This window comes from Parapusillimonas sp. JC17, from assembly GCF_052180245.1.
Lineage (GTDB): Bacteria > Pseudomonadota > Gammaproteobacteria > Burkholderiales > Burkholderiaceae_B > Parapusillimonas.
In genome coordinates, this window is record NZ_CP197474.1 from 1,070,949 (window position 1) to 1,128,264 (window position 57,316).

The following is a 57,316-nucleotide window of genomic DNA, read 5'->3' on the forward strand; positions in this document are numbered from 1 at the left end:
TGCGCTGGGTGGCGCGCTCGGCACGATTGCCGTCATCGTGCGCCAGGAAATCGTCCTTTTCATCATGGGTGGGGTTTTCGTGGTGGAGACCCTGTCGGTGATGGTGCAGGTGGCCTGGTTCAAGTACACCAAAAAGCGCTACGGCGAAGGGCGGCGCATTTTCCGGATGGCTCCCCTGCATCACCATTTCGAAGTGACGGGATGGAAGGAGACGCAGGTCGTGGTGCGTTTCTGGATCATCAGCATGATGCTGGTATTGATTGGCTTGGCGAGCTTGAAATTACGATGACGACGATGACTTTCCCCTCGGTGCGCACGGATGGCCTGACCCTGATACTGGGTCTGGGCGAGACGGGTGTCGCGGCGGCGCGCTGGTGCGCGCAGCATGGGGCGGGGCTGCGTGTACTGGACACCCGCGAGGCGCCGGGCGGCTTGGGCGTGATGCAAGCGGAGCTGGACGCGGCGCGCGTCGACTATCGTCTGGGACGGGACGGCTTCGAAGCAAGCGCGCTGCAGGATGTGCACACCATCGTACTCAGTCCCGGACTGGCACCCGGCCAGGAGCCGCTGCGTTCCTTCCTGGAAATGGCCCGCGCCAGACAGATAGAAGTCGTCGGCGAAATCGAACTGTTTGCACGGGCGCTGGCGGATATGGCCGGCCAAGGATACCAGCCCAGGGTACTGGCGGTGACCGGCACGAACGGGAAGACCACCGTCACCGCCATGACGCGGCGTCTGCTGGAGGCGAGCGGCCTGAGCGCGCGCGTGGCGGGCAATATCAGTCCGGCCGCGCTCGATGCATTGCGTGACGCCTTGGCCGCGAACGCCTTGCCTGACGTCTGGGTGCTGGAGCTTTCCAGCTTCCAGCTCGAGGCCGTCTACAGCTTGAAGGTCCACGCGGGCGTTGTGCTCAATGTCACGCAAGACCATCTGGACTGGCATGGTTCCATGCAGGCTTATGCGGCGGCCAAGGCACGCCTGGTCGGCATGGCCGAAACCATGATCGTCAATCGGGATGACGAGCGCACCGTGGCCATGGTGGCAGATATCGGGGCGCGCAATGTGCGCAGTTTCGGCCGGAATGCGCCCGTGCTGGAAGGGGACATGGGCATGGACGCGAGCGACGGCATCGTGTGGCTGGCCGCCTCGGAGGCCCAGGATTTCGACTTGCCGGCGGTGGCGCCCAAGCGCGGCAAGAAAGCGGTCGAGCTGCCTCGCGAGCCCGGCCGCACACGGCGCCTGATGCCCGCCGACGCGTTGCGGATACGCGGGCAGCACAATGCCCTCAATGCGCTGGCGGCATTGGCGCTGGCGCGCTGCCTGGGCCTGGGCTGGGCCGGATTACTGAACGGTGTGCGCGAATACGCCGGCGAACCGCATCGAACCGAGTTCGTGCGCAGCATCGGCGGTGTCGATTTCGTCAACGACAGCAAGGGAACGAACGTCGGTGCGACGGTGGCCGCGCTCGAAGGAATGGATGAGCGCGTGGTGCTGATCGCCGGCGGGCAGGGCAAGGGACAGGACTTTTCCCCCTTGGCCCATGCGGTGCGGGGGCACGCAGGCGCCGTCGTGCTGTTCGGTCAGGACGCAGGCCTCATCGAGGCAGCGCTGGCCGGCGCCGGTATTCCACTCGAGCGCGTGGATAGCCTGCGCGCAGCGGTGGAACGCGGCTTCGAGTTGGCCGAAGAAGGCGACACCGTGCTGCTTTCGCCGGCTTGCGCGAGCCTCGATATGTTTCCCAACTATAAAGTCCGCGGTGAACGTTTCGTGGACGAGGTCAACGAACTCGCATTGAGTCGGGGAGAGGTCGCATGAGTCTGTTTGCCGATCTTTCATCAGGCGTCAATGCAGTCAGGCCCGGACGCACCACCATGCCCAGCGTGGACGTGTCGGTGGTGATCGCCGCCAGCACGCTTGTCCTGTTCGGTTTGCTGATGGTGTATTCGGCTTCCATCGCGCTGGCCGACGGGCCGCGCTACGAGAGCTACGGCCGGTACTATTTTGTGATCCGCCATGGCCTGTTCATCGCGGTGGGCGTGCTGGCGGCCTTGTTTGCGTTCAATGTGCCCATGAAAGTCTGGGCCAAGCTGGCCGTCCCCTTGTTCCTGTTTTGCCTCGTGCTCCTGGTGGTCGTGCTGGTGCCCGGCATCGGACGCGAAGTCAATGGCGCACGCCGTTGGCTGCCGCTCGGTCCCGTCAATTTCCAGCCTTCCGAACTGATGAAGGTGGCAGTGCTGCTGTACGCCGCGGATTACACAGTGCGCAAGCAGGAGCACATGCAGAACTTCCTGCGCGGCTTCCTGCCCATGGCGGTTGCACTCACCGTCGTCGGCATGGTCCTGCTGCTGGAACCCGACCTGGGCGCGTTCATGGTAATTGTCGCCATTGCGGTCGGCATACTTTTCATCGGGGGCATCAACGGCAAGCTGTTCTCCACGCTGCTCGCCATTCTCATCGGCAGCTTTCTGGTCCTGATCTGGCTGTCGCCGTGGCGTCGCGAGCGCTTGTTCGTTTACCTGGATCCATGGAATCCCGACAATGCCTATGGCAGCGCCTACCAGCTTTCCCATTCGCTCATCGCGCTGGGACGCGGAGAGTGGTTCGGCGTCGGGCTGGGAGCGAGCGTCGAAAAGCTGCATTACCTGCCGGAAGCCCATACCGACTTCATCGTCGCGGTGATCGGCGAAGAGCTCGGTTTCGTGGGGTTGATGTTCCTCATCATGTTGTTCTTCTTCATCGTGTGGCGCGGTTTCGAAATCGGCCGCCAGGCGATCGCCATGGACCGCATATTCAATGGACTGGTCGCCCAGGGCGTGGCCCTGTGGTTCGGCGTGCAGTCCTTCATCAACATGGGCGTGTGCCTGGGCCTGCTGCCGACGAAGGGTCTGACGCTGCCCATGGTCAGCTACGGAGGCAGCGGCATCGTGATGAATCTCGTGGCCATGGCCCTGCTGCTGCGTGTGGATTATGAAAACCGCAACCTCATGCGGGGGAAACGCACATGACGGCGCCGACATTGCTCATCATGGCGGGCGGCACCGGCGGGCACATCATGCCGGGATTGGCGGTCGCCCACGAAATGACGGCGCGCGGCTGGAAAGTCCTGTGGCTGGGACATCCCGAACGCATGGAGGGCCGTCTGGTGCCGCCGCAGGGATTCGATCTGCTGCCGCTGCGTTTCGCCGGCTTGCGGGGTAAAGGCCCGGCGGCATTGTTCAAGCTGCCGTTCACGCTGACGCGCGCCTGCCTGCAGGCCAACCGGCTGCTCGCCCGGCATCGGCCCGATGTCGTATTGGGCATGGGCGGCTATGTGGCTTTTCCCGGTGGGCTGATGGCCGCGGCGCGGCGCATCCCTGTCGTGGTCCACGAGCAGAACGCCGTGGCCGGAACGGCGAACCGTTGGCTGGCGCGGCTGGCAAGCAAGGTGCTGGTTGGGTTCCCGGGCGCGCTGCCCGGCGCGATCATGGTCGGCAACCCGGTGCGGCGGCCGTTTACCGGCGCACCGCCGGCGGCCGAGCGCTATGCCGGGCGGACAGGCCCCTTGCGCATGCTGGTCGTGGGCGGGAGCCTGGGCGCTTCCATCCTGAACCGGATCGTGCCGGAAGCCCTGGCTCTTCTGCCCGAAAGCGCGCGGCCCATCGTCACGCACCAGTCGGGCGAGCAGCATCTGGCTGCGTTGCGCGCCGCTTACGAGAAAGCCGGCGTGTCCGCCGACTGCCATGCTTTCATCGACGACATGGCGGCCGCCATGTCGCAGGCGGACATCGTGATCTGCCGCGCGGGCGCCATGGCCGTGGCCGAGGTCGCCGCGATCGGAGTGGCGGCGCTGTTCATTCCGCTGCCACACGCCATCGACGATCATCAGACCGCCAATGCCCGCTATCTGAGCGATTGCGAGGGCGGCTGGCTGAAGAAGCAGTCCGACCTGGATCCGCAATGGCTCGCGGGTTGGCTGGGTGGCATCACAAGAGAACAACTGGCGCGGGTTGCGGCGCATGCGCATGAGCATGCCAGCCCGCACGCGACGGCACACATCGCCGACGCATGCGAACAAGTCGCCAGGAGGCCGGCATGAAGCATCGAATTCAAAGCATACATTTTGTTGGCATCGGCGGCTCCGGCATGAGCGGCATCGCCGAAGTCCTGTTGAACCTGGGTTATTCCATCAGCGGCTCCGATATTCAGGAATCCGCGGTGACGCGCAGGCTTTCCAGCCTGGGCGCCCGCGTGACCATCGGCCATCACGCTGACAACATCAAGGGCGTGGGCGCCCTGGTCACGTCCACGGCGGTATCGGGCGACAACCCCGAAGTCCTGGCAGCCCGGGCGGCACGCGTCCCCGTCGTGCCCCGGGCGTTGATGCTGGCGGAGCTCATGCGCCTGAAGCGCGGCATCGCGGTGGCCGGCACGCACGGCAAGACGACCACCACCAGCCTGGTGGCCAGCGTTCTGGCCGGCGGCGGGCTGGATCCCACCTTCGTGATCGGCGGACGACTGAACTCCGCGGGCGCAAACGCGCGGCTGGGCCAGGGGGATTTCATCGTGGTCGAGGCGGACGAATCCGACGCGTCCTTCCTCAATCTGTTGCCGGTAATGGCAATCGTCACCAATATCGACGTCGACCACATGGACACGTACGGGCATGACGTCGCGCGCCTGAAGAGCGCCTTCATCGAATTCACCCAGCGGCTGCCGTTCTACGGCACTGCCGTGCTGTGCAGCGACGATGCGAATGTACGGGAAATCATTCCTTTCGTTTCCCGGCCGGTCACTACCTACGGCATCGACAGCGATGCGCAGGTCCGGGCGCATAATCTGCGTGCGGAAGGCACGCGCATGCGTTTCGACGTCGAGCGCCAGGGCGCCGCAGGCGCGCTGCCTCCCATGTCGGTTACCCTGAACCTGCCGGGCCGGCACAACGTTCTGAACGCGCTTGCAACCATCGCCGTCGCAACGGAACTGGGGGTAAGCGACGAATCGATCGCGGCGTCGCTGCTGGCATTCAATGGCGTGGGGCGCCGCTTTACACACGTAGGCGAATTCAGCGTGACGCAGGCCAGGGGCGGCGGCACATTCACCGTGATCGACGATTATGGCCACCACCCCGTTGAAATGGCCGCCACGCTGGCAGCGGCCCGCGGCGCCTGGCCGGACCGCCGCATCGTCCTGGCTTTTCAGCCGCATCGCTACACGCGCACCCGGGATTGCTTCGAGGATTTCGTCCGTGTGCTGGGCCAGGCCGACGCCGTCCTGCTGACGGAGGTCTACGCCGCCGGCGAGGCGCCGCTGATCGCCGCCGACGGGCGCGCGCTGGCGCGGGCGTTGCGCGTCGCCGGAAAGGTCGAACCTGTCTTTGTGGAAGGCGTGGCCGATCTGCCGGCGGCGATCCGCGATTTCGCATGTGACCAGGACGTGGTGATCGTAATGGGGGCGGGCTCGATCAGCCGGGTTCCCGCGCAATTGGGAGAAGGATCATGAGCTCGAATCTTGGCCGTGTCGGCGTGTTGTATGGCGGTCATTCTGCCGAGCGCGAAGTATCGCTGATGTCGGGGCAGGGGGTGCACGATGCGCTGCGCAGCAAGGGCATAGACGCGCATCTGTTCGATACCGGGCGCTATACGCTGGTGGACCTGATCAATGCCGGCTTCGACCGTGTCTTCATCGCACTGCATGGGCGTTACGGCGAAGACGGCACGCTGCAGGGCGCGCTGGAGTTGCTGCACCTGCCCTATACCGGAAGCGGAACCCTGGCTTCCAGCCTTGCCATGAACAAGATCATGACGAAGAAGGTATGGCTGCAGCATGGCCTGCCCACGCCCGCATACATGGTCATGGACGCGGAAACGTCGGTTGACGAATTGATCGATGCATTGGGGCTTCCCTTGATCATCAAGCCCCCGCATGAAGGATCCACGCTGGGCATCACCAAGGTGACCACGCGCGAAGAAGTCGCCGCGGCGTATCGTTTGGCGGCCTCATACGACGAGCAGGTGCTTGCGGAACAGTTCATCAAGGGCCGCGAGCTTACCGTGCCCGTGCTGGGGTCCGGGGCTTCGGCCCGCGCGCTGCCGGTCATCGAGATCGTGGCGCCCGACGGCAACTACGATTATGAACACAAGTACATATCGAACGATACGCAGTACGTCTGCCCGGCAGAGTTGCCGGCCGAGCTGAGCGCCGAGCTTGCACGCCTTTCCGAAGAGGCTTACCGGGCGCTCGAATGCGAGGGCTGGGGGCGGGCCGACTTCATGCTCGATGAATCGGGCAAGCCGTGGTTGCTGGAAATGAATACCTCGCCAGGCATGACCAGCCATTCCCTGGTACCGATGGGCGCGAAGGCGGCGGGCATGAGCTACGCCGATCTGTGCGTGGAGATTCTCTCCAGCGCGTCCTGCAAAGTCCATTCACCTTCCGTAGCCTGACAAGGAAATCACGTGTTCAACGACGCCCGCTTCATCAACTTCATCGCGAACACGCTGGCGCTGCTGGCCGTGCTGGCCATGTTGTTGGGCGCCGTCGTCTGGATCAGCCAGCGGCCCTACTTTGCCATTTCGACCATCCAGATCGAGCCGATCGAAGCCGAAGGCTTGAGCTACGTGTCTCCGGCCAGCGTGAAAGCGACTATCGCGGGCAAGCTGGCGGGCAATTTCTTTTCGGTCGATCTCGACCGCACCCGCGAGCTGATCGAGACCGTGCCCTGGGTGCGCCATGCGCAGATCCGCCGTGTCTGGCCGGATTCCCTGAGGGTCCAGATAGAAGAGCAGCAGCCGTTGGCCCTGTGGAACGAAGGCCAGATGATCAACACCTGGGGCGAGGCCTTCACGGCGAACCAGGGCGCACTGCCGGACAACGCCGAGCTGCCGCAGCTGAATGGGCCGGACAGCTCGGAGCGGCTGGTGGTGCAGCGCTACGCTGAAATCGCGCGCTGGTTCGCGCCGCTCAACCTGCGTGTCCAGGAGGTCACCCTGAGCCCGCGCTATGCATGGGAAGTCACGCTGTCGGATGGCATGCGGCTTAGCCTGGGGCGCGATCCCGCAGCGGATGTGGCCGACCCGCACGGACGTTCGGGCGCACTGCCTTTCGCCGCGCGCATCGAGCGGTTCGTCCAGGCCTGGCCGAAGCTGACCCAGCGGCTCGACGGCCGGGTGCTGAGCAGCGCCGATTTACGCTATTCCAACGGATTCGCCATTACGTTGGCCAATGTTTCCAATACCTCTTCGAAGTAAAAGACCAAGACTATGACTCGTGACATCAAGGACCTGATCGTTGCACTCGACATCGGCACCAGCAAAGTGGTGGCCGTGGTGGCGGAGATCCTGCCGGAGGGGCGTTTCGAAGTGCTGGGCCTGGGGCAGCATGAGTCCCAGGGCATGCGCAAAGGCGTGGTGGTCAATATCGAATCGACCGTCAACTCCATCCAGCGCGCGCTGGAAGAGGCGGAGCTCATGGCCGACTGCAAGATACGCGAGGTCTATACGGGCATTGCGGGCAGCCACATCACGAGCTTCAACTCCAGCGGCATGGTGGCGGTCAAGGACAAGGAAGTCACCGCGGCTGATGTCGCGCGCGTCATCGAAACCGCCAAGGCGGTCAACATACCCACCGATCAGCAGGTGCTGCATGTGCTGACCCAGGAGTTCATCGTCGACTCCCAGGAAGACATCCGCGAGCCCATCGGCATGAGCGGATTGCGGCTGGAGGTGCGGGTGCACATCGTCACCGGCGCAGTGAGTGCCGCGCAGAACATCGTCAAATGCGTGCGCCGCTGCGGCCTGGAAGTGCAGGACCTGATCCTGCAGCCGCTGGCCTCCAGCCTGGCCTGCCTGACCGCGGACGAGAAAGAGCTGGGTGTCGTCCTGGTCGATATCGGCGGCGGAACCACGGACGTCGCCATCTTCACGGGAGGCGCCATCCGCCACACGGCGGTCGTGCCCATCGCCGGAGACCAGATCACCAGCGACATCGCCGCCATGCTGCGCACGCCCACGCCTGATGCCGAGGAAATCAAGCTGCGTTTCGGTATCGCGAAGCAGGTGCTGGCCAGCGCGGACGAGCAGATCGAGGTTCCGGGCCTGGGAGACCGCCCCAACCGCCAGGTCAAGCGCCAGGCGCTGGGCGCCGTGATCGAACCGCGCGTCGAGGAACTGTTCACCTTCGTTCAGCAGATCGTGCGTGAGTCGGGCTATGAAGACCTGCTGTCGTCGGGCGTGGTCCTGACGGGCGGCACCGCGCTCATGCCCGGCATCGTGGAACTGGCCGAAGATGTTTTTTTGAAACCGGTGCGTGTCGCCGTGCCCGCCTACGAGGGCAGCCTGGCGGACGTCATGCACAATCCGCGTTTCTCCACCGTGATGGGCCTGCTTGCCGAGGCCCGTCTTCAACGCGCGCGAGGGCGCAAGGTCGCCCAGCAGAAAGGCAGCTTCAAGACGCTGCTGGCGCGCATGAAGGAGTGGTTCATGAATTAGGGCCGATGGCCCTGATGGACAGGCGGCATAAGCCTGTTCACGGAGGCGTTTCAAATCAGGTGCGAGCAAAGACGGTTGGCATCTCCTTTGAAATCATTCCGGACAACAAGCAGTACTGGGGAATTTTTTAGTATTTGACATTTTTTTTGGATATGTGAGGGAGTCCATCATGATGAACTTTGAAATGCTCGATACCAGCGCCAACGGTACCGTAATTAAGGTAGTGGGTGTGGGCGGCGCCGGCGGCAACGCCGTGGCGCACATGATACGTTCCGGTGTGCACGGCGTTGAATTCATCTGCGCCAACACCGATGCGCAGGCTTTGGCCACCAGCGAGGCGCCGGTGCAGATCCGCCTGGGCCGTACTGGGCTGGGCGCGGGCGCGCGGCCCGAACAAGGACGCGCAGCGGCGGAAACCGCGCGCGAGGAAATCCGGGCGGCCCTGAATGGCGCCAACATGGTGTTCATTACCGCCGGCATGGGCGGCGGCACGGGCACGGGTGCAGGCCCGGTGGTCGCCGAAGTGGCCAAGGAGCTTGGCATCCTGACGGTCGGCGTGGTCACCAAGCCCTTCATGTTTGAAGGCAATAAGCGCCTGAAAATGGCCGAGGACGGAATCGCCGAGCTGTCCAAGCACGTCCACTCCCTGATCGTGGTCCTCAATGAAAACCTGTACGACCTCATGGACGAGGATGCGACTCAGGAAGACTGCTTCAAGGCGGCCGACGATGTCCTGCACAATGCGTGCGCGGGCATTGCCGAGATCATCAATGTCGAAGGCAATGTGAACGTCGACTTCGAGGACGTCAAGACCATCATGGGCGAGCAGGGCCAGGCGATGATGGGAACATCGATCGCCGCGGGCGAGAATCGCGCCCGGGTTGCCGCCGAGCGTGCCATTGCGTGCCCGTTGCTGGAAGGCGTCGATCTGCATGGCGCACGCGGCATGCTGGTCAACATCACGGCCAGCCGCTCGCTGAAGATGCGCGAAACCCGCGAGATCATGGACACGATCCGTGGCTATGCCGCCGACGAGGCGACCATCGTCTTCGGTACGGCTTACGATGAGTCCATGGGCGAAAACCTGCGTGTCACGGTGGTCGCCACCGGTCTGGGCCGCAAGGAAGCGACACGTCCGCAACTGGTCCAGAACACGGCGGAAGAGCTGCGTACCGGCACTGACAACATGGCCCTGATGAGCGGCCACGATTTCAGCGGTTCGGCCGTGCCCGCAGTGATCCGCAATCCCCGCAGCCAGGCGTCCGCCCAAGTGCGCGCACTTGAAACCGCAGGCATGGATCACTTCGACATTCCTGCTTTCCTGCGCAAACAGGCGGACTAACCTCGGGGCCGATCGCCTCGCGGCCCTAGCATGTTGCCTGTTCAGTTAGCCAGGCGGCATGCCAACTGCCTCTCTCATGCCGGTCGGGCGGGAGCGACGCCCCGGCCGGGCCAACGATAGGCGCACTTTCCCTCGTTCCCCGGGAAGGTGCGCCGTCGATTCAGCAGGTGAATTGAAGCTGCTTGAAACACAAAAAAATAGTGGTTAACCCCTGATTCGGTTACACTGTCGGCGTCGGCTCGCTTGTGGAGCCAATAAGCGCTCGTCTCAATAAACGCAAAACATGTTACGTCAACGCACCATCCAGAAACCCATCAGTACCAAAGGTGTAGGCCTGCATTCGGGCCGAAGGGTCGAAATCACCCTGCGCCCGGCGGCGCCCAATACCGGTATTGTGTTTCACCGCGTTGATCTCCCCGAAGTCGTCGATCTTCCGGCCAAGGCGGACCAGGTCGGCAATACACGCATGGCGTCCGTCCTGCAGCAAGGAAACGTACGCGTTTCCACGGTCGAGCATCTCATGTCCGCGCTGGCGGGGCTGGGTGTCGACAACCTGCATGTCGATCTCACGGCCGAAGAAGTACCCATCATGGACGGCAGCGCCGGCACATTCGTGTACCTGCTCCGTTCGGCGGGCTTGCAGGAGCAAGCCGCCGCCAAGCAGTTTCTGCGGGTTTTGAAGCCCGTCGAAGTCCGGGAAGGCGAAGGCGACGACGCCAAATGGGCGCGCCTCGAACCCTACAACGGTTTCGCCTTGTCTTTCGGCATCGATTTCCATCATCCGGCCATCGACTCCACGGCAAATTTCGCCGAGGTCGATTTCGAAAAGGATTCTTACGTCAAGACCATCGCCCGGGCTCGCACCTTCGGTTTCGTCAGCGAGGTCGAAGCCTTGCGCGCAGCCGGTCTGGCGCGCGGCGGCAGCCTTGACAACGCCATCGTCATGGACGAATACCGCGTCCTGAATTCCGATGGCCTGCGCTACGACGACGAGTTCGTCAAGCACAAGATACTGGACGCCATCGGCGACCTGTATCTTATCGGCAAGCCCCTGGTTGCCCGCTATGTGGCGTGCAAGTCGGGGCACGGGCTGAACAACCAGCTGGCGCGCGCGCTGCTGGCTCAGCAGGATTGCTGGGAGCTCATCACCTATGAGTCCAGCGCGGCCGCGCCCAAGGCCTTCACGCATGAGTGGAAGCTGGCCTGATCGGCCAGGTGCCGCCCGCCCGCTCGTTCCGATTTCACTTCCGATGATGGTCCAGCAGGCGCCCTATGGCGTTTGCCAAGGGGCCAGGGCGCAGGTTGTGCCGCAACTCGGCGAACGCCGCCAAGGCTGAATCACCCAGCGGGACGACTTCACGAGGGGCTGGTTTTGTCTCGTTTCGCCAGGGCCTGGCTTGAACCTTCACGATGATTTCGTTAAGGTTCGAGCCGTTGTCGGCCAGCAGGCGCACGATGGTCGGTGCAAGCTGCCTGAGCTTGGACGCATAGGCGGCGCTGGGAACTGTCAGGGTGATTTGTTGTCTTTCTATACGCGCCACCTTGCACACCTGTGCCAGGGCGGGCGGCAGGGCCTGCTTGGCGAACTGCTCGATCTGCAGGAGATAGCGCGCCGTCGCCATCACCTGCGCGCCTCGTTGGTCGCCATCCAGCCATTGCACGGCCAGCGAAGCGGGCTGGGCAGTGCCGGAGCGGTGGCGGAAGCTGGGTCGGTTCATGCGGGTCCTGCGGTTTTATGAGAAAAGTTTATGCGAAGCAAGCATGTTGATTCTAACGCCAAGAGATTGAAAACGGCATTCACTGCCATGGCGGTGCTGTGCGCCATGGGCGTGTCGGCCGCGGCCGGCGCCTGGGTGCAGTCGCGGGTGGACAAGAAGCCGGTGCTCAGCGCCGAGCAGGAACAGGAGATCACCGAGCAAGTCAGCCGGGATTCCGCCTATTTGCGGCAAAACGTGAACCAGCTGGCCTCCAAGGTGGGCGACTTGCAGGCGCGGCTCATCGCCATGGACGGCCTGGGCAAGCGGGTGGCCGAAGCGGCGGGCGTGGCATATACCGACCCCGAGGTCGCGGCCACGCTCGATCAGTCCACGCTGCCGCCCATCATGGATGACATTGGCGGCGATCAAGGCGCCGCCTGGTCTGCCGAAGGGCTGGGCCGGCAGGTGGATCTTTTGGCGCAGCGCATTTCAGATCAGAAGGATTGGCTGTCCATGCTCGATCTGGTGCTGACCAGGCGCACCGGGGTCGAGGCCAGCCTACCGACGCTGCAGCCGGTCGATTACCCCTACCTCAGCTCTTCGTTCGGGTGGCGACGCCATCCGGTGACGGGTCGCCATACCATGCATGAGGGTCTCGATTTTGCCGCGCCGAAGGGTACGCCCATACATGCCGCCTCGGGTGGCGTGGTAACGGAAGCCCGCTACGTGCCGGGCTATGGCAAGATGGTCGAGATCAATCATGGCAATGGGCTGGTCACGCGCTACGCGCATGCGTCGTCCATCAACGTCAAGCTGGGTGACCTGATCGAAAAAGGCCAGATGATCGCCAGGGTGGGATCCACCGGGCGATCCACCGGACCGCATCTGCATTTCGAAGTCCGGATGGCCGGCCACCCGCTGGACCCCACGCTCTTCTTCTCCCGGCCGGAAGCATCCGACCAGCTCGTCGCGGACGCCGGCGGCAAGCCGGAACCCCTTGGCGCTCAGGTGCGTTAAACTGTATCGTTTTCCTGCGGTATAACAACCGCCAACCTAGAACAGACGAGCAAGAGGGTCCGCGCAAGATGGCGGTCCTTCATGGACGACAGAAGAATGGTTTCTCTGCTAAAAAAGCTTATCGGCAGTCGTAACGACCGCATACTGAAGCAGTACCGCAAGCAAGTGGCGCAAATCAATGCGCTCGAATCCAGCATGGCGGCTTTGTCGGATGAAGCCCTTGCCGCCAAAACCAGCGAATTCCGTGAAAAACTGGCCGGGGGAAGCAGCCTCGACGACCTGTTGCCCGAAGCCTTCGCCGTGGTCCGCGAGGGCAGCAAGCGTGTATTCGGCATGCGCCACTTCGACGTCCAGCTTATGGGCGCCATTGCGCTGCACAACGGCAAGATCGCTGAAATGCGCACGGGCGAAGGCAAGACGCTCATGGCCACGCTTGCAGTCTATCTCAATGCGCTGGCCGGGAAGGGCGTGCACGTCGTCACCGTCAACGATTACTTGGCCAGGCGCGATGCCGAATGGATGGGGCGTCTTTATCGGTTCCTGGGCATGAGCGTGGGCGTCGTGGTTCCACAGCAGGAAAACGAAGAAAAAAGAGCCGCCTACCAGGCCGACATCACCTACGGCACCAACAACGAATACGGCTTCGACTATCTGCGCGACAACATGGAATATCGCGCGGAAGACCGGCGCCAGCGCCCGTTGTTCTATGCGATCGTCGACGAGGTCGACTCCATTCTGATCGACGAGGCGCGTACGCCGCTGATCATTTCGGGCCAAGCTGAAGACAACACCGACCTGTATGTGCGCATGAACGCGGTCCCGCCGCTGCTGATGCGCATGGCTTCCGAGCCCAAGCCGCACGAGCCCGAGCCCGAAGGCGACTTCTGGGTCGACGAAAAAGGCCAGCAAGTCCATCTGTCCGAAGCCGGGCAGATCAAGGCGGAGCAGGTCATGATCAGCAAGGGCCTGCTGAAGGACGGCGAGTCCCTGTACGATCCGCGCAATATATCCCTGGTCCATCATCTGATGGTGGCATTGCGAGCCCATAACCTGTTCTTCCGCGACCAGCAATACGTGGTCCAGAACGGCGAAATCGTCATCGTCGACGAATTCACCGGCCGGCTCATGGTGGGCCGCCGCTGGTCCGACGGCCTGCATCAGGCCGTCGAGGCAAAGGAAGGCGTCAGCATCCAGAACGAAAACCAGACGCTGGCCTCGATCACCTTCCAGAACTATTTCCGCATGTATTCCAAGCTGGCGGGCATGACCGGAACGGCGGATACCGAAGCCTACGAATTCCAGGAAATCTACGGCCTGGAAACCGTCATCATCCCCACCAACCGGCCCATGGCGCGCACGGACCAGAACGACCAGGTCTTCAAGACCGACGCTGAAAAATACAACGCCATTCTCGCCGACATCAAGGACTGCCACGAGCGTGGCCAGCCGGTGCTGGTCGGCACCACCAGCATCGAGAACTCAGAACTTCTGTCGGGCCTGCTGAACAAGGCCAAGCTGCCTCACCAGGTGCTCAATGCCAAGCAGCATGCCCGCGAAGCGGAAATCGTGGCGGAAGCCGGCAAGCCGGGCCACATTACCATCGCCACCAACATGGCGGGCCGCGGCACCGACATCGTTCTGGGCGGAAGCGTCGAGAAGCAGATCGACCTCGTCCGTGCCGACGAGTCTCTTTCCCCCGAAGCAAAAGAAGCCAAGATCGAGTCCATCAAGACGGCTTGGGCGCCCGACAACGCAGCCGTCAAGGCGGCGGGCGGCCTGCGGATCATCGGCACCGAGCGGCACGAGTCGCGCCGCATCGACAACCAGCTGCGCGGCCGCGCGGGACGCCAGGGCGACCCGGGCTCCTCACGGTTCTATCTTTCGCTCGAAGACTCTCTGATGCGCATCTTCGCGGGTGACCGCGTGCGCTCCATCATGGAGCGCCTGCGTTTGCCCGAAGGCGAACCCATCGAGGCCAAGATGGTGTCCCGTTCGATCGAGTCGGCGCAGCGTAAGGTCGAAGCCCGCAACTTCGATATCCGCAAGCAGTTGCTCGAGTACGATGACGTCTCCAATGACCAGCGCAAGGTGCTGTATACGCAGCGCAACGAAGTGCTCGAATCCAGCAATGTGTCCGACACCATCGCCAATCTCCGCCTGGCGGCCATCGAAGAGCAGTTCCGCGCCTATATTCCAGCGGAGTCCGTGGAAGACCAATGGGACGTGCCCGGCCTGCAGGCGGCGCTCGAGAGCGAGTGGCAGATCTCCATGCCCTTGACCGAGATGCTCGAAAAGGAGCCCAGCCTGACCGACGACGACTTGCTCGATCGGGTGCAGGAAGAGGCGAACCGCCTTTATCAGGCCAAGGTCGACCTGGTGGGGCTGGAAGGATGGGCGCCTTTCGAGCGCGCCGTGCTGCTGCAGGCCATCGATACGCACTGGCGCAATCACTTGTCGGCGCTTGACCACTTGCGCCAAGGCATACATTTGCGCGGCTATGCCCAGAAGGATCCGAAGCAGGAGTACAAGCGCGAAGCCTTCGAACTGTTTTCCGACATGCTCGATCGCGTGCGCAATGAAGTCGTGCGCGTGCTCATGACAGTCAAGATCCAGTCGCCGGAACAGGTCGAGGTCGCCGAGTCCGAGCCCAAGCTCGAAAACGTCAGCTATCACCATTCGGACTATGACGCCGCGCTGAGCGGCGAGGATCCGGGCATTGCGTCGTCTCCCGCCTCAGGCCAGGCCGTCCCGAAAGTCGGCCGCAACGATCCTTGCCCATGCGGCAGCGGCAAGAAGTACAAGTACTGCCACGGGAAGCTTGCCTGATTCAAGCTCGGGTCAGACCCCTTGCTTCAGGGTAGTAGGGGTCAGACCCCATGCGGGGTCTGACCCCTGGGCAGGCTTTGAGGAGTCAGATGAGGGGTCAGACCCCGTATGGGGTCTGACCCCATGCGCTATATCAGGAAGACCGTCGCCAGTCCAAGGAAGATGAAGAATCCGAGCGAGTCGGTGGCGAAGGTCAGGAGCACCGACGAGCCGACGGCGGGGTCCTTGCCGAAGCGGTCGCGCAGTATCGGGATGAGCACGCCCAGCGCGGCGCCGATCAGCATATTGAAGATCATGGCCGCCATCATGACGGCCGCGATGGCGAAAGACCCGGAAATGGCCCAGGCGAAGACGGCGGCCACCATGCTGCCACAGGCGCCCACCAGGAAGGTGACGGTAAGCTCGCGCTTGACCAGTTGCCAGGCGTTGCTGCCGGTGACCCTGCCCACTGCCAGGGCACGGATGATCATCGTCATGGTCTGATTGCCCGAGTTGCCGCCTATCCCCGCCACGATGGACATCAGGAACGCCAGGATCACGATGTGGCTGACCGTGTTTTCGAAGCGGGACGCGACCACGGAAGCGATGGAGGCGGTGCAGAGATTCACGAGCAGCCATGGCGCGCGGTTGCGCAAGGCGTCGAGCACCGGCGCGAAGATGTCCTCTTCCTGCAGGCCTGCCCGGGACAAGGCTTGTTCCTGGGAGTCTTCCTGGATCACGTCCACGACCTCTGCGATGGTGACGCGGCCGATGAGGCGCCCTTGATCGTCCACGACGGGAGCGGAGACGAGATCGTAACGCTCGAAGGCGCCGGCCGCGTCCGCATCGGAGTCCAGGGGATTGAGGGTCAGGTAGTCGGTGGTCATCACTTCCGACACCTGGGTTTCAGGGTCCTGAACCAGCAGCGTCGAGACCGGCAGCGTGCCTTGCAAGCGGTCCTGGCGGTCCACGACGAAAATCTGATCGGTGTGATCGGGCAATTGCTGCAGGCGGCGCAGATAGCGCAATACGACCTCGAGGGACACGTCCTCGCGCACCCTTACCATCTCGAAATCCATGATCGCGCCCACGGTGTCTTCGGGATAGCCCATGGCTTCGAGCAGCTGCGCGCGCTCTTCGTCGGTCAGGCCCTTCTGTACCTCGGCCACGACGTCGGGGGGGAGGTCGGGCACCAGGTCGGCGATCTCGTCGGCATCCATGGTGCCGGTGGCGGCGATCAGGTCCTGATGATCCATGGATTCGATCAGGGATTCGCGCGCCCAGTCGTCGACCTCGAGCAGGACGTCCGCATCGTGCTCGGCGCTGACGAGCTGCCAGACGGCCTGCCGCTCGTGGACGGGAAGCGATTCGAGAATGAAGGCGATGTCGGCCGGATGCAGGTCGTTGACGATCGCCTGTATTTCGTTTGCGTGCTGCCGGTGCAGCAGTCCTTCCAGCAGGTTGGATTTGTCGTCTTCTTCGTACTGTCGATGCGCCAGCGCCTCGACGACTTCCTGGCGCTTCAGGATGCTCTGCAAGCGCTGCAAGGCCTGCTGGGCATCTTCAGGATCAAGGCGGCGCGGAATGATAATGGGCGCGCTTTCGGCCTGAACTACGGGCTCCGACATAGGCGAACCTTGAATTAAACAGGTGGAAGAGGGCGGCGTTTACGCTGGTCGTCGGTGGCGACGTAGGTAAGAATGGCTTCGGTCACTTTGACGACTTCCAGTTCCAGCCTCTGGCGCTCCGCGTAGACTTCGACTGCAACGGTGATGGAGGTCGTTCCGACCTTGATGATTTCAGCATAGAAGCTGAGCAGGTCACCGACGAATACCGGCTGTTTGAAGGTGAAGGAGTTTACCGCGATCGTGGCCACGCGGCCGGCGGCGCGCCGCGTGGCCGGTATGGAACCCGCGATATCGACCTGCGCCATGATCCATCCCCCGAAGACGTCTCCGTGGATGTTGGCGTCGGCCGGAAGCGGCATGACGCGCAAGACCGCGTGGCGTTCGGGCGGTGGCAGCAGGGTAGGGGTATTGGCGATGCTCATGCTTGCATTTTAGCGGCAAGCGGGCTTGCCGCCCCGTTAAAGATTTATTAAATGGATGCGGATTCAGGAAACTTACGAACCGGCTTGCGCCAGCCAATGCTTTGCGAGTTCCACCCAGTAGGTTGCCCCCAGGGGAATCAGGTCGTCGTTGAAGTCGTAGCTGCCGTTGTGCAGCATGCAAGGCCCCAGGCCGTGGCCCGCGACGCGGTGGTCGCCCTGACCATTGCCGATCCAGACATAGCAGCCGGGCTTTTCCTTGAGCATGAAGGCGAAGTCTTCGGCGCCCATGGAGGGCTGGACCGAGGCATTGACGTTTTCCTTGCCGACGATGCCTTCGAGGACTTGCGCGCACAACCCGGCCTCTTTGGCATGGTTGACCGTGGGCGGGTACTTGCGCTGGAACTTGAAGTCGGCTTTACAGCCCAGGGCATGGGCAGTGTGCTCGGCGATTTCCTTCATGCGGTTTTCGATCAGGTCGAGCATGTCTTCGGAAAACGTTCGGACCGTGCCGCGCAATACCGCATCGTTGGGGATGACGTTGTCCGCCGACCCGGAGTGTATCTGGGTAATGCTCAGCACGGCGGGTTCCAGCGGATTGCGATTGCGCGTGACGATGGTCTGCAGGCTTTGCGCAAGCTGTACGGCAGCCATGACCGGGTCCACGCCAAGATGAGGCATGCCGCCATGGGCGCCCTTGCCTTCGATGCCGATTTCGAAGGTATTGCTGGAGGCCATGATCGGGCCGGCCACCAGGCCGAAACTGCCGACCGCCATGCCGGGCCAGTTGTGCATGCCGAAGACCGCATCCATGGGGAAGCGTGTGAAAAGCCCGTCGTCGATCATGGCCTTGGCGCCGCCGAAGCCTTCCTCGGCGGGCTGGAAGATGACATGCACCGTGCCGTCGAAATCGCGGTGCTCTGCCAGGTAGCGGGCCGCCGCCAGCAGCATGGCGGTGTGTCCGTCGTGGCCGCAGGCGTGCATCTTGCCCGGATGGCGGCTGGCATGTTCGAAGGTGTTGAGTTCCTGCATGGGAAGCGCATCCATATCGGCGCGCAGGCCTATGGCCTTGCCATTCTGCGTTCTGCCGTGAATGGTGCCGACGACGCCCGTGACGCCGAGCCCTTTGTGGACGGGTATGCCCCAGGATTCGAGTTTCTGCGCGACAACGTCTGCGGTCCGGACTTCCTCGTAGGCGAGTTCGGGGTGGGCGTGGAGGTCGCGGCGGATGGCCGTGATTTCCGACTTCCATTCCAGGATAGGCTCGGTAAGCTTCATGGTTACGGTTCCTGTTTTGATTTAATGCCGTGAGAATACCCGTGTAGGAGCGTATCACCGATCATCGTGCAATTGAAGCCGGGCATGCCCGCGGTGGCAGGCACGCGCGGCGGGCCGCCGCCGCAGCGGGGTCATCGGCTCAGTGCGGCGTAATCCAGATGCGGCTGTATCATGGCATCGAGCGCGGGCGCGGTGTGCGGATTGCCTGCGTAGACATAGCCCTTGATCGGCCAGGGGTCGCGGTGGTACATGTCTTCGCAGATGCCCCCCGCTTCGCGGACGATGACGGTGCCGGCGGCGACGTCCCAGGGCGCCAGGCCCATTTCCCAATAGCCATCGTATCGCCCGCAGGCCACCCAGGCTAGGTCCAGCGCCGCGGCGCCCAGGCGCCGTACGCCGCGCGTCAGTTGAATGGAGGCGTCCAGGGTGGGCATGTACTGGTCGGTGAAGGAAAAATCGCGGAACGGCAGGCCCGTGCCCAATACGGCCTCGGACAATTGCGTGGTCTGCGAGCAGTTGATGCGGCGTTCGTTCAGCCAGGCTCCTACGCCGTACATGGCGCTGTAGAGCTCTTCGCGATTGGGATCGTAGACCACCCCGATGACAGGCGTGTCGCGTTCGAGGGGGGCGCCGGCGTCGACTACTGCTCCTGCGTGGGCGATAAGGGCTATGGACACCGCATAATGGGGGATGCCGTGCAGGAAGTTGGTGGTTCCGTCCAGCGGGTCGATGTACCAGGTAGCCACGCTGGAGGTCGTGCCGCCGCTTTCTTCCGCCACGATGCCCAGTTCTGGAGTGCGTTCGCGCAAGATCTGTATGACGGCTTCCTCGGCTTCGCGGTCTGCCTGCGAGACCAGGTCGTTGCGCATTTTCTTGTCGATGACGAGTTCGGCTCGATTGTGCGAGTAGGCTTGTAAAATGGCGGCTGCGGCATGTGCGGCAGTAACGGCGGCATCCAGGCAGTCGCTGAGTGGCAGACGGGTTGATTGCATACGATAAGGGCCCTGTTCGACAAGAGCGAAACACGCTCGTTCATTCCACAGCCATTGTACGTGAAGGTTTTTTTATTGTTCTATAGCGGCAAGCATGTCGAGCAAGTACGAGCCCCTGATTCCCGCCTCGATGGCATTCAACGAACGCGGCATCCCGATGAGCCCCCGCTATGGGGATGTCTACCACCCCGCATGGGGCGCCCTGGCTCAGGCGGGGCGGGTGTTTCTGCCGGGCAATGGGCTTCCCGAGCGCTGGCGCGGCAAAGACGCATTCACGGTATGCGAAACCGGCTTTGGACTGGGGCACAATTTTCTGGCATTGTGGCGAGCCTGGCGCGACGATCCGCTCAGATCCGCTCGGTTGCACATGGTGTCGTTCGAAGCCCATCCTTTTTCCGCCGCCGATCTATCCGAGCTTCTCCTGCCACGGTTGGAAGAGCCCGAAAGGCGGCTTGCCCAGCAGATGGTACAGGCGTGGCCGGCCTTGCTGCCGGGCCTGCATCGCCTCGAATTCGAGGGCGGCAGCTTGACTCTGACCCTGGCCTTCGGCTCGGTCGAGCGTTTGGCCAGGCAGGTGTCGGCAAGGGTGGATGCCTTCTTCCTTGATGGCTTCGCCCCGCGTGTGAACCCGCAGATGTGGTCCAGGCATTTGTTCGGGCAATTGGTCCGCATGGCCAACCCGCATGCCACGGCGGCCACCTGGTGCTGCGCAGGCGAGATGCGGCGTTCGCTGGCGGCCGCGGGATTCCTCGTCAATAAGGTCAAAGGCTACGGCGGGAAGCGCGAAATGACGGTGGCGACGCTGCGGCCGGGGCTCGGGCGCGGTGACGCGCCGCCTGGCAGGGGCGGACCTTCTTCCGTCGTCGTGGTCGGCGGCGGGCTGGCCGGCGCCGGCGTGGCGCATGCGCTTGCGCTGCGCGGCATTCCGTCAACGGTGATCGACCCGGCATTCTCTCTTGGGCCCGGCGGCAGTCACAAGAGCCACCTGGCAGCGGCGCTCACGCCCGCGCTCAGCCGCGACGATGACCCGCGGTCGCGCATCGCCAGAGCCGGCGCACTGCGGGCGCTGGCGCGCTGGCAGGGGTTCGACGAAGGCGCGCGCCCTCGGCGCTGCGGTACGCTGGAGGTCGTAAGGGACGCCCATCAGGCCGCGCACTGGCGGCATGCTCTCGACGTGCTGCGGCTCCCCGACGAATGGGTTTGCTGGCTCGATCCCGGGCAGGCCAGGGAGCGTACGGGGGTGGACCTGGGCGCAGGCGGCCTGTGGTTTTCGGCTGGGCAAGTGGTCCGGATGGAGCCGTTGCTCGAAGCAATGCTTGCTTCTCCGCAAATAGCGCTTCTGACCCAAAGCGTCCATGCCCTAAGCCGGGGGGCGTCCGGCCTGTGGTTGGCGCACGGGCCGGATGGACGGCTGCTGGCAAGTGCCGAGCATGTCGTCCTGGCGACCGCTCACCGCACACCGGCTCTTTTGCCGGCGACGGAAGGGGCGAGGCCCCTGCCGAAATTGCATGCCATGTACAAAATGGGCGGCCAGGTCAGTTATCTTGACGGGCCTGGCGCCGTGGACACCCAGGCCATCCTGGCGGGTAACGGATATTGCCTGCCGCGTGTGCACGGGCGCACTGTGGTCGGGAGCACCTACGAGCTGGATACGGACTCCTGTCGGGTCACGGCGGCCGGGCATGATGAAAACCTTGAAAAGCTCGACGCGCTGCTCGGGCGCCGGAGGCCGAGCATGCTGGACGGCGCTGCGATCGAGGGATGGGCGGGCTGGAGGGCCGCCGTCACCGACCGGCTGCCGATGATCGGATCGGTCCCGGGCGCGGAAGGTTTGTGGCTGGCCTGCGCGTATGGGTCGCGCGGCTTGACCTGGTCTGCCTTGGCGGGCGACCTGATCGCCGCTGAAATGTTTGGCGAGCCGATTCCGCTGGAGCGGGAATTGCTGCAAAAAATAGCGGCGCGCTAAGCCTTTCAGCCATTGCGAAAGGCTTATAAAGCTGTACCATTTTATTTTATGGTTTAAATCGGTCAGAATAATGGCTTTTGATGCTTTTTTGGGCGTAAGCCCCGAGGATTGCGCTGTGCCGCCCAAGTCCGACCTTGATCACGTGACGCAAATTGACACCCTTGAATTCCTGGCCTCGAAATCGACGCATGCCGATTTTTCGGTGGAGGGCGGCGACCTGCAATTGCAGGTCGAGGCCACGGCGCCGGGTGTATACCGCTTGCGTTGCGGGCCGCAAAGCGTCCTGCACCCCGACAAGCCCAGCCCCCGCAAGCGCGCCCATGCCGAGATGCTGATCGCCCGGCAAGAATCCATCGGCGAGATCGTGGTGTCGTCCATTGCAGAATCGCCCCAGCAAGGCTGGCGGCTGGAGCAAGGAGATATCGTCCTCGAGATTCAACCCAGCCCTCTTCAGTTTTCGGTATATCGGGGCGGCGATTGTCTGGTAAGCAGCCGGGCGGGTGAAGCCCTGTCGCTTGGTGGAAGCGACGACGACCCCCAATGGCACCTATGCCTGGACCTCGACGGCGACGACGCCTTGCATGGCGGCGGCGAAACCGGCGGCGAACTTGATCGGCGGGGTGCATGCCTGGTGTCCGACGACATAGACGCCCGGTCGCTGCCCCTGATATGGAGCACCAAGGGCTGGGGCGTGTACTTCAATACGCTGGGACGGGTCGAGCATGATTTCGACAGCGGCCAGGACGACAGCTATCGCGTGACCGTTCACGATGCGCTGCTGGATGCCTATCTCTTTGCGGGCGAACCGTCCGAGATCCTCAATCAGTACACCGCGCTGACCGGCCGGGCCGGACAGCCCGGTCTGTGGCCGATGGGCGTATGGCTGGACCAAGCCGAAGGCCAGTCGCTGGCCGATACGCTGGATATCATCCGCGAGTTCCGAAGCCAGGAATGGGGGCTGGACGTCGTGCGCCTTGCACCGCCCGCCGCTTGCGGGTTCCAGGCCGACAAGCCGGCATTCGAATGGGACGCGGCCCGCGTGCCCGATTCGCGAGCCATGTTCGCCGGCTTCCAAGAGCTGAACATGCAGGTGGCGGCACCATTCTTTCCTGGCGTATTGAGCGATACCGGGCTTTTCGCCGAATGGGAAGACCGCGGCTGGCTGCTCATCAACGACGACGGCGAAGCGCATGTCTTTCCTGGTACCGAGGTCACCGGCGGCAAGTCCTTCGGGCTGCTCGATCTGACCAACAAGGATGTCTTCAAGTTATGGTCGGAGCGCCACCGCCAGCTCGTGGATGAAGGCCTGACTGCGCCCGCCTGCGACGCGCGGTTCGACATCCCGGACGGCATCACCGCCCGGGGCGGCGAAACCGGCGCGGTGTTGCGCACCGTCTATCCGCTGTTGGCCCGGCAGGCGCTGTTCGACGCCGTTGCGGGGCACAAGACACCGCAGGAAGGCGTAATCTGCAGCACGGACTTGTTCCCGTCGGCACAGCGCTTCGCCTGGCAGGACGGCTTCTGTATCGGCAACGATTGGGCGGCCATGGAGCATTCCTTGCGCACCGCGCTTTCGCTGGGCGATAGCGGCATCCCCATGCAGACGCATGCGCTGGGATCGGCAAAGCATTCTCTGGAAGGCATGACGCCGGAACTGTATGTGCGCTGGCTCGCCATGAACGTATTTTCCGGAAACTTCCGATTCCAGGGCCTGCCGCAGCTGCTTCCGTCGGGCTTCGACGATCACACCCGCGAGCTCGTCCGGCACTGGCTCCAGTGGCGTTATCGGCTCATTCCCTACGTATTGGGCATCATCGAAGACGCGGTCCGCACCGGGCTGCCGGTACAGCGGTCCATGGCACTTTGCTTTCCCGGCGATACCCTGGCTCAGGCCTGGGATACCCAATACATGCTGGGTCCGGCACTGCTGGTGGCTCCCGTGCTCAAGCCGGGCAAGGAAGCGCAGGTATACCTGCCGCAAGGCGACGCATGGTGGGATCTCAATACTGGCTGGCGCTACGAAGGCGGCGCCACCCTGACCGTCCAGGCGGAGCTCGATACCCTGCCGATCTTCGGGCGCGAAGGCCATATGCTCTGCCTTGGGCCCACGGTCCAGCATTCGGGCGAGTTCAATTCGGCCCGCATCCTGGACGAAGTCTGGATGTTCGGCATGCCTGAGCATAGTCCCGTCGTCATGCGCAACAAGATACGCGTCATGCAGATGCAGGGATCCAGCTATATCAAAGGCCTGGAAGGGCTGCGCATACTTCCGTCCGAAGGGCTGGAGGTCAAGCGGCGTGGTGCCGAGGTGCGTATTTCAAGAGCTCGATAGGGTAGGGGGTCAGACCCCGCATGGGGTCTGACCCCAGGCTCGGACCTTTAACAAGGGGTCAGACCCCGTTCGGGGCCTGACCCCTTTGTCCGTTTATCTCTACGACAAGCCCTGGCTTGAAGTCGGGGTTTTCGGCCTTGTCGCCCATGACATAGCCGCGCGGATTGCAGAGGACGCGCGTGCCGGCGACCGTGTAGTCGAAATTATTATGAGTGTGCCCATGTATCCATAGGGCTACGCGGTCCGCGCCCATCAGGTTTTCGTTATTGGAGACGAAACAGGTATTGATGGCGGAATCGGCGAAGCGCGGATGAATGCTGCGCGGCGAGGGCGCATGATGCGTGATCACCACCGTGGGGCCGTCATGGTGTTCGCTGAGCTTGCCTTCGAGCCAGGTCCGGTTGTCGGCGAACAGGCTTTCGATCTCTTGCGGCGTCAGCAGCCCTTGAGGGCTTGCAGGCGATTTGATCCTCGAGTAGTCGTAGGTCAGCCGCAGTGCCTGCGCGATCGCCATTTCGCGAGCCGGGCCATTGCCTTCCAGATTGAAATCGCTCCAGAGCGTGCTGCCCAGAAAGCGGATGCCATGCAGGCAGGCTTGCTGGTTATGAAGCAGCCGGATATGCGTGCCTTCGGTAAGCCGGAACAGCTCTTCAATGGTGCCGTCTATGCTGCCGCCATAGAACTCATGGTTGCCCGGCACATACAGCACCGGCTTGTCGAACCCCATCGCCCACTCGATCGCCCGCTCCGGGCGCGCAATATCGCCCGCGAGAATGACGATGTCCGCCTTGGTGTGCGGCAGAGGCATGCCGGCCTTGCCAAGGTGCAGGTCCGACAGAATGTTGAGGCGTATGGTCTGTGGCATGGCAATATGGTTCGTCATTGATTTGACAGGCTTATAGGAAAACGTCATAATCTCGTTCTTCGCGTCGGGTCGTTAGCTCAGTCGGTAGAGCACCGGACTTTTAATCCGTTGGTCGCGCGTTCGAGCCGCGCACGACCCACCAACGAATTCTAGCAAGATCAAGCAATCAGCCGCTTCCTTTACGGGGCGGCTTTTTGTTGTGTGTCGTATGCTCAACTGTACGCCCAAACGTACGCCCAAACGTATGCCCAAACGTATGCCCGGAATATTCCCGCGCACGGTAATCTGCTCCTATGATTATGCGTTGCGCGTCAAGGGCGCGGAACCTAAGCATTTGAACAGGGATTGAAGCCTTGAGTGACCCGAATACGACTTACCGGATTGCCGATCTTGAGACCCTTCAGGCGGTTTATGGCCATCCTTCGATAGCTTCCATCAAGAAAGAGGTCGATTACATTCATCCTCACTACAGGAAGCTGGTCGAGGCATCGCCCTTTGCAGTCCTGGCCACCCATGGGCCTGACGGGCCTGACGCGTCGCCCAGGGGTGATCCGGCGGGATTCATCCGCGTTTGCGACGAGAAAACCATATTGCTTCCGGATCGCCGCGGAAATAACAGGCTAGACAGCCTGCGCAACATCATTCATGACCCGAGGGTAGCCCTTCTGTTCCTGATACCGGGCGTAGGCGAAACGCTGCGCATAAACGGCGTGGCGGAAATCTCTACCGCCCCGGATTTGCTGGAGCAATTTTCCTTGAATGGCAAGCTGCCTTCGTCCGTGCTGATCATCAAGGTGAAGAAGGTGTTTTTCCAATGCTCACGGGCCGTTCTCCGGTCCCGGCTTTGGGATTCGACGCTACATGTAGAGCGCAGCTCGTTGCCAAGCGTCGGGGCCATGCTGGAGACACTGAGCAATGCGGAAATCGACGGCGCAAAGTACGACTCTGATCTGCCTGAGCGCATACAGAAGACCATGTATTGAAGGGGTCGGACCCCATACGGGGTCCGACCCCATTCAACGTGCTTCGGGCGGATTTCGGGGTCAGACCCCGTATGGGGTCTGACCCCATTCAAAAGAACTTCGGGGGTCAGACCCCCTGCAGGGTCTGACCCCTTCCTCCTGTTGCAATAGAATATCCCAGTCAATCAAACCGCATCATCAAGGAGCAGTGCTGACATGGCGTCTATGGATTTGATCGTCCGCCGCGCAAATCTGCCGGACGGAAACCGGGGTGTGGACATCGGTATTTCGCAGGGGCGCATTGTCGCGGTCCAGCAGGGCCTGGGCATGGAGGCCGCGCAGGAAATCGATGCTGCGGGCTGCCTGGCCAGCCCGCCTTTCGTCGACGCGCATTTTCATATGGATTCGACGCTGACCTACGGCATGCCGCGCGTCAACGAGTCGGGGACCCTGCTCGAAGGTATTGCGCTATGGAGCGAACTCAAGCCCACGCTTGTGCAAGATGCCATCATCGAACGTGCGCTCGCGTACTGTGATTGGGCGGTGGCCCAAGGCCTGCTGGCCATACGTTCGCATGTGGACACGTCTGATCCGCGCCTGCTGGCAGTCGAGGCCCTTCTGGAAGTGAAGCGCCGCGTGGCCCCATACCTGGACTTGCAACTGGTCGCTTTTCCCCAGGACGGCCTGCTTCGCCACCAGGGCGCATTCGACAACATCAAGCGCGCCATTGCAATGGGCGTGGACGTGGTCGGCGGCATTCCGCATTTCGAGCGAACGATGGCGGATGGTGCGGAATCGGTGCGGCAGCTATGCGAATTCGCCGCCGAGAAAGGCTTGCGGGTCGACATGCACTGCGACGAATCCGATGATCCCTTGTCGCGCCATGTCGAGACGCTTGCCGCGCAAACCCATCGCCTCGGCATGGCCGGGCGGGTCAATGGCTCGCACCTGACGTCCATGCATTCCATGGACAACTACTACGTCAGCAAGTTGATTCCGCTGATGCGGGAATCCGGCATGACGGTCGTGGCGAATCCGCTGATCAACATCACGCTGCAAGGGCGATCCGATACCTATCCCAAGCGTCGCGGCATGACGCGCGTACCCGAGCTCCTGGCAGCGGGCATCGATGTCGCATTCGGGCATGATTGCGTCATGGACCCATGGTATGGCCTGGGCTCCGCGGACATGCTCGATGTGGCGCATATGGGTCTGCATGTGGCGCAAATGACCGGTCGCGCGGCCATGCAGCAGTGCTTTGACGCGGTGACGGCCATTCCCGCCCGTATCCTGGGCCTGGATGGGTATGGGCTCGCACCGGGTTGCAAGGCCGATTTGGTGGTGCTGGACGCGGCAAGTCCGATCGATGCCTTGCGCCTGCGTCCTGCGCGCCTGGCGGTCGTGCGTAACGGCCGTGTGGTCAGCCGGATGCCGGCTCGCAGGGCGAGCCTTGACCTGAGCGGCCGGCCGGACACCGTGGCCTTTCACTGAGCGGCAAACCTTTTGGCGGTTTGGGGCGAGCGCACGCCGTTCTCATAATTTTCCGTACATTTCATATAGCTTAAAACAATATTGAATCGCAAAAAATAATATTGTGGTTATGTTAAATTAACGCTCCATCCTGCCCAATCATGCCTAAATTAAGCAAGTCCGCACTTTGATTCACCTGAAGAACATCCGTAAAACCTACGAGTCTCCGGGGCGCGTTTCGCATGCGCTCGACGGTGTGGACCTGCATATCCGCCAGGGAGAGGTCTTCGGCATCATCGGGCGTTCGGGGGCGGGCAAGAGCACGCTCATACGCATGCTCAATCTGCTTGAGCGTCCCACCCAGGGCGAGGTCTGGATCAAGGGGCAGGACATCACGCAGTTTTCGGATGCCCGCCTGAGGCAGTACCGCCAAAGCGTTGGCATGGTCTTCCAGCACTTCAATCTGCTGCGCTCGCGCACCGTCATTGACAATGTATGCTTTCCGCTGCGGCTGGCAGGCATGGCGCGTCGCGAGCAACTGGAGCGCGCGCGTGAGGTGCTGGCGCTGGTCGGCCTGAGCGAACACGCCGGCAAGTATCCGCGCCAATTGTCCGGCGGGCAGCAGCAAAGGGTCGGCATCGCCCGCGCGCTCGCCAATCGGCCGGAGCTCTTGCTGTGCGACGAGGCCACATCCGCCCTGGATCCCGAAACGACGCAGTCCATATTGCGGCTGCTGCTCGACATCAATAAGCGCCTGGGGCTCACTATTGTGCTGATCACCCATGGCATGGACGTCATACGGGCCGTGTGCGATCGGGTGGCGGTCATCGATGCCGGCCGCATTGTCGAGAACGGGGATGTTCTGGACGTATTCCTGCATCCGCGGCACGCCGTCACTCAGTCCCTGCTCAGCGAAAGCGGCATGGACGCCGAAGGCTGGCGCGAGCTGGCGCAAAGCGTACAGGGCCGCCTGCTGAGGTTGAGCTTCCGGGGCGATGCGACCGTGCAGCCTATGCTGAGCCGCGCAAGCCGCGAACTGAACCTGGATCTGAGCATATTGCAAGGCTCGGTCAGTCGCATAAAGGACACGCCGTATGGGCAATTGGTGGTCTCGGCTCAAGGCGCCGAGACGGGCCTCGATCAACTGGCCGGCCTGTTTGCCACCGAAGGCGTGGAGTGCGAGGTATTGAGGCCATGATGCTTGCCAATATAGATTGGGCACTGATCGGTGAAGCCACCATCGACACCTTGCTCATGACGGGCTTTTCCCTGCTGTTCACCATTCTCATCGGCCTGCCGCTGGGAATCTTGCTTTTTCTTACCAGCAAGCACCAGATGCTCGACAATGGGCCTGTCTATCACGTGCTTTCTTTCATCGTCAACGTGCTGCGGTCGGTGCCTTTCCTGATACTGCTCATCGTGATGATCCCGTTTACGCGGGTCCTCGCCGGCACGTCGCTGGGCGTGCAGGGGGCCGTGCCTCCGCTGGTGGTCAGTGCGGCGCCATTCTTCGCCCGGCTGGTCGAGAACGTATTGCGCGAGCTGGATCCCGGCGTATCAGAGGCCTGCCGCGCCATGGGCGCGAACTCGCGCCAGACGGTGCTCCTGGCCTTGATTCCGGAGGCCACGACGGGAATCGTCGCGGCGATCATCGTCACCGCCATCGCGCTGGTCGGCTATTCGGCCATGTCCGGCGTCATCGGCGGGGGCGGTTTGGGCGATCTCGCCTTGCGCTTCGGCTATCAGCGTTACCAGACCGACGTCATGGTTGTGACGGTGGTCATGCTTGTAGTAATGGTTCAGGTGTTGCAGGTTTTTGGCGACCGGCTCGTCGCCAGACTGAACCGGAAATAACGTTATCTAGGAGTTTTTTATGTTCTTGAAGAAATTTGCGCCTGTATTGGCGCTCACGGCGGCCGCGCTGTTTACCGTTGGCGCAGCCCAGGCAGCCAAGCTGAGCGTGGCGGCAACGCCGGTTCCGCATGCGGAGCTGCTCGAGCTGGTCAAGCCGGTCCTGGCCAAGAAGGGCGTGGAGCTCGACATCAAGGTATTCACCGATTATGTGCAGCCGAACCAGCAGGTATCGGATGGCCAGATCGACGTCAATTTCTTCCAGCACAAGCCTTATCTGGATTCGTTCAACAAAGAACACAAGACGCAACTGGTAAGCGTCGGGCTGGTGCATGTCGAGCCTTTCGGCGCGTATTCTTCCAAGATCAAGGACATCAAGGACCTGAAGGAAGGCGCGCAAGTGGCATTGCCCAACGATCCATCCAACGGCGCGCGCGCCTTGCTCCTGCTGCAGGCCCAAGGCCTGATCAAGCTGAAGGATCCATCCAACATTCTGGCGACGGCCCGAGATGTGGTCGACAATCCCAAGAAGCTGAAGTTCCGCGAGTTGGAAGCCGCCACGCTGCCGCGCGTTCTGCCCGATGTGGACATTGCTCTCATCAATACCAACTATGCGCTCGAAGCGGGATTGAATCCGGTCAAGGATGCCTTATTCATTGAAGGTGCGGATTCCCCTTATGCGAACATCGTGGTCACGACCGAGGCGAAGAAGGACGACCCCGCCATCAAGCAACTGGTCGAGGCGCTGAACAGCCCGGAGACCCGTGCGTTCATCAACGAAAAATACAAGGGGGCCATCGTGCCCGCATTCTGATGCGCCGGGCACAGGCCAGGGCCTGTGCCCGGACTCGGCCTCGGACGGATATGGTTGTCTTTGGGCGGCCCGTCAACAATGAAGCGGCTTCAAGCCGCTTCTTTGTTGATGCCTATCGGGCTACACGCAGGGTGCGCGTGGCGACCTGCTTGTTCGAGCCTTCGCGTGTGATCTTGATGGTGACCTGGCGTGGCGAGAAGCCGTCGGGCAGCGGGGCGTGGCCCTGCGTATAGGTGTAGCGTTCCAGTTCGATGCCGAAGGGCGGCAGATCGATGTTGGCATTCTTGCCGTTGGTATAGCGCCCCGCCACGACGAGCGCGACTTCTCCGCTGAACAGTTCGGTCTTGCCTTCGTCCTGCATGACCAGAATTTCATATTCGAGCTGGCCATTGCCGTCGCGGAAAGAAGCAGCGCGAATGCCGGGCGACGTGCCGCGCGGATCGGCCGGCATGGCGTCAATGAACAACTGCAGGTCTTTCTTGGCCTTGTCCACGAAGGCGCGCGCCTCCTGGACTTCGCTGGACTGGGATTCGAGCTTGCTGCGCGCATCGGTGAGTTCCCGGGCCTGCTGATTGACTTGAGTCTGCAGCCGTTGCTTGTCCATCTTCACGCTGTTCAGTTCGTAGTGCAATTGTTCCGACTGTTCGACAGTGAGGCGCGTGGGGCCATAGCTTTTTTGCAGAAAAAGCAGACCCCCGGAACCGAGCACCACGCCCGTCAGCATCAGCATCAGCCACCGGGGAACGCGCCGCGAACGGCGCGTCGTACCATAGGCTGTGGGCTTGAAGACGTTGCGTTTAGAGGAACCGAACATGGATAAATATTCCTGTATTGCTCGCAAGAGGCTGCTTCCCATCGAGCCGCTTGCCGAAAAACTTTAAAGCATAGACTGGATCGCCGGCGCACCGGGCCGTTTGGCGATTCTGGTTTCTTATAGGCAATTTTTGAAACATTGCCCGCATGAAAGACGGACCCTAGTGTAACGTGTCCATTTGCATGACACTAGGGCGAAAGTCTGTTGGACCCGTGGCCGCGATTTAGTTCCGCCAAGCGTTCGGGGGTACCCACGTCGACCCAGCTGCCCTCATGCCGGCGGCCCCTGATTTTTCCGTCCTGCATGGCCAGGCGCAGCAGAGGCGCCAATGCGGCGGGCTTGCCTTTCGGCACGGAATCGAACAGTGCGGGGTGATACACGCCTATGCCTGAAAAGGTCAACGTCGGCCGGCCGGCCTGTCTGTCTGCGTCGCGCAGGATGCCGGACGGCAAGAGTTCGAAATCCCCTGCCGGGTGGTGTGCGGGATTGTCGACCAGGATCAGGCAGGCAAGGGCGGACTGCGCGTGCAGGCTGGCGACAAGGGCGGGCGCCTGGCTGGGATTCCAGTCGCACCAGATATCGCCGTTGATCACGATGAAGGCTTCGTTTTGAAAGAACTCCATCGCCTGGGCGATCCCCCCTGCGGTTTCCAGCGCCGAGGCTTCGGGCGAATACGATATGCGCGCGCCGAACTGGCGGCCGTCTCCCAGGCGCTGTTCGATCTGCTGCCCAAGCCAGGCATGATTGATGATGATGTCGGGGATGCCGGCGGCGACCAGTCTTTCGATGTGCCAGGCGATGAGCGGCTTCCCGCCGACTTCAAGCAAGGGCTTTGGGGTATGGTCGGTGAGCGGGCGCATGCGCAGGCCGCGTCCGGCGGCCAGTATCATGGCCCGCATCAGAATGTGTATCCTGTCACGACTTGCCGGTTTTCGATCTTGTCCAGGATGCGCAGCAGCGGGCGTAGCGGTCCGTATCGTTCGGCGACCTGTCTGGCATAGGCCGATACGCGGGGGATGTGGTCCAGATAACCATGTTTTCCATCACGGTGCGACAGGCGGGCGAAGACGCCCAGGATGCGAAGGTTGCGCTGCAGGCTCATCCATTCGTATTGACGATGGAAGTCGGCGAAGTCGCTTGCAATGGGCAGGCCCGCTGCTTTGGCCGCTTCCCAGTAGCGGATCGCCCAGTCCAGTTGCTGCGGCTCTTCCCAGGTCGTGCGCGCATCCATCACCAGCGAGGCAATGTCGTAGCTGATGGGACCGGCAAGGGCGTCCTGATAGTCGATGATGCCGGGCTCCTGGTCGGACGGGCCCAGCATGAGGTTGGGCGAGTGGAAGTCGCGGTGAACGAGGACGACGGGCTGCTTGGCATTGTCTTCGACCAGCGCGGTGAAGACGGCCTGCAAGGCGGCAAGTTCCGCCTTGCCGAGGCCGGCTTGGCAATGGGTGGCTGCATACCATTCGGGAAAAACGGTCAGTTCCTGCATGAGGCGGCCGGCATCATAGGCAGGCAGGCTTGCGGCAGGAATCGCCTGCATGTGCACCAGCGCCTTGAGCGCGCCTCGGTATAGCGCCTGCAGCCGCTGGTCGTCCATCCCCGCCTGTATGGCCTGGTAAAACGTTTGTTCTCCCAGGTCGGAAAGCAGGAGAAAGCCCGACTCAAGATTTTCGGCCAGTATCCTGGGGACATTCAGGCCCGCATCCTCCAGCAGTTTGCCGACCTTCATGAAGGGGCGGCAGTCTTCATGCCGGGGCGGGGCGTCCATGGCGATGACCGTGCCCGGGCCGCCTTCGAGGCGATAATACCGGCGGAAGCTGGCGTCGCTGGAGGCCGGACGCAATGTTTGCAGATTCAGGCCATGTGCGGGGGCGAGGCTTTGCAGCCAGGCCTTCAATTCAACGAGTCGGACATCTGCGCTGGAATTCAAATCAGGTTTCATGGTAGAAAATCAGGGGCGGAAAAGTAAGGCGCGCTTTAACCACGTGTGCGCCGGCTTCTCTATAATACCGGGTTGCCAATCGTAGCGGTTTGGCTGCTGTGCCAAAATATGGTCTGTTTTCAGGAGACACAATTCTCGTGCGATTGGTTTGGTGGGCAATTCTTTTAGCCGTCGGGGCCGTACCCGCGGTACAGGCGCAGCAGTCGCAGACTGCCGCGGGCGGAGCGTTGAAAGAGCTGCAGATCGCCCCCAAGCTGCAGGTGCACAAGAATATCGATGAAAACGATATGTCCACCTTTCTTGTGGCGGACCAGATCGAAAACGATCAAGATGGCCGGGTGGTCCTGACGGGCAAGGCGGAAGTCCGGCGCATAGACTCGATCGTCAAGGGCGATAGAATCGATTACCAGCGATCCACCGGTGAAGTCCGGGTGCGCGGCAACGGCCTCATATTGCGAGATGCAAGCCTGATCACCGGACCGGCTCTCGACTACAACATCGATAAGGAAACCGGGGAGATCACCGAACCGGATTTCTGGCTCGGGGCCACGGGCGGGGCAGGCAGCGCCGCCAGGGCCGAGATGTTCAGCCGCGACCACATGCGGCTTACCGACGTCAATTATTCAGGCTGCCCCTGCCCCGACCCTGCCTGGTACATCAAGTCGCCCAAGGTCGACCTGCATTTCGAGGAAAACGAGGGCATTGCCCGCCACGGCGTCCTGTATTTCAAGGATTTCCCCATCCTTTATTCGCCTTACCTCAGCTTTCCGGTCCGCAAGGAGCGCAAGTCGGGCTTCCTGCTGCCCACCTACGGGACATCCAGCAGCGGCGGATTCGAGGTTTCCGTTCCGTATTATTTCAATCTCGCGCCCAATTACGACCTCACGCTGATCCCACGCTATCTCAGCAAGCGGGGCCTGCAGATGGGCGCGGAATTCCGCTATCTCGGCCGGAATTACGGCGGCCAGTTTTACGGCACTTACCTGCCCAATGACCGGGCGGCGGATCGCAAGCGATGGTACTACGCGCTGCAGCATGTGCACAGCCTGGGGGAAGGGCTCAGCGCCAGCCTGGATGTACGCCGCGTTTCCGACGACGATTACTTTCGCGACTTTTCGTCTTTCGGCCTGAGCGAATCCAGCTATACCTATCTGCCCAGCAGTGCGGGCCTGAACTGGAGCGGGCAAAAGTATTTCCACGCTTCCCTGTATGCGCATACGTATCAAACGCTGCAGGATAAAAGCGGGGCTTATCTCCTTCCCCAATACGACAGGCTGCCCGAACTGTATGTCCAGGGCGCCAGGTATAACTGGGGCGGCTTCGACGTGCGTTCGGACAACTACGCGACCCGTTTCGTGATGCCGAAGTTCAAGTACGGCACCCACCCGTATCCGGCTCAATCCGCGGGGCTGCAACCCTACCAGTCGTACGACGGCACCCGTTTCAGTTCCTACACCTCGGTGTCCTACCCCATCGTGCGGGCCGGCTGGTACCTGACTCCGAAGGCGGGTCTGCACCTTAGCCAATACTCGACCGACTGGCATGGGTTCGCGGCACCGTTCACGCCGGCATCCGTACCCGGGCCGCGCACGCAATCGCGCATCCTGCCCATCGTCTCGGTGGATTCGGGCATGACCTTCGAGCGCGAGGCATCGCTGTTCGGGAACGCCGCCATCCAGACCCTCGAACCCCGCCTTTACTATCTGCGGGTGCCGTATCGCGACCAGTCCGAAATCCCGGTCTTCGATACCTATTATGCGGATTTCAACTTCGCTCAGGCCTTCGACGAGAACATCTTCAGTGGCGGCTGGGACCGCATCGCCGATGCCGATCAGCTGACCATCGGCCTGACCACCCGCTGGCTGGATGAAGAGTCCGGCTTCGAGCGCTTGTCGCTTTCGGCCGCACAGCGCATCTACTTCCGCGATCAACTGGTTACTCTGTATCCCGGTGATCAGACCCGCACGAAGACCAAGTCCGATTATCTCTTCGCCGCCAGCGCGGCGCTTACCGACAAGTTCTTCGTTCGATTCGATGCCCAGTACAATCCGGAATCCCGCGACCGCAACCGCATGACGGCCGGGGTGCGCTGGGAGCCCAAGCGGCTTGCGTCGCTGTCCGCTTCCTATCGGTACAAACGGGATCCGCGGCAAGTCATCGATCCGCAGGTTCAGATACAGCCCGGCTACGTGGACGCCACCAAAGAGCAAGTCTCTCTGGCGGGTCAATGGCCGCTGGCGAACAAGCTGTATGCGGTCGGCCGATTCGACTATTCCCTTGCGGAGAAGCGGTCGACGCAGTCGATTTTCGGCCTGGAATACAAGGGCGATTGCTGCTGGACGGCGCGTGTCGTGATGCAGCGTTACGCGGTGTCCAGGGAAGATGTGAATACCGCCATGTTCTTCCAGCTCGAGCTGTCCGGCCTGGGTTCCATCGGCACCGACCCCATGCGTCTGCTGCGCGAACGTGTGGCCGGCTATCAATCCGTCACTACACCAATAGCTGAGAAAACCACTTTCGAGAGGTACGAATAATGCGTAGTCCGCATGCCAAGCGCCGGCTGGCTCCCATCCTGCTGGCCACGATGGGCGCTTTTTGTTCGAGCGCCGTTCTGGCGGCCACGCCGGCGGCCAAGCCCGATGCCTCCAGCCAGGCATCGTCGCAGCGCTTCGTCGACGGCATCGCCGCCGTCGTCAACAAGCAGGTCATCACCTTGCATCAAGTGCGCACCGAATCTGAAATGGCGCGCAAGGAGCTGGAGCGCCAGCGCATTCCGGTGCCGCCGCAGGACGCCTTGCAGCGTCAGGTGCTGCAGCGGATGATCACCGAAGAACTCGAGCGCCAGGAGGCTGAGCGCCTGGGCATACGCGTTACCGACGAGCACCTCGACCGCGCGCTCGACACCATTGCACAGCGCAACCGCATTACGCCGGCCAAGCTGCGCCAGGAAATCGAAAGTTCGGGCATCAGTTGGCAGGACTATCTCAAGACCTTGCGCCAGGACGTGCGTTCGGACATGCTGCGCCAGCGTGCGGTAGACAACACGATCACCATTTCCGACGCCGAGGTCGATGCCTTCCTGAAGACCCAGGGCCAGCGTCCCAGCGGCTCGCAGCCGTCAAGCGCGCCCGCTCCTGCGGCGGCCCCCGCGGCGGCCCAGCAAAATCGCCCGCGGATCCTCGGTCTCGCGCAGATTCTCGTCGTGGTGCCCGAAGGGGCGCCGGCATCCCGTGTGCAGGAGTTGCGCAAGAAGGCGGAAGGGCTGTTGGCGCGCATACGCTCGGGCGCCGACTTCGCCGGCGTGGCGGCGGCATCGTCCGACGGACCAGAGGCGCTTGAAGGCGGGGTGATGGGCACGCGTCCCGTCGAAGGCTGGCCCGATCTCTTCGTGAAGGCGACGCAAGATCTCCAGACCGGTGAAACCAGCGGCATCGTGCAAAGCGGCAACGGTTTCCATATTCTCAAAGTGTTGACCCGGGGCGACCGCGGGGGGCAGCCGGCGTCGGCACCCGCCCAGGCGCCGGCCCCGACGCTTGCGCAGCCTGCCATCCCGGAGCAGGGCCCGATGATGGTCACCCAAACCCATGCGCGCCATATCCTGATCAAGACCAGCAAGGTCATGTCGGATGAGAAGGCCGAAGCGCGCATGACGCAGTTGCGCGAGCGCCTCGCCCACGGCGAAAGCTTCGAGACGCTGGCCAGACGCTATTCCGAAGACGCCACGGCGCCTCAGGGCGGCGATCTGGGCTGGTTGACGCCGGGCGAGACCGTACCCGCCTTCGAGCAGGCCATGAACGAGCTCGACATCAATGAAATCAGCCCGCCGGTGAAGTCCCAGTTCGGCTGGCATATCATCCAGGTCCTCGAGCGGCGCACGAAGAACATGGAGAACGAGTTCAGGCGCATGCAGGCCAGGCAGTTCCTGTTCGAGCAGCGCGTGGGGCCGGCGTTTGAAGACTGGCTGGGGCAGTTGCGGGGCCAGGCGTATATCGATAACCGGCTCGATCCGCAATCCAGCAGCGGGCGACGCTGATCCGTATGGCTCATCAGGCGCGCAAGCGATTTGGCCAGCACTTCCTGACGGACGAAGGCGTCATCGAATCCATCGTCCGCAGCATCGCGCCCAGGCCGGATGACAAAATGGTGGAGATCGGCCCGGGACTGTCGGCCCTGACAGGGCCGCTGATGCGGGAACTCGACCACCTGACCGTGGTCGAGATCGATCGCGATCTCGCAGGGCGCCTGCGCCGCCAGTATCCGCCTGAAAGACTGACCGTCGTGGAAGGCGATGCCCTGAACGTGGACTTTTCCGCTTTGGGCACCGGCCTGCGCATCGTGGGCAATCTGCCCTACAACATTTCCAGCCCCTTGCTGTTTCATTTGATGCATTGCGCGGGCCAGGTCGTGGATCAGCATTTCATGCTGCAGCGGGAAGTCATCGATCGCATGGTGGCGCGGCCCTCGACGGCCGACTACGGCCGCCTGTCGATCATGCTGCAGTCGCGCTACCGCATGACCAAGCTGTTCGATGTCGCGCCCGAGGCGTTCGATCCGCCACCCAGGGTCGTTTCGGCCGTGGTGCGCATGGTGCCCTTGCCCGAAGGGCGCCGCAAGCCCAGGAGCGACAAGGCGTTCGAGACGCTTGTCGCCCGTGCCTTCGCGCAGCGCCGCAAGATGCTACGGCGGGGGCTGTCGGATTGGGCGGACGCCATTCAGTGGGAAGCCTTGGGAATACAGGAAACCGCGCGCGCGGAAGAGCTGTCCGTCGAGCAATTCACGGACCTTGCCGATGCGCTGGTGGATGCCGGCGTCTTGCGTGATCAATAAGGCCAATCAGCGGGGTCAGACCCCGTACGGGGTCTGACCCCTTCCTCCGCTTCAACCAAAGAACCAATAGCATATGCCGATGGAGGCCAGCACGCCGGCCAGATCGGCGATCAGGGCGCAACCCACTGCGTGGCGCGCGCGCTGTATGCCGACCGCGCCGAAATAAACCGCCAGCACATAGAAGGTGGTCTCCGTGCTGCCCTGTATGGTCGCGGCCAGAAGGGCGGGAAAGCTGTCGACGCCGAAATGCTGCATGGTTTCAATGAGCATGGCACGGGCTGCGCTGCCCGAGAACGGCTTGACCAGCGCAGTGGGAAGCGCGTCGACGAATCGGCCGTCCAGGCCTGCCGCCTGGACGATCCACCGTATTCCGTCGAGTGCGACATCCAGGGCGCCGGACGCTCGAAGCACGCCGATGGCGCATAGCATGGCAACGAGATAGGGAAGAAGATTCCTGGAAATTTCGAATCCCTCTTTGGCGCCCTCCACGAAGCGTTCATATACCGGGACTTTCTTGTAGGCGCCCGCCAGCAGGAAAATCATGATGATGCCGAACAGCGTGAGATTTCCCAGAAGCGAGGACGTCGCCGCGATGGCGGCGCTGCTGAGCGTTGCGAGGACGGCCATGAAGCCGGCCAGTATCAACACCAGGCCGCCCAGCCAGGCCAGCACCACCGGATCATGCAGCTTGAGCCTTTGCATGAACGCCACGGACAGCAGGCCGGCCAGCGACGACGCCGATGTGGCCAGCAGAATGGGCAGGAACACCAGCGTTGGATCGCTGGCTCCTTGTTGCGCACGATACATGAAGATGCTGACCGGAAGCAGCGTGAGCGAGGACGCGTTCAGGACGAGGAAAAGAATCTGCGCGTTGCTGGCCGCTTCCGGCTCCGCCGTATTGAGCGTCTGAAGCTCGCGCATGGCGCGCAGCCCTATTGGCGTGGCCGCATTGTCCAGGCCCAGACCGTTCGCCGCGAAGTTCAGCGTGATGAGACCGATGGCGGGGTGGCCGGCCGGCACGCCGGGCATGAGGCGGCGAAACAAGGGTGTGAGCGCCCGGCCGAGAAGATCGATCAGGCCCGCGGATTCGGCGATGCGCAAGAAGCCCAGCCATAAGGTCAGGGTTCCGAACAGCAGGATCATGAGGCTGACCGATAGCGCCGCCATGTCGAAGAGGCTTTGCACGATGCGCGTGAAGACTTGCGCGTCGTTCAGGACGAGCCACTGGAAGAGTCCGGCGATTGAAGCCAGGATGAAGAAGGCGAGCCAGAGGGCGTTGAGCATGGGACCGGAAAACAATGGACGGCAGATGCGATTGTCGCAGACTCTGGCGCTCCTGGCATGGCGCGGCCTGCCCATTTCGTCGGCTTTCGAGGGATAATGGCTTGCCCGAGAGTAGTTCGTAAAGAGGAAGCAACATGAACTGGAGATCCCTGCGTCGTCGGTGGCTGACGGAACCCCTTTACCGGCTGGCACGCGACGCCATGCCGCGCATGTCGGCGACCGAGCGCGAAGCCATCGAAGCCGGCGATGTATGGTGGGATGCCCAGCTTTTTTCCGGCAAGCCGGACTGGAACGCCATGCTGGACCTGCCGCGGGCACGTCTTTCGCCGCAGGAGCAGGAATTCCTGGACGGCCCCGTGGCGCAGCTTTGCCACATGCTCCATGAATGGGACATCGTCTGGCGCGACGGCGATCTTCCGCCCGAGGTCTGGGCCTTCATGAAAGAGCAGGGTTTCTTCGGAATGATCATCCCGCAAGAGTACGGCGGCCTGGGTTTTTCCGCCTACGCTCACTCCGAAGCTGTGCGGCAGATCTCCGTACGTTCGGTAACGGCCGCCGTCACCGTGATGGTCCCTAATTCTCTGGGCCCCGGTGAACTGCTCATGCAGTTCGGCACGCAGGAACAGCGGGATTACTGGCTGCCCAGGCTTGCCCGTGGCCAGGAAATTCCCTGCTTCGGGCTGACCAGTGCGGAAGCGGGCTCGGATGCGGCGTCAATGACCGATACCGGCGTGGTCTGCAAGCAGGTCGTCGATGGCGTGGAAACCCTGGGCATAAGGCTGAACTGGCGCAAGCGCTACATCACCCTGGCCCCGGTCGCGACAGTGCTCGGCCTGGCTTTCAAGCTCTACGATCCCGATGCCTTGATCGGTTCGCAGGCGGAGCCCGGCATTTCGGTGGCGCTGGTTCCCACGAATCTTCCCGGCGTGTCCATCGGGCGTCGCCACCTTCCCGCCATGCAGGCATTCCAGAACGGGCCAACCGAAGGCAAGGATGTCTTCGTTCCCATCGACGCCCTGATCGGGGGCGTCTCGCAAGCCGGCCGGGGCTGGCAGATGCTCATGAGCGCGCTGGCCGCCGGGCGCGGCATATCGCTGCCTTCCTTGTCCGCGGCGGCATGCACGTTCACCGCCCACACGGCCGGCGCGTATGCCCGGGTGCGTACGCAATTCGGAATACCGGTGGGGCGTTTCGAGGGCGTGCAGGAAAAGCTGGGCAGGCTCGCGGCCAATGCCTACCTGGTCGAGGCGGCAAGGCGCTATACCTGCGCAGGCCTCGATCTCGGATGCAAGCCCGCCGTGATATCCGCCATCATGAAGCTGCATGCCACGGAACGCATGCGGCAGTCGGTGAACGACGCCATGGACGTGCATGCCGGCAAGGCCGTCATCGACGGTCCGGACAATTACCTGGGCAATTTGTATCGCGCACTGCCGGTGGCCATCACCGTAGAGGGTGCGAACATCCTGACGCGCAGCCTCATCGTATTCGGGCAGGGGGCCATCCGGTCGCATCCCTACCTCATGGAGGAAGTGTTTGCGCTCGGCAATCCCGACCAGGCGGCGGGCCAGGATGCTTTCGACGCCTTGATCTGGAAGCACCTTGCCCATGGCGCCAAGAATGCCTTGCGCGCGGTCGGCCATGCCTGGACCGCGGGCCTGTTTGCGTCAGCCCCGGGCCGGGCTGGACCGGCATCGGGCTATTACCGGCGGCTCGGGCGCTACGCGTCCGCGTTTGCGCTGGTTTCCGAAGCTGCCTTGCTGAGCCTGGGCGGTTCGCTCAAGCGCAAGGAAATGCTGTCCGCGCGTCTGGGAGACATTCTTGCCGAGCTCTTTCTCGTGTCGGCGGTGCTCAAGCGCTGGCACGACGAAGGCCGTCATGAGTCCGATCTGCCCCTGTTGCGGCTTTGCGCCCAACAGGGCTTCTGCACAATAGAAAAGCGCCTGAGCGATGTCTTGCACAACCTGCCCGCGCGCGGCCTGGCCTTGGCGTTGCGCGCCATGCTGCTGCCGCCCGGAATGTCCGCTGGCGCTCCGGACGACGCCCTGATGGCGGCTTGCGCCAACATATTGCTCGAACCTTCCGACACACGCGACCGGCTCGTCGGCGCCGTGTGGGAAGGCCATGACAGCCCGGCGGTAGAACAATTGGAACGTGCGTACGAGCTGATGATCGAAGCGCAGCCCATCTTGGACCGGGTTCGCCATGCGGGGTTGAAGGATTGGCGGCTGGCTTATGAAAAGGGCGCAATCTCGCAGGCACAGGCCGACGCCATCGAAGCCGCCGAGGCCGCCGTTGCCCGGGTGATCGAGGTGAATGATTTCGCGCCGGGCGAATTCGCCAGGGGGCGGAAGGGTCAGACCCCATGACGGACCGAGCAGGGGTCAGACCCCGTACGGGGTCTGACCCCACCTTCACGCTGCACGAGGTCAGACCCCGTACGGGGTCTGACCCCTCCTTCACGATGCCCGGGGTCAGACCCCGCATGGGGTCTGCCCCCCCGCACGTCTCAATCGACGCGGGATTTGCGTTGGATGAGCTCGATCTTGTAGCCGTCCGGGTCTTCGACGAAGGCGATGACGGTCTGGCCGTGCTTCATGGGGCCGGCTTCACGCGTGACGTTGCCGCCTTTTTCCTTGATGCGGGCACAGGCGTCATAGGCGTCTTCGACCTCCAGTGCAATGTGGCCGTAGCCATTGCCCAGGTCGTAGCGGTCGGTATCCCAGTTATGGGTCAGCTCGATGACCGCGCCTTCGCTTTCTTCTTGGTAGCCGACGAAGGCCAGGGTGAATTTTCCGTCCGGATAATCCTTGCGGCGAAGCAGTTTCATGCCCAGGACATCGGTGTAGAAGGCCAGCGAGCGATCAAGGTCGCCCACGCGCAGCATGGTATGTAGTAAACGCATCAAAATCTCCTTGACGAGGGATGAAAGGATGGGGTGTCAGATCAATGGCAATGTGCCGGGATCATGCCGGCGCAGCGCCTCGCGCGCGCGTTCGAAGCCGGGAAGGATGCGGTCGACCTCGCGCCAGAAGTCTTTGCTGTGGTTCATTTCGCACAGATGAGCGATTTCGTGCGCGACCACGTAGTCGATGACGTCCTTCCCGAAGTGTATCAGCCTCCAATTGAGCATGATATTGCCGTCGCTGCTGCATGAGCCCCAGCGGGTCGCTGCCGAGGAAAGGCGCCAGCGCCGCATCGTGAGGCCGCTGCGCTCCAGGAAGAAGGCCAGGCGCTCGCCGAAGAGGTCGCGTGCCTGTTGCTGCAGCCAGGCATGCACACTGTCCCGGATGCGATCCCGGTCGGCGTTCGCCGGCAGAGGCAGGCAAAGGCTGTCTCCGGCTTGCGGCGCATGGATGCTGCCGCTGAACCCGGATTTCTTCTGGGCGCCGTCCAGCCGCAGGACGATACGGGTTCCCAGGTAGGGAATGCTGCCGCCGTCCTGCCATTGTGTTTCAGCGGTCGCGAGCTGTTGCTGCCTGGTCTGGAGGGCGCGCAGCTTGCTCAGGATCCAATGCGCTTTCTCGGCCACCGCGGCATCGATCTGGCTCAAGGTGACCCAATTGGGTGCCGTCACTTGCAACCCGTCGTCGTTGACCACCAGGCCTATGCTCTTGCGCCTTGACCGGCGCAGCACGAAGCCGATGGCCTGCTGCGGCGCGTCTACCTCGCGCCAGCGGGCATTGACGGGCAAGGTGGGCGGACGGACTATGGGTATGACGGCACTGGGCCTCAATGCCGCGGGCCCGGCAGGCCGCGGCTTGGTGGTCGGTGTCGAGACCGCGTCCGTGGGGGCAGGCATATCGGGAAACAAGGGGAACTGTTCAGCCGAGTCCATAGCGCTCGGGGTTCAGCACCCGCATCTCGCCCTCGATCCAGTCTCGGACTTTCTGATTGAGTTCGGCGGCATCCAGGCCGTCCGGGTCGATGACCGGCCCGATGGAAACCGTGACCATGCCCGGTTTCTTGATGAAAGCGTTACGGCGCCAGCATTCGCCCGCGTTGTGGGCGACGGGAATGATGGGCGTGCCGGTGCGCGCGGCCAGCAGGGCTCCGCCCATCTTGTAGCGCCCTTCTTTGCCGGGAGGAATCCGCGTTCCTTCAGGGAAGAGAATCGGCCAGCGTCCTTCATTGATGCGTTCCTGGCCCGTGCGCACCACTTGTTCGAACGCGTCGCGGCCTTTGGACCGGTCGATGGGGATCATGCGCAGCAGCGCCAGGCCCCAGCCGAAGAAGGGCACCCAATGCAATTCTTTTTTGTAGACGAAGCAAAGTTCGCGCGGCATATAGGCCGGAAAGAACAGGGTCTCCCAGGCGGACTGGTGCTTGGAAAGAAGGATGGCCGGGCCGTCCGGAAAGTTCTCGGCGCCTTTCAATTGCCACTTGATGCCCAATATCGCTTTTGCGCCCCAGACGGCCAGGCGCGGCCAGCCCGCTGTGAGCCGGTAGCGCCACTTCAGGGGCAGAGGCGACCACAGGATGCAGGCAAAAGCATAGGGGATGACGGTGACGATCAGGAACAGCTGATAGATGATCGCACGGATTGCGGCCATGTGATTCAGTCCTCCGAAAGCCAGGCGTCGACGGCTGCCGACAAATCGTCCACCACGCGCGTTCCGGGGGGAAGGCCGGCTTTCTCGCGGGTTTTCATGCCGTTGCCCGTCAGGACGAGCCAAGGCGTACAGCCTGCGGCCGAAGCGGCCTGCAAGTCGCGCAAAGAGTCTCCCGCTGCCGGAACGCCTTGCAGATCGACGTCGTAGCGGCGGCCGATGTCGTGGAAGAGCCCCGGATTTGGCTTGCGGCAGGCGCATCCGTCGTCGGGGCCGTGCGGGCAGACGAAGATGGCGTCTATGGCGCCGCCGGCATGGGCGACTTCCCGGCGCAGCTTGGCATGGATGCCGTTGAGCGTATCCATGCTGAACAGGCCGCGGGCGACGCCAGATTGATTGCTGGCGATGACGACCCGCCATCCCGAGCGCGACAGTCGCGCGATGGCTTCCAGGCTGCCCGGCAGGGCGATCCATTCGTCGGGATGCTTGATGAAGGCGGCGCTGTCCTGGTTGATGACGCCGTCGCGGTCGAGGATGGCGAGCTTCACTGTGCCAGTCTCGAAATGTCGGCGACCTGATTCATGACCTGATGAAGTTCGTTCAGCAGCGCAAGGCGGTTGGCGCGCAGCTTGGGATCCTCGGCCATGACCATGACGTCGTTGAAGAAGCCGTCCACCGCGTCTTTGGCTTGCGCCACGGTGGCGAGGGCAGCCGTGAAGTCGCCGTTATCCAGCTGTGCCCGGGCTTGCGGCGCCAGGCTGGCCACGACGTCGGCCAGCGCGCGTTCCGCCGGCTCGACCAGATTGGCGGCATCGATGGCGCCTATGGTGTCGTCGGCCTTCTTGAGCAGGTTCGAAATACGCTTGTTGGCGGCCGCAAGGCTGTCCGCTTCGGGAAGCCGGGCAAACTGCGCGCAGGCCTGGATGCGGGCATGTACCTGGTGCAGCGCCGGTTCGAGCGCCAGCACGGCATCCACCACGTTCCGATCGAATTCGCCGCCCAGTTGGTTGCGATAGCGCTCGTAGACGAAGGCGCCGACTTCGGCCGGCGTGCCGGCGCTCAGCGCATCCGGCCGGAAGGTGGAGGCGGCGAAGTCCAGCAGGTCGGACAAGCGCAGGCTATTGCCATCGTTGACCTTCAGGTAGCCACCTGCTTCGAGTTGCTCGTAGGCGCTGATCAAGCCCAGCGACGCACGGCGCAGACCATAGGGGTCGCGTTCGCCGGTGGGGATCAAGCCGATGCCCCATATGCCGGTCAGTGTTTCCAGGCGCTCGGCCATGAAGAGGACCGTGGAGACGAGGGTGTCGCTGGTGACGGGCGTGTCGAGGCGGATGCGGTATTGGTTCCGGATGGCCAGGACGACGTCGGCGGCCTCCTGGTCGGCTTGCGCGTAATAAGCGCCCATGATGCCCTGCAGCTCGGGGAATTCGGCAACCATGTTGGAGTTCAGGTCGGCCTTGGCGAGCAGCGCCGCGCGGTCCGCATGGTCGGCGTCGGCGCCCAGTTGGGTGGCGATGTGCCGGGCGATTTTCCGTATCCGTTCGACGCGCTCGAGCTGGGAACCCAGCTTGTTGTGGTAGACGCTGGTGGAAAGGCTTTGCACGCGCTCCGCCAGCGGTGTCTTGCGGTCGGTCTCGAAGAAGAATTGCGCGTCTGCCAGGCGCGGCCGCACGACACGCTGATTGCCCTCGATGATATTCGTGGGGTCATCGACCTGCATGTTGCTGACGATAAGGAAGCGGTGCGTAAGCTTGCCGGTGGCCGGCTCGAACAGCGGGAAATACTTCTGATTCAAACGCATGGTCAGGATCAGGCATTCCGGCGGCACGCCGAGAAACTGTTCTTCAAACTGGCCCACGTAAACGGTGGGGTGCTCGACCAGAGCGGTGACCTCGTCCAGCAGCGCATCGACTTCCGGTCCGTTGCCTATGGTGGCCTGCAAAGCCTGCGCCTGCGCGTGCAATTGTTCCAGGATCATGGCACGGCGCCTGGTAAAGGACGCGACGACCTTCCCCTCGTTGCCAAGCTGTGCTTCGTAGGTGTCCGGCGATGCGATGGAAAGCGCTTCCTTGGCCATGAAGCGGTGGCCCATGGTCTTGCGGCCGGCGTCCAGGCCCAGCGCGTGTACCGGTACGATGTCTTCGCCCCACAGCGCAACCAGCAGGTGGGCGGGGCGCACGAACTTCACGCTGCTGACGCCATCGGCAAGTTGATAGCGCATCACTTTCGGTATGGGCAGGTTGTTGAGCGCATGGTCGAGCGCTTCCTGAACGCCCGGCGCGAGCGCCATGCCGCGCGTGGTGCCTTTGGCATAGAGATAGTCCTGCTTGCCGTCCGATTCGGTGATCAGGTCGGCGGGCGTGAGGTGCCCCAGCCCCTTGGCGGCAAGCTTCTTGGCCAGCGCGGGGCTGATGTCGCCGTTTTCGGCCAGGCCTATCTTGGCCGGCATGAGTTTTTCGGTATAGCTCTGTTCGGGCGCCTGTTCCAGCACCGCTGAAAGATTCACCGCCAGGCGGCGCGGCGTCGCGAAATCGGTCACGACGCATGCCTGCGACAGCAGTTGATGTTGTGCAAGGACTTTGCGCACGCCTTCGGCGAAGGCATGGCCGAGTTTCTGCAGCGCCTTGGGCGGCAGTTCTTCGGTGAACAGTTCGATGAGCAGCGGTTTGGTCGTCACGGTAGCGGAGTTCATTAAGCGGCCTCCGTTCCGGCGGCGTTGACGAGCATGGGAAATCCTAGTTTCTCGCGTGATTCAAAATAAGCCTGGGCAACAGCGCGCGACAGGTTGCGGATGCGGCCGATATAGGTTGCCCTTTCGGTGACGCTGATGGCGCCGCGCGCGTCCAGCATGTTGAAGGTATGGGCGGCTTTCAGTGTGGCCTCGTAGGCGGGCAAGGCAAGGGGGACGTCGATCAGCCGCTTTGCCTCGGCTTCGTAGTCGTTGAAGTGCGCGAACAGCATCTGCGTCGAGGCGTGCTCGAAGTTATAGGTGGATTGCTCGACTTCGTTCTGGTGGAAGACGTCGCGATAGTAGATTTTGCGGCCGTTCGCGGATTCCGTCCAGACGAGATCGTATACGCTCTCGACGCCTTGCAGATACATGGCCAGCCGTTCCAGCCCGTAGGTGATTTCGCCGGTGGTGGGGTTGCAATCCAGGCCGCCGACCTGCTGGAAGTAGGTGAATTGCGTGACTTCCATGCCGTTCAGCCAGACTTCCCAGCCCAGACCCCAGGCGCCCAGGGTGGGGTTTTCCCAGTCGTCTTCCACGAAACGGATGTCGTGTTCGTCGGGATTGATGCCGAGCGCCTTGAGCGAGCCGATGTAGAGGTCGATGATTTCAGGCGGCGCCGGCTTGAGCACGACCTGGTATTGGTAATAATGCTGGAGCCGGTTGGGATTTTCGCCGTAGCGGCCGTCCTTGGGGCGCCGCGAAGGCTGTACGTAGGCGGCTCGCCATGGCTCGGGCCCGATGGAACGCAGAAAGGTTGCCGTATGCGAAGTGCCGGCGCCGACTTCCATGTCGTAGGGTTGCAGTAGCGCGCAACCCTGGCCGTCCCAGTACTGCTGTAGCGTTAAAATGATTTGCTGAAAAGTGAGCATGAGCGATGGTGAGTAAATCAATGAGCCGCAAAATTTTTCAATTTTAACTGGTTCCGTCGCGTCGCTGTGCCATGCCTGCCCGAAGCGTCGGGTAATTGGCCGTATGATGTTGGGTTATCTACTAAACAGAGCGCCTGTCCGGGCGCGAAATTCTATGGGGATAGTTTCATGTCCGAGTTGGTGAAAGTTGAAATCATCGATCGCATTCAGATCATCACGATCAATCGCCCGCAAGCGCGGAATGCCATCAATTACGAAACGGCGCAAGAGCTCGCAGCCGTTCTGGATCAGATGGATGCCAACGAGGACGTCGTCATCGGCATTCTGACCGGCGCAGAAGGCACGTTTTCATCCGGCATGGACCTCAAGGCCTTTGCCCAGAGCGGCCAGCGCCCCTTGGTCGAAGGCCGCGGCTTCGCGGGCCTGTGCGAGCGGCCGCCCCGCAAACCCGTCATCGCCGCCGTCGAGGGCTACGCCCTGGCGGGAGGATTCGAAATGGCGCTGTCCTGCGACATGATCGTCGCGGCCAACAATGCGAATTTCGGCTTGCCTGAAGTGAAGCGCGGCATTGTCGCCGGCGCCGGCGGCATGATGCGCCTGCCCAGCCGCATTCCCTATCACATCGCCATGGAAGCCGTGCTGACCGGCGAAATGCTGCCTGCGGCGCGCATGCACGGCTACGGCCTGGTCAATCGTCTGGTCGAGCCCGGCCAAGCGCTCGAGGTCGCGCTCGAACTCGCGCGCATCGTCGCCGGCAACGGCCCCCTGGCAGTCCAGACCGCCAAGAAAATCGTTACCGAATCCCGGGATTGGCGCCAGGCAGACATGTTCGATTTACAGCGTCCCCGGGTCGCCCACATATTCGCTTCGGCGGACGCCAAAGAGGGCGCGACGGCTTTCGCCGAAAAGCGCAAGCCAGTCTGGCGCGGTAAATAAAGAGCCGCGTCCTCGCGAGGAAACCGGCGGGCCTGCTGGCTCGCCATTTTTACGATTGAGCCTTACACATGACCATCACCATCAAAGAAAGCGACTTCATCCAGTCCATCGCAGACGGCGTGCAGTTCATCAGCTACTACCATCCCGCCGACTACATCCAGCATCTGGCGCGCGCCTACGAGCGTGAGCAGAGCCCTGCGGCCAAAGACGCCATCGCCCAGATCCTGACCAATTCACGTATGTGCGCCGAAGGGCGCCGCCCCATCTGCCAGGATACCGGCGTGGTCAACGTGTTCCTGAAGATCGGCATGGATGTGCGCTTCGACACCAAGCGCAGCATGCAAGAGCTCTGTGACGAGGGCGTTCGTCAGGGCTATCTGAATCCCGACAACCCTTTGCGCGCGTCCATCCTCACAGATCCTCTGTTCACGCGCAAGAACACGCGCGACAACACGCCCTGTATTGTCAACGTCGAGCTTGTCCAGGGCGACAAGGTCGACGTTCAGATCGCGGCCAAGGGCGGGGGCTCCGAAAACAAATCCAAGTTCGTCATGCTCAATCCCAGCGACTCGCTGGTGGACTGGGTACTGAAAACCGTTCCCCAGATGGGCGCCGGCTGGTGCCCGCCAGGCATGCTGGGCATAGGTGTTGGCGGCACGGCCGAAAAAGCCATGCTGATGGCCAAAGAGGCCCTCATGGAAGACATCGACATGTACGAGCTCCTGCAGCGCGGGCCGCAGAACAAGCTTGAGGAACTGCGCATCGAGCTCTACGAGAAAGTGAATGCGCTGGGCATCGGCGCGCAGGGCCTGGGCGGCCTGACCACCGTGCTGGACGTCAAGATCAACACCTTCCCCACGCACGCGGCATCCAAGCCCGTGGCCATGATTCCGAACTGTGCCGCCACCCGCCACGCGCATTTCACGCTGGACGGATCAGGCCCGGCGGTACTCACGCCTCCTTCCTTGTCCAATTGGCCCGATGTCCATTGGGCACCCGATTACAACAAGTCCTTGCAGGTCGACCTCAACACCTTGACCAAAGAACAAGTGGCCAGCTGGAAACCCGGGCAGACGCTGCTGCTGTCCGGCAAGATGCTCACCGGCCGCGACGCGGCGCACAAGCGCATACAGGACATGCTCGAACGTGGCGAGCCGCTGCCGGTCGATTTCACCAACCGCGTCATCTATTACGTCGGCCCGGTCGATCCGGTGCGCGACGAGGTCGTCGGGCCGGCAGGTCCCACCACGGCCACGCGCATGGACAAGTTCACCGGCATGATGCTCGAAAAGACAGGTTTGATCTCCATGATCGGCAAGTCCGAACGCGGGCCGGTGGCGATCGAGGCGATCCGCGAGCATGGATCCGCCTATCTGATGGCAGTGGGCGGCTCCGCCTACCTGGTGTCCAAGGCGATCCGCGCGGCGAAGGTCGTGGGCTTCGAGGACCTGGGCATGGAAGCCATCTACGAGTTCGATGTCAAGGACATGCCCGTGACCGTGGCGGTGGATTCGCAGGGCGTTTCCGTGCATGAAACCGGCCCGCGCGAATGGCGCAGCCGCATTGCCGAGATCCCTTTGGTTCCGGTCTGAAGAGGATGGGGGGTCAGACCCCATGCGGGGTCTGACCCCTAGGCGGCTCGGTCTGGAATGATCGGGGTCAGACCCCGCATGGGGTCTGACCCCATGCCGTTTCGGTCCGGAATCCTTTGTAGGGTCAGACCCCGTACGGGGTCTGACCCTGGCTCTACGGGGTTTGACCCCAGGCCGAGCACGGCCTGTTAGCCTGAGCTGAATTCCGTCTTATCCAAAAACGAATTCCCAAAATGGGCCGCAGCGTTCAAGCTATGGCTCTGTCAATTCGCTTTGGAGGATGCACATGACGCAGCATGAGCTCGATGCATGGGTGGGCCGTACGGATCGCTGTGACGACAACGTCGATTCCGGCCATATAAGGAAAGTCGCCTTGGCGCTGGACGCGCCATGCCCCTCGGCCGGCGAGCCGCTGCCTTTATTGTGGCATTGGGCGCTGTTCGTCAATGGGGTGCCATACGGGGAAATTGGCGAAGACGGGCACCCCAGGCGGGGCGGGTTTCTGCCGCCCGCGGATGACCGGAACCGCATGTGGGCCGGTGGCCGGCTGGAATTTCTGACGCCCTTGCGCGTGGGCATCCGGGCGAGCCGGGAGTCCAGCATTGCGGCGATCAAGGAGAAGGACGGCCGCAGCGGCAAGCTGCTGTTCGTGACGGTCAAGCACGAGTATTTCCAGCAAGACATGCTTTGCATTTCCGAAGAACAGGACATCGTCTATCGCGAGCCGGCTCCTCCCAAACTGCAAGGCACGGTGCCGGCGCCGGAGGCGCAGTGGTCCGAACTCGTGCATCCGGAACCCGTCATGCTGTTCCGGTATTCCGCGGTAACCTTCAACGGGCATCGCATCCACTACGATCAAGACTACGCCATGCACAAGGAAGGCTATCCCGGCCTGGTCGTGCACGGGCCCATGATCGCCACCCTGCAATGCCAGGCGTTCACCCGGGCGCATCCTGAAAAACAGGTTGCCGCTTTTTCCTATCGCGGGCTCAGGCCCCTGATCTCGCCCAAGGACTTCCGGGTGGAAGGCGCACTGACCGGCGCCGGTTCCGCCAGCCTCTGGGCCCAGCAGGACGGCATGGTGGCCCATCAATCCGAACTGAGGTTCCATCCATGAGCCAGGATATCCCGCAAGCGCAGGGCTGCGCAGCTGCCCCCAGGCCGCTCGACGGCATCACGGTCGTCAGCCTGGAGCATGCGATTGCCGCGCCGTTCTGCACGCGTCAACTGGCGGACATGGGCGCTCGCGTCATCAAGGTCGAGCGGCCGGGCGTCGGCGACTTCGCACGGGGCTACGACGAGCGCGTCAATGGCATGTCTTCGCATTTTGTCTGGACCAATCGCTCCAAAGAAAGCCTCGCGCTCGATTTGAAGCAGCCCGAGGCCGGCGCCATCTTGCGTCGCTTGCTGGGCAAAGCCGATGTCCTCGTCCAGAACCTGGCGCCGGGCGCCGCGGTACGGCTGGGTCTGTCGTTCGAGTCGCTGCAGGAGCTGAATCCCCGTCTGATCGTCTGCGATATATCCGGCTATGGAGAAGGGGGCGACTATCAGGACAAGAAGGCGTACGATCTGCTCATCCAGAGCGAAAGCGGCTTCCTGTCGGTCACCGGTACGCCCGACAGCCCCGCCAAAGCAGGCTGCTCCGTCTCGGACATTTCGGCCGGCATGTACGCATACAGCAGCATCCTGTCCGCGCTTCTGCTGCGCGAGCGCACCGGACGCGGCAGCCGGCTGGACGTCTCCATGCTGGAAAGCATGGTGGAGTGGATGGGCTTTCCCATGTATTACGCATTCGACGATGCGCCGCCGCCGCCACGCGCCGGCGCTTCGCACGCCACCATCTACCCCTATGGGCCATTTCCAGTCGGAGACGGGACGGAGATCATGCTGGGCCTGCAGAATGAACGAGAATGGGCGGCGTTTTGCCGCCTCGTGCTGAGGCAGCCGGAACTTGCGGACGACAGCCGGTACAGCAGCAATTCATCGCGCGTCGCCAACCAGGCCAGCCTGCGTGCCCTGATCGTGACCGCATTCGCGTCCCTTTCCCGCCATCAAGTCATCGAGCGGCTCGAACAGGCGCAGATCGCCAATGCGAGCGTCAATACCATGCATGATGTCTGGCGCCATCCGCAGTTGGCCCAGCGTGGCCGTTGGCGGCAGGTGGAAAGTCCGGTGGGCCCGCTGCCCGCCTTGATTCCACCAGGAAGCAGCTCCGCCTTCGAGGCGCGCATGGACAGGATTCCCGCGCTTGGCGAAAATACCGGCGCTATCCTGGCCGAGCTCGGTTATTCCACCGGGCAGGTCCAGGCGCTTTCCGAGCAGGGAGTCATCTAATGGGATACAGATCCATACGCGCGGCGCTGTTCGTTCCGGCAAGCCGTCCCGAGCGTTTTTCAAAGGCGATGGCGGCGGGCGCCGACGCCATCATCATCGATCTCGAGGACGCGGTCGAAACCAGCCTGAAAGCGCAGGCCCGAACGCATGTGCTGGAGTTCGCGCGCGGCAATCCCGATACCGCTTTCATGTTGCGCGTCAACGGGGCGGGATCCGAATGGTTCGACGCGGACATCGAACTTTGCCGCCAGTGCCCGTCGCTGTCAGCGGTTGTGCTGCCCAAGGCCGAGTCGGCCGCCCAGGTGGCTCGCGCCGCGGCGGCGGGCAAGCCCGTCATTCCGATCGTTGAAAGCGCGGCCGGCGTGCTGGCGCTGGCGGCATTGGCCGCGTCGCCAGCCGTGGAAAGGCTCTCATTCGGCAGCCTGGACCTGATGCTGGAAACCGGCACGGCGCCGGACACCGCAGGCGCGCAATTGCTGCTCGACCACATCCGTTGCCAGATACTGCTGCATAGCGCGGCAAGCGGTCTGGCTGCGCCGCTGGACGGCGTCTATCCCAACTTCTCGGATCGCGAAGGCCTGGAGCGCATCGCAACGCAAGTCGCGCAAATGGGTTTCGGCGGCATGCTGTGCATCCATCCGGCACAGGTGCCCATCATCGTTCGCGCGTTTTCGCCGCCGGAAAGCGAGCAGGCATGGGCGAAACGGGTGGTCGCCGTGGCGGATGAGACAGGTTCGTTTGCCTTCCAGCTGGATGGCAAGATGGTGGATGCGCCGGTCATCGAACGTGCACGGCGCATTCTGGCGGCAGGAGTTCAGTCGGGTAGCACCTGAAGCGCCTGATCGGCACAGGCCTTGATCAGCTGCGGCAAGCCGCCTTGCGGCAATTGCATGTCGGGTGCCAAATCGGCCAATGGCCGCAGGACGAAGGCGCGCAGGTGCATGCGCGGATGGGGTACGGTAAGGCGGGAATCGGCGATGGCCTCCGCGCCGTACAGCAACAGATCGAGATCCAGCGTGCGCGGCGCATTGCGGTAAGGCCGAAGGCGGCCATGGCGGTTCTCGATCGCTTGAAGCCTGTCCAGCAGGGCATGGGCATCCAGCGACGTCTGGATCGCTGCGACGGCATTGACGTAATCCGGGCCGCTGGAATCGACAGGCGCGCTGCGATAGAAGCGCGACAGGACCAGCGAGGCGACCTCGGGCAGTGCCGAGAGTTCACGCGCCGCCGTCAACAGCGTGGTGCGCGCATCGCCTAGATTCGCGCCCATGCCGATGTATGTCAGGATCATGCGTTCTCCGTGCGTCTGCGCCGCCTGCCTTTCAGCGTTAACTGGCCCAGGGCGCGGCATGAGCCATCAAGTACCGGAGGCCGTTGGCGCGCTTTTGCGCGCCGCGCGCTTGCGCGGACCGCGCCGGCGTTTGCCGGTCGAGGGCTTGCTGCGTTGCTCGGCCTGGAAGCTCTCGATCATTTCCGCCCGGACGGCGTCTTCGGAGTTGGCCAGGTCCATCCACCATTGCGCCTGAACGCTGTCCACTTCCTTCGCTTCGGCGCGCAACTGCAGGAAATCCACTGCGGCCCGGAACCGGGGCTGCTCCAGCATGCGCCAGATGGCGCGGGCATTGACGTGGTCGAAGCGCGCCTGCATGAACCAGATTTCGCGCATGTCGGCCTGGAAGCGTCGCTGTATGGCGAGCTTTCGGGTTTGCTCGTCGACGACGGAGTCGGCGGCGAGCATGAGAGCCTGCGCGGCATGCTCGCCGCCTTCAATGAGCGCCTGCCAACGTTTCTTGACCAGTTTCCAGAGCAGGGCGGCGAACAGGAAGCTGGGACTGATGGTCTTGCCGGCCCGTACGCGGGCGTCGGTCCGTGCCAGCGCGAGATCGACGAACTGCTCGCCGCCTTCTTCTTCGAAGATGAGGTCGATGAGCGGCAGCAGCCCTTGGTGCAGGCCGGCGGACCGCAGCTGGCGCAGGCAATCCATGGCGTGGCCGCAAGTGAGCAGCTTCAGGATTTCATCGAACAGGCGCGAAGCGGGAACGTTTTCGATGAGATAGCCCAGGCGCGCAATCGGTTCCGCCGTACCGGGGTCGAGTGTGGCGTTCAGCTTGGCGGCAAAGCGAATGGCGCGCAGCATGCGCACCGGATCTTCCCGATAGCGCTTTTCCGGGTCGCCGATCATGCGCACCACGCGCTTCTTCAGGTCGGCGACGCCCCGGTGGTAGTCGATGACTTCTTCGTTGATGGGATCGTAGTACAGGGCGTTCAGAGTGAAGTCGCGGCGTGCCGCGTCTTCTTCCTGGGTGCCGAAGAGATTGTCGCGCAGAATGCGGCCGTGCTCGTCGGTATCTTCGTCGGCCGCCGCGTTGGCGCGAAAGGTGGAGGTCTCGATGATTTCCTGGCCGAAGACCACGTGCACCAGTTGGAAACGCCTGCCGATGATGCGGGCCCGGCGAAAAAGGGGCCGTATCTGGTTCGGGGTCGCATTGGTGGCAACGTCGAAATCCTTGGGCTCCAGTCCGACGATGAGGTCGCGGACAGCGCCGCCGACGATGTAGGCTTCATAGCCTTCGTGGCGCAGCACCTCGCAGACCTTGATCGCGTGGCGCGAAACCAGGCGGCGGTCGATGCCATGCTTGTCGCGCGACAGGCGCTCGGGCCCGCGCGCCGGCGTGGAAAACAGGCGCGAGACAAAGTTTTTTATTGTTTCTTTCAGCATGAGCGGTATTTTATGACTTTGCGTCCTGCATGTCCTTGAATAGATCGAGGATTTTCCAGCCGCGCTGTTGCGCCAGCTGGCGCAGGGTTTCGCTGGGATTGGTGGCGACAGGGTGGCTCACGACTTCGAGCAGCGGCAGATCGTTGGGCGAGTCGCTGTAGAAGTAGGTGCAGGAGAAATCATCCAGGTTCAGGCCCATGCCCGCCAGCCACTCGTTGACGCGCGTGATCTTGCCTGCCTGGAAGCTGGGCACCCCCTGGATGCGCCCCGTGTAGCGGCCGTCGAGCATTTCCGGGATCGTGGCGATCAGGTTGGGTATGCCGAAGGCCCGCGCGATGGGGGTGGTGACGAATTCATTGGTCGCGGTGACGATGGCGCACAGGTCGCCTTGCGCCACGTGTTCCTGCACCAGCGCGGTTGCCGTGGGCAGGATGGCCGGGCGGATGATCTCGGCCATGAATTCTTCGTGCCAGCGAGCCAGTTCAGGCAGGTCGGTGCGGGTCAGCAGGCCAAGCATGAATTCAGCCGATTGTTCGGCGGTCAACTGGCCGGCGTTATAGCGCAGCATCAGGTCTTCGTTGCGCCGCTGGGCCTCGGCGGGATCGCCCGCGCGGCCGGTTCGAGCCAGATAGTCGGCCCATTGATAGTCGCTGTCCAAGGGCAATAGCGTATGGTCGAGGTCGAATAAGGCCAGGCGTTTCGAAGAAGTCATAAATCGGTTTGTCGTTCTGTGTTGGGCTGGCTGGAGGCCAGCAGGTCTTTCAAGAGAGGCAGCGTGATGGCGCGGTGTTTTTCCAGCGAATACCGATCGAGGGCATCCACCAGGGCGCTCAGGCGGCTCATGTCCCGCGCATAATGCGTCAGCACCCAATTGATGACTTCCGGCGAGAGCTCCAGCCCCCGGTCGCCGGCGCGCTTTCTGAGCGCGTGGGCGCGGTCGTCGTCGGACAGAGGGTCCAGGCGGAATACCAGGTCCCATCCCAGGCGTGTGCGCAAGTCTTCGCGCAGCGGCATGGCCAGCGGTGCCCGGTCGCCCGCGAGAATCAGGGCAAAGCCTTGCTCGGTAGAGGCTACTTCGCGCCAGCGATTGTACAGGGTGAAAAGCGCCGCCTGTCCGTCCGCGTTCAGCAACTGGACATCATCGATGGCGACGAGCCTGTAGGGAGGCGTGTCGGCGGTGGCAATGTCCTTGAGGGCTTGTGCGGACTCCGATGTGCTGAAATAAAAAGCTTGGTCAGTGCCGGACACGGCGCGCAAAAGATGGCTGCGGCCGACGCCGGGCGCGCCCCACAGGTAAATGGCCCTGCCCGGACGCCAATGGCGAAGGGCATCCAGCGCTTCCTGATTGCCGCCCGTCACGAAATTATCGAGCGATGGCGGAGAGGGCGGCAAAAGGTCTAATATCAGTTGCTGTGTCATGGATGTTTGGTTCGGTCGGCGGATCGGCCGGCCGGATGCCCGGTGCCCGGCACAAAGACATGCAGGACCGCGTTCATCGTAAAATCATGCTTGGTATTTAATTCAACATGCAATTCTTACATATCCCACGGCATTTCTCATGATTAATAAACATTCCGCTTCCCTGACCTACCGTGATGCGGGCGTCGATATCGATGCCGGCGAAGCGCTTGTCGATCGCATCAAGCCGCTGGCGGCCAGGACCATGAGGGCCGGAGTCATGGCGGGCATCGGCGGTTTCGGCGCCTTGTTCGAAGTGCCGCCGCATCTGAAGGAGCCCGTGCTGGTCTCGGGAACCGATGGCGTGGGCACCAAGCTGCGCTTGGCTTTCGAATGGAATCGCCACGATACCGTGGGCATCGACCTCGTGGCCATGAGCGTCAATGACATCCTGGTCCAAGGCGCCGAACCGCTGTATTTCCTGGATTATTTCGCCTGCGGCAAGCTGTCCGTCGATACCGCCGCCAGCGTGGTGGGCGGCATCGCCAAGGGTTGTGAACTGGCAGGCTGCGCCCTGATCGGCGGCGAAACCGCCGAAATGCCCGGCATGTATCCCGATGGCGAATACGATCTGGCGGGTTTTGCCGTCGGGGCGGTCGAGAAGTCGCGCATCATAGACGGCAAGAGCATACAGGCGGGCGACGCCGTGCTCGGCCTGGCATCCAGCGGCGCCCATTCCAACGGCTTTTCGCTCCTGCGCAAGATCCTGACGCACGCCAATGCGCGGCCGGGCCAGGACCTGGGCGGGCGCCCCCTCGAAGACGTCGTCATGGAGCCGACCCGCATCTACGTCAAATCCGTGCTCGCGGCATTGCATCAGCATGGCACCGCCATCAAGGGGCTCGCGCACATCACGGGCGGGGGCCTGCTGGACAATGTGCCGCGCATTCTTCAGACGGGACTGGCGGCGCGCCTGCATCGCGATGCCTGGGCCCTGCCGGAACTGTTCTCCTGGCTGCAGCAGAACGGCGGCGTGGCCGATTCCGAAATGCATCGCGTATTCAATTGCGGCATCGGCATGGTGATCGTCGTCCCCGCCGAACAGGCGGACGCCATTGCCGCCACGCTCGCGGCCCAAGGCGAGCAGGTCAGCCGCCTGGGCGAGATCATCGAGCAGGAAGGCCCGGAGGCGCCTCAAACCATCGTCGTCTGATCCAAATAGAGGGGGGTCAGACCCCGTATGGGGTCTGACCCCAATGCTCGGCAACCCTGCGCAGCACCTCTTCGGCAGCTGTTCCAGACAGGCAGTCCACCACTTCGCGTTCAGGCTGCGAGCGCAGCCAGGTCAGCTGGCGTTTGGCCAGCTGGCGCGTGGCCGCCGTCGCCTGCTCGATCGCCTGCTCCAGGCTGATCCTTC

General features: G+C 62.7%; 50 protein-coding genes and 1 tRNA gene (2 of these 51 only partly in view). 30 read left to right on the forward strand and 21 right to left on the reverse strand.

The window, feature by feature from the left end:
- From mraY to lpxC, 10 genes are all read left to right on the forward strand, one after another.
- On the forward strand, positions 1-289 hold the 3' portion of the coding sequence (gene mraY, locus ACSBPU_RS05195) for a phospho-N-acetylmuramoyl-pentapeptide-transferase (RefSeq protein WP_180067607.1). 884 nt of this gene lie to the left of the window's left edge; only the last 289 of its 1,173 coding nucleotides appear in the window; the start codon falls outside the window, past its left edge; the stop codon is at positions 287-289.
- Positions 286-1,815, forward strand: coding sequence for a UDP-N-acetylmuramoyl-L-alanine--D-glutamate ligase (murD, locus tag ACSBPU_RS05200; protein WP_442596182.1), 1,530 nt, complete (start codon positions 286-288; stop codon positions 1,813-1,815). Before mraY ends, murD begins: the two co-directional genes overlap by 4 nt.
- Positions 1,812-3,005 carry a putative lipid II flippase FtsW gene (ftsW, locus tag ACSBPU_RS05205; RefSeq protein WP_442596184.1) on the forward strand — a complete coding sequence of 398 codons (1,194 nt, stop codon included), beginning with the start codon at positions 1,812-1,814 and terminating at the stop codon, positions 3,003-3,005. The genes murD and ftsW overlap by 4 nt, the downstream gene beginning before the upstream one ends.
- The gene (gene murG / locus ACSBPU_RS05210; RefSeq protein WP_442596186.1) at positions 3,002-4,075 is read left to right on the forward strand and encodes an undecaprenyldiphospho-muramoylpentapeptide beta-N-acetylglucosaminyltransferase; all 1,074 of its coding nucleotides are present in this window, start codon (positions 3,002-3,004) and stop codon (positions 4,073-4,075) included. Before ftsW ends, murG begins: the two co-directional genes overlap by 4 nt.
- Positions 4,072-5,478: a UDP-N-acetylmuramate--L-alanine ligase gene (murC, locus tag ACSBPU_RS05215; RefSeq protein ID WP_442596188.1), complete on the forward strand. Its 1,407-nt coding sequence runs from the start codon at positions 4,072-4,074 to the stop codon at positions 5,476-5,478. Before murG ends, murC begins: the two co-directional genes overlap by 4 nt.
- Positions 5,475-6,422 carry a D-alanine--D-alanine ligase gene (locus ACSBPU_RS05220; protein ID WP_442596190.1) on the forward strand — a complete coding sequence of 316 codons (948 nt, stop codon included), beginning with the start codon at positions 5,475-5,477 and terminating at the stop codon, positions 6,420-6,422. Before murC ends, ACSBPU_RS05220 begins: the two co-directional genes overlap by 4 nt.
- A 12-nt stretch (positions 6,423-6,434) precedes the next feature.
- Positions 6,435-7,226 carry a cell division protein FtsQ/DivIB gene (locus tag ACSBPU_RS05225; protein WP_442596192.1) on the forward strand — a complete coding sequence of 264 codons (792 nt, stop codon included), beginning with the start codon at positions 6,435-6,437 and terminating at the stop codon, positions 7,224-7,226.
- 12 nt (positions 7,227-7,238) lie between these two features.
- Positions 7,239-8,465, forward strand: a complete 1,227-nt coding sequence (gene ftsA / locus ACSBPU_RS05230; RefSeq protein WP_180067614.1) for a cell division protein FtsA — start codon at positions 7,239-7,241, stop codon at positions 8,463-8,465.
- Between the two features lie 169 nt (positions 8,466-8,634).
- Positions 8,635-9,807 carry a cell division protein FtsZ gene (ftsZ, locus tag ACSBPU_RS05235; RefSeq protein ID WP_180067615.1) on the forward strand — a complete coding sequence of 391 codons (1,173 nt, stop codon included), beginning with the start codon at positions 8,635-8,637 and terminating at the stop codon, positions 9,805-9,807.
- A gap of 283 nt (positions 9,808-10,090) precedes the next feature.
- Positions 10,091-11,014: a UDP-3-O-acyl-N-acetylglucosamine deacetylase gene (gene lpxC, locus ACSBPU_RS05240; protein WP_180067616.1), complete on the forward strand. Its 924-nt coding sequence runs from the start codon at positions 10,091-10,093 to the stop codon at positions 11,012-11,014.
- 34 nt (positions 11,015-11,048) lie between these two features.
- Here lpxC and ACSBPU_RS05245 read toward each other — a convergent pair whose 3' ends face one another.
- Positions 11,049-11,525: a DciA family protein gene (locus ACSBPU_RS05245; RefSeq protein WP_442596195.1), complete on the reverse strand. Its 477-nt coding sequence runs from the start codon at positions 11,523-11,525 to the stop codon at positions 11,049-11,051.
- Positions 11,526-11,555: 30 nt separating this feature from the next.
- Between ACSBPU_RS05245 and ACSBPU_RS05250 the strand changes: the two genes are divergently transcribed.
- Positions 11,556-12,521: a M23 family metallopeptidase gene (locus ACSBPU_RS05250; RefSeq protein ID WP_442596197.1), complete on the forward strand. Its 966-nt coding sequence runs from the start codon at positions 11,556-11,558 to the stop codon at positions 12,519-12,521.
- Between the two features lie 96 nt (positions 12,522-12,617).
- Positions 12,618-15,347, forward strand: a complete 2,730-nt coding sequence (gene secA, locus ACSBPU_RS05255) for a preprotein translocase subunit SecA (RefSeq protein ID WP_442596199.1) — start codon at positions 12,618-12,620, stop codon at positions 15,345-15,347.
- A gap of 128 nt (positions 15,348-15,475) precedes the next feature.
- Here secA and mgtE read toward each other — a convergent pair whose 3' ends face one another.
- The 4 genes from mgtE to ACSBPU_RS05275 form a co-directional block, all read right to left on the reverse strand.
- Positions 15,476-16,954, reverse strand: coding sequence for a magnesium transporter (mgtE, locus tag ACSBPU_RS05260; RefSeq protein WP_442596201.1), 1,479 nt, complete (start codon positions 16,952-16,954; stop codon positions 15,476-15,478).
- Positions 16,955-16,968: 14 nt separating this feature from the next.
- Positions 16,969-17,376, reverse strand: a complete 408-nt coding sequence (locus ACSBPU_RS05265) for an acyl-CoA thioesterase (protein ID WP_180067621.1) — start codon at positions 17,374-17,376, stop codon at positions 16,969-16,971.
- Positions 17,377-17,448: 72 nt separating this feature from the next.
- Complete coding sequence (locus tag ACSBPU_RS05270; RefSeq protein WP_442596203.1) at positions 17,449-18,651, reverse strand: M20 aminoacylase family protein; 1,203 nt, start codon at positions 18,649-18,651, stop codon at positions 17,449-17,451.
- Between the two features lie 131 nt (positions 18,652-18,782).
- On the reverse strand, positions 18,783-19,643 hold the full coding sequence (locus ACSBPU_RS05275; RefSeq protein ID WP_442596205.1) for an inositol monophosphatase family protein: 861 nt from the start codon (positions 19,641-19,643) through the stop codon (positions 18,783-18,785).
- A 94-nt stretch (positions 19,644-19,737) separates the two neighbouring features.
- Between ACSBPU_RS05275 and mnmC the strand changes: the two genes are divergently transcribed.
- Together mnmC and ACSBPU_RS05285 are read left to right on the forward strand one after the other, a co-directional pair.
- Positions 19,738-21,609 (forward strand): FAD-dependent 5-carboxymethylaminomethyl-2-thiouridine(34) oxidoreductase MnmC, encoded by a 1,872-nt coding sequence (gene mnmC, locus ACSBPU_RS05280; RefSeq protein ID WP_442596207.1) that lies wholly within the window; start codon positions 19,738-19,740, stop codon positions 21,607-21,609.
- A 115-nt stretch (positions 21,610-21,724) separates the two neighbouring features.
- A complete protein-coding gene (locus tag ACSBPU_RS05285) occupies positions 21,725-23,941 on the forward strand; it encodes a glycoside hydrolase family 31 protein (RefSeq protein WP_442596209.1) in 2,217 nt (738 codons plus the stop codon).
- 58 nt (positions 23,942-23,999) lie between these two features.
- On the opposite strand, the gene ACSBPU_RS05290 is transcribed toward ACSBPU_RS05285, so the two are convergent.
- Positions 24,000-24,806: a metallophosphoesterase gene (locus ACSBPU_RS05290; RefSeq protein ID WP_442596211.1), complete on the reverse strand. Its 807-nt coding sequence runs from the start codon at positions 24,804-24,806 to the stop codon at positions 24,000-24,002.
- 66 nt (positions 24,807-24,872) lie between these two features.
- Here ACSBPU_RS05290 and ACSBPU_RS05295 point away from each other — a divergent pair.
- From ACSBPU_RS05295 to ACSBPU_RS05320, 6 genes are all read left to right on the forward strand, one after another.
- A tRNA-Lys gene (locus ACSBPU_RS05295) sits at positions 24,873-24,948 on the forward strand.
- Positions 24,949-25,159: 211 nt separating this feature from the next.
- Positions 25,160-25,789, forward strand: a complete 630-nt coding sequence (locus ACSBPU_RS05300) for a pyridoxamine 5'-phosphate oxidase family protein (protein ID WP_442596213.1) — start codon at positions 25,160-25,162, stop codon at positions 25,787-25,789.
- A 204-nt stretch (positions 25,790-25,993) separates the two neighbouring features.
- The gene (locus tag ACSBPU_RS05305; protein WP_442598244.1) at positions 25,994-27,259 is read left to right on the forward strand and encodes an amidohydrolase family protein; all 1,266 of its coding nucleotides are present in this window, start codon (positions 25,994-25,996) and stop codon (positions 27,257-27,259) included.
- Positions 27,260-27,425: 166 nt separating this feature from the next.
- Positions 27,426-28,436, forward strand: coding sequence for a methionine ABC transporter ATP-binding protein (locus tag ACSBPU_RS05310; protein WP_442596215.1), 1,011 nt, complete (start codon positions 27,426-27,428; stop codon positions 28,434-28,436).
- Positions 28,433-29,092 carry a methionine ABC transporter permease gene (locus tag ACSBPU_RS05315; RefSeq protein ID WP_442596217.1) on the forward strand — a complete coding sequence of 220 codons (660 nt, stop codon included), beginning with the start codon at positions 28,433-28,435 and terminating at the stop codon, positions 29,090-29,092. Before ACSBPU_RS05310 ends, ACSBPU_RS05315 begins: the two co-directional genes overlap by 4 nt.
- 19 nt (positions 29,093-29,111) lie before the next feature.
- Positions 29,112-29,903 carry a MetQ/NlpA family ABC transporter substrate-binding protein gene (locus tag ACSBPU_RS05320; protein WP_180067629.1) on the forward strand — a complete coding sequence of 264 codons (792 nt, stop codon included), beginning with the start codon at positions 29,112-29,114 and terminating at the stop codon, positions 29,901-29,903.
- Positions 29,904-30,015: 112 nt separating this feature from the next.
- Here ACSBPU_RS05320 and ACSBPU_RS05325 read toward each other — a convergent pair whose 3' ends face one another.
- From ACSBPU_RS05325 to ACSBPU_RS05335, 3 genes are all read right to left on the reverse strand, one after another.
- Entirely contained in the window at positions 30,016-30,717 is a 702-nt protein-coding gene (locus ACSBPU_RS05325) for a hypothetical protein (protein ID WP_180067630.1), read from the reverse strand.
- Positions 30,718-30,905: 188 nt separating this feature from the next.
- The gene (gene murU / locus ACSBPU_RS05330; protein WP_442596220.1) at positions 30,906-31,616 is read right to left on the reverse strand and encodes an N-acetylmuramate alpha-1-phosphate uridylyltransferase MurU; all 711 of its coding nucleotides are present in this window, start codon (positions 31,614-31,616) and stop codon (positions 30,906-30,908) included.
- Entirely contained in the window at positions 31,616-32,659 is a 1,044-nt protein-coding gene (locus ACSBPU_RS05335; protein ID WP_442596222.1) for an aminoglycoside phosphotransferase family protein, read from the reverse strand. Before ACSBPU_RS05335 ends, murU begins: the two co-directional genes overlap by 1 nt.
- Before the next feature lie 137 nt (positions 32,660-32,796).
- On the opposite strand from ACSBPU_RS05335, the gene ACSBPU_RS05340 reads away from it, so the two are divergent.
- From ACSBPU_RS05340 to rsmA, 3 genes are read left to right on the forward strand one after another with little or no spacing between them, the layout of a single operon-like run.
- Entirely contained in the window at positions 32,797-35,193 is a 2,397-nt protein-coding gene (locus ACSBPU_RS05340; RefSeq protein WP_442596224.1) for an LPS-assembly protein LptD, read from the forward strand.
- A complete protein-coding gene (locus tag ACSBPU_RS05345) occupies positions 35,190-36,692 on the forward strand; it encodes a peptidylprolyl isomerase (RefSeq protein WP_442598246.1) in 1,503 nt (500 codons plus the stop codon). Before ACSBPU_RS05340 ends, ACSBPU_RS05345 begins: the two co-directional genes overlap by 4 nt.
- 5 nt (positions 36,693-36,697) lie before the next feature.
- Positions 36,698-37,486, forward strand: a complete 789-nt coding sequence (gene rsmA / locus ACSBPU_RS05350; RefSeq protein ID WP_442596226.1) for a 16S rRNA (adenine(1518)-N(6)/adenine(1519)-N(6))-dimethyltransferase RsmA — start codon at positions 36,698-36,700, stop codon at positions 37,484-37,486.
- Positions 37,487-37,537: 51 nt separating this feature from the next.
- On the opposite strand, the gene ACSBPU_RS05355 is transcribed toward rsmA, so the two are convergent.
- On the reverse strand, positions 37,538-38,770 hold the full coding sequence (locus ACSBPU_RS05355) for a spore maturation protein (protein WP_180067635.1): 1,233 nt from the start codon (positions 38,768-38,770) through the stop codon (positions 37,538-37,540).
- A 134-nt stretch (positions 38,771-38,904) separates the two neighbouring features.
- Between ACSBPU_RS05355 and ACSBPU_RS05360 the strand changes: the two genes are divergently transcribed.
- Complete coding sequence (locus ACSBPU_RS05360) at positions 38,905-41,139, forward strand: acyl-CoA dehydrogenase (RefSeq protein WP_442596228.1); 2,235 nt, start codon at positions 38,905-38,907, stop codon at positions 41,137-41,139.
- 140 nt (positions 41,140-41,279) lie between these two features.
- Here ACSBPU_RS05360 and gloA read toward each other — a convergent pair whose 3' ends face one another.
- The 6 genes from gloA to glyQ are packed head-to-tail and all read right to left on the reverse strand — an operon-like array spanning position 41,280 to position 46,920.
- Positions 41,280-41,675 carry a lactoylglutathione lyase gene (gloA, locus tag ACSBPU_RS05365; protein ID WP_180067637.1) on the reverse strand — a complete coding sequence of 132 codons (396 nt, stop codon included), beginning with the start codon at positions 41,673-41,675 and terminating at the stop codon, positions 41,280-41,282.
- Between the two features lie 36 nt (positions 41,676-41,711).
- Positions 41,712-42,608, reverse strand: coding sequence for a M48 family metallopeptidase (locus ACSBPU_RS05370; RefSeq protein ID WP_442596231.1), 897 nt, complete (start codon positions 42,606-42,608; stop codon positions 41,712-41,714).
- Positions 42,595-43,323 carry a lysophospholipid acyltransferase family protein gene (locus tag ACSBPU_RS05375; protein WP_442596233.1) on the reverse strand — a complete coding sequence of 243 codons (729 nt, stop codon included), beginning with the start codon at positions 43,321-43,323 and terminating at the stop codon, positions 42,595-42,597. The genes ACSBPU_RS05370 and ACSBPU_RS05375 overlap by 14 nt, the downstream gene beginning before the upstream one ends.
- 5 nt (positions 43,324-43,328) lie before the next feature.
- Positions 43,329-43,868 carry a D-glycero-beta-D-manno-heptose 1,7-bisphosphate 7-phosphatase gene (gene gmhB / locus ACSBPU_RS05380; protein ID WP_442596235.1) on the reverse strand — a complete coding sequence of 180 codons (540 nt, stop codon included), beginning with the start codon at positions 43,866-43,868 and terminating at the stop codon, positions 43,329-43,331.
- The gene (glyS, locus tag ACSBPU_RS05385) at positions 43,865-46,012 is read right to left on the reverse strand and encodes a glycine--tRNA ligase subunit beta (RefSeq protein ID WP_442596237.1); all 2,148 of its coding nucleotides are present in this window, start codon (positions 46,010-46,012) and stop codon (positions 43,865-43,867) included. The genes gmhB and glyS overlap by 4 nt, the downstream gene beginning before the upstream one ends.
- The gene (gene glyQ, locus ACSBPU_RS05390) at positions 46,012-46,920 is read right to left on the reverse strand and encodes a glycine--tRNA ligase subunit alpha (RefSeq protein ID WP_180067642.1); all 909 of its coding nucleotides are present in this window, start codon (positions 46,918-46,920) and stop codon (positions 46,012-46,014) included. The genes glyS and glyQ overlap by 1 nt, the downstream gene beginning before the upstream one ends.
- A 168-nt stretch (positions 46,921-47,088) precedes the next feature.
- Here glyQ and ACSBPU_RS05395 point away from each other — a divergent pair, with 168 nt between their 5' ends.
- The 5 genes from ACSBPU_RS05395 (at position 47,089) to ACSBPU_RS05415 (ending at position 52,615) form a co-directional block, all read left to right on the forward strand.
- Positions 47,089-47,856: a crotonase/enoyl-CoA hydratase family protein gene (locus ACSBPU_RS05395; RefSeq protein WP_442596239.1), complete on the forward strand. Its 768-nt coding sequence runs from the start codon at positions 47,089-47,091 to the stop codon at positions 47,854-47,856.
- A gap of 68 nt (positions 47,857-47,924) precedes the next feature.
- Positions 47,925-49,448 (forward strand): fumarate hydratase, encoded by a 1,524-nt coding sequence (locus ACSBPU_RS05400; protein WP_442596241.1) that lies wholly within the window; start codon positions 47,925-47,927, stop codon positions 49,446-49,448.
- A 286-nt stretch (positions 49,449-49,734) separates the two neighbouring features.
- Positions 49,735-50,565: an FAS1-like dehydratase domain-containing protein gene (locus ACSBPU_RS05405; protein WP_442596243.1), complete on the forward strand. Its 831-nt coding sequence runs from the start codon at positions 49,735-49,737 to the stop codon at positions 50,563-50,565.
- The gene (locus ACSBPU_RS05410; protein WP_442596245.1) at positions 50,562-51,782 is read left to right on the forward strand and encodes a CaiB/BaiF CoA transferase family protein; all 1,221 of its coding nucleotides are present in this window, start codon (positions 50,562-50,564) and stop codon (positions 51,780-51,782) included. Before ACSBPU_RS05405 ends, ACSBPU_RS05410 begins: the two co-directional genes overlap by 4 nt.
- Positions 51,782-52,615, forward strand: coding sequence for an HpcH/HpaI aldolase/citrate lyase family protein (locus ACSBPU_RS05415; protein WP_442596247.1), 834 nt, complete (start codon positions 51,782-51,784; stop codon positions 52,613-52,615). Before ACSBPU_RS05410 ends, ACSBPU_RS05415 begins: the two co-directional genes overlap by 1 nt.
- Here the strand turns inward: ACSBPU_RS05415 and folK are convergent.
- From folK to hda, 4 genes are all read right to left on the reverse strand, one after another.
- Positions 52,597-53,073: a 2-amino-4-hydroxy-6-hydroxymethyldihydropteridine diphosphokinase gene (gene folK, locus ACSBPU_RS05420; protein WP_442596249.1), complete on the reverse strand. Its 477-nt coding sequence runs from the start codon at positions 53,071-53,073 to the stop codon at positions 52,597-52,599. The two genes, ACSBPU_RS05415 and folK, sit on opposite strands and share 19 nt — an antisense overlap.
- 66 nt (positions 53,074-53,139) lie before the next feature.
- Positions 53,140-54,501 carry a polynucleotide adenylyltransferase PcnB gene (gene pcnB, locus ACSBPU_RS05425; RefSeq protein WP_442596251.1) on the reverse strand — a complete coding sequence of 454 codons (1,362 nt, stop codon included), beginning with the start codon at positions 54,499-54,501 and terminating at the stop codon, positions 53,140-53,142.
- Positions 54,502-54,511: 10 nt separating this feature from the next.
- Positions 54,512-55,213: an HAD family hydrolase gene (locus ACSBPU_RS05430; protein ID WP_442596253.1), complete on the reverse strand. Its 702-nt coding sequence runs from the start codon at positions 55,211-55,213 to the stop codon at positions 54,512-54,514.
- On the reverse strand, positions 55,210-55,920 hold the full coding sequence (gene hda / locus ACSBPU_RS05435) for a DnaA regulatory inactivator Hda (protein WP_442596255.1): 711 nt from the start codon (positions 55,918-55,920) through the stop codon (positions 55,210-55,212). Before hda ends, ACSBPU_RS05430 begins: the two co-directional genes overlap by 4 nt.
- 139 nt (positions 55,921-56,059) lie before the next feature.
- Between hda and purM the strand changes: the two genes are divergently transcribed.
- On the forward strand, positions 56,060-57,112 hold the full coding sequence (purM, locus tag ACSBPU_RS05440) for a phosphoribosylformylglycinamidine cyclo-ligase (protein ID WP_442596257.1): 1,053 nt from the start codon (positions 56,060-56,062) through the stop codon (positions 57,110-57,112).
- A gap of 16 nt (positions 57,113-57,128) precedes the next feature.
- Here the strand turns inward: purM and miaA are convergent, their stop codons facing one another.
- Positions 57,129-57,316, reverse strand: partial view of a tRNA (adenosine(37)-N6)-dimethylallyltransferase MiaA gene (gene miaA / locus ACSBPU_RS05445; RefSeq protein WP_442596259.1) — the end only. It continues 763 nt past the right edge of the window; only the last 188 of its 951 coding nucleotides appear in the window; the start codon falls outside the window, past its right edge; it ends in the stop codon at positions 57,129-57,131.

Coding starts and splice junctions, on each gene's coding strand:
- hda (WP_442596255.1), bottom strand. CDS start 55,920: ATGACACAGCAACTGATATTAGACCTTTTGCCGCCCTCTCCGCCATCG.
- ACSBPU_RS05265 (WP_180067621.1), bottom strand. CDS start 17,376: ATGAGCATCGCCAATACCCCTACCCTGCTGCCACCGCCCGAACGCCAC.
- ACSBPU_RS05415 (WP_442596247.1), top strand. CDS start 51,782: ATGGGATACAGATCCATACGCGCGGCGCTGTTCGTTCCGGCAAGCCGT.
- lpxC (WP_180067616.1), top strand. CDS start 10,091: ATGTTACGTCAACGCACCATCCAGAAACCCATCAGTACCAAAGGTGTA.
- ACSBPU_RS05220 (WP_442596190.1), top strand. CDS start 5,475: ATGAGCTCGAATCTTGGCCGTGTCGGCGTGTTGTATGGCGGTCATTCT.
- murU (WP_442596220.1), bottom strand. CDS start 31,616: ATGCGGGCCATGATACTGGCCGCCGGACGCGGCCTGCGCATGCGCCCG.
- ACSBPU_RS05410 (WP_442596245.1), top strand. CDS start 50,562: ATGAGCCAGGATATCCCGCAAGCGCAGGGCTGCGCAGCTGCCCCCAGG.
- ACSBPU_RS05250 (WP_442596197.1), top strand. CDS start 11,556: ATGCGAAGCAAGCATGTTGATTCTAACGCCAAGAGATTGAAAACGGCA.
- mnmC (WP_442596207.1), top strand. CDS start 19,738: ATGTCGAGCAAGTACGAGCCCCTGATTCCCGCCTCGATGGCATTCAAC.
- ACSBPU_RS05335 (WP_442596222.1), bottom strand. CDS start 32,659: ATGAAACCTGATTTGAATTCCAGCGCAGATGTCCGACTCGTTGAATTG.
- rsmA (WP_442596226.1), top strand. CDS start 36,698: ATGGCTCATCAGGCGCGCAAGCGATTTGGCCAGCACTTCCTGACGGAC.
- mgtE (WP_442596201.1), bottom strand. CDS start 16,954: ATGTCGGAGCCCGTAGTTCAGGCCGAAAGCGCGCCCATTATCATTCCG.
- folK (WP_442596249.1), bottom strand. CDS start 53,073: ATGATCCTGACATACATCGGCATGGGCGCGAATCTAGGCGATGCGCGC.
- ACSBPU_RS05245 (WP_442596195.1), bottom strand. CDS start 11,525: ATGAACCGACCCAGCTTCCGCCACCGCTCCGGCACTGCCCAGCCCGCT.
- gloA (WP_180067637.1), bottom strand. CDS start 41,675: ATGCGTTTACTACATACCATGCTGCGCGTGGGCGACCTTGATCGCTCG.
- murG (WP_442596186.1), top strand. CDS start 3,002: ATGACGGCGCCGACATTGCTCATCATGGCGGGCGGCACCGGCGGGCAC.
- murD (WP_442596182.1), top strand. CDS start 286: ATGACGACGATGACTTTCCCCTCGGTGCGCACGGATGGCCTGACCCTG.
- ACSBPU_RS05400 (WP_442596241.1), top strand. CDS start 47,925: ATGACCATCACCATCAAAGAAAGCGACTTCATCCAGTCCATCGCAGAC.
- ACSBPU_RS05305 (WP_442598244.1), top strand. CDS start 25,994: ATGGATTTGATCGTCCGCCGCGCAAATCTGCCGGACGGAAACCGGGGT.
- ACSBPU_RS05375 (WP_442596233.1), bottom strand. CDS start 43,323: ATGGCCGCAATCCGTGCGATCATCTATCAGCTGTTCCTGATCGTCACC.
- ACSBPU_RS05290 (WP_442596211.1), bottom strand. CDS start 24,806: ATGCCACAGACCATACGCCTCAACATTCTGTCGGACCTGCACCTTGGC.
- ftsZ (WP_180067615.1), top strand. CDS start 8,635: ATGATGAACTTTGAAATGCTCGATACCAGCGCCAACGGTACCGTAATT.
- ACSBPU_RS05320 (WP_180067629.1), top strand. CDS start 29,112: ATGTTCTTGAAGAAATTTGCGCCTGTATTGGCGCTCACGGCGGCCGCG.
- ACSBPU_RS05405 (WP_442596243.1), top strand. CDS start 49,735: ATGACGCAGCATGAGCTCGATGCATGGGTGGGCCGTACGGATCGCTGT.
- glyQ (WP_180067642.1), bottom strand. CDS start 46,920: ATGCTCACTTTTCAGCAAATCATTTTAACGCTACAGCAGTACTGGGAC.
- ftsA (WP_180067614.1), top strand. CDS start 7,239: ATGACTCGTGACATCAAGGACCTGATCGTTGCACTCGACATCGGCACC.
- murC (WP_442596188.1), top strand. CDS start 4,072: ATGAAGCATCGAATTCAAAGCATACATTTTGTTGGCATCGGCGGCTCC.
- ACSBPU_RS05370 (WP_442596231.1), bottom strand. CDS start 42,608: ATGGACTCGGCTGAACAGTTCCCCTTGTTTCCCGATATGCCTGCCCCC.
- ACSBPU_RS05275 (WP_442596205.1), bottom strand. CDS start 19,643: ATGCAATCAACCCGTCTGCCACTCAGCGACTGCCTGGATGCCGCCGTT.
- ACSBPU_RS05360 (WP_442596228.1), top strand. CDS start 38,905: ATGAACTGGAGATCCCTGCGTCGTCGGTGGCTGACGGAACCCCTTTAC.
- ftsW (WP_442596184.1), top strand. CDS start 1,812: ATGAGTCTGTTTGCCGATCTTTCATCAGGCGTCAATGCAGTCAGGCCC.
- ACSBPU_RS05325 (WP_180067630.1), bottom strand. CDS start 30,717: ATGTTCGGTTCCTCTAAACGCAACGTCTTCAAGCCCACAGCCTATGGT.
- ACSBPU_RS05395 (WP_442596239.1), top strand. CDS start 47,089: ATGTCCGAGTTGGTGAAAGTTGAAATCATCGATCGCATTCAGATCATC.
- ACSBPU_RS05270 (WP_442596203.1), bottom strand. CDS start 18,651: ATGAAGCTTACCGAGCCTATCCTGGAATGGAAGTCGGAAATCACGGCC.
- glyS (WP_442596237.1), bottom strand. CDS start 46,012: ATGAACTCCGCTACCGTGACGACCAAACCGCTGCTCATCGAACTGTTC.
- purM (WP_442596257.1), top strand. CDS start 56,060: ATGATTAATAAACATTCCGCTTCCCTGACCTACCGTGATGCGGGCGTC.
- pcnB (WP_442596251.1), bottom strand. CDS start 54,501: ATGCTGAAAGAAACAATAAAAAACTTTGTCTCGCGCCTGTTTTCCACG.
- secA (WP_442596199.1), top strand. CDS start 12,618: ATGGTTTCTCTGCTAAAAAAGCTTATCGGCAGTCGTAACGACCGCATA.
- ACSBPU_RS05355 (WP_180067635.1), bottom strand. CDS start 38,770: ATGCTCAACGCCCTCTGGCTCGCCTTCTTCATCCTGGCTTCAATCGCC.
- ACSBPU_RS05315 (WP_442596217.1), top strand. CDS start 28,433: ATGATGCTTGCCAATATAGATTGGGCACTGATCGGTGAAGCCACCATC.
- ACSBPU_RS05430 (WP_442596253.1), bottom strand. CDS start 55,213: ATGACTTCTTCGAAACGCCTGGCCTTATTCGACCTCGACCATACGCTA.